Consider the following 57,671-nt stretch of genomic DNA (forward strand, 5'->3'; position numbering starts at 1 on the left):
GGGGCAACCTTACCCTTCACTACGATTTTAAAAGCGGGTCCGGCGGCCATCGTACAAGCCTTAATTGTTTCGGTTGTGACTTTTTCTACCATTTATTTCGTAGCAACAAAAGTGTTTAAGCTTGATAACCGATTTGCAGCGACCCTTGGGGCAGGTGGCTCGGTGTGTGGGGTGTCAGCGTCGATTGCCATTGGCGGTGCCTGTAGAGCCAAGCATGAGCATGTGGCGGCGTCAATTTCGTTGGTGATTGTGTGGGCAGTAATTATGATTTTTGCGCTGCCATTTGCTTGTAAGTTGTTGGATTTGCCACCTGCGATTGCCGGTGCCTGGATTGGAACGTCTGAATTTGCAGATGCTGCTGGTTTTGCAGCGGTTGAAGCGATTGGTAATGAGTCTGCTACCCAAGCCTTTACATTAATGAAAGTGGTAGGCCGAGATATGTTTGTTGGATTATGGGCATTTTTGGCAGCTTATTTATCGGTCACTGTCTGGGAGCGTGCTTCAACGAACGAGCGAATTGATAAATCAGAGATTTGGCGTCGATTTCCTAAGTTTATTATCGGTTTTTTTATTGCCTCAATCATCACTACCTTATTTGTATTGATTGCACCCAACGCTGAAGCTTTTAATAAACAAGCATTAGGTCTTATCAAAGACTATCGCGGTTGGTTTTTTACCTTAACGTTTTTATCCATTGGTATGACAACGCGATTTAAAGCATTGGCAAGCGTGGGCATTAAACCTGTACTTGCGTTTACAGCGGGTGTTTTGGTCAATCTGCCGCTGGGCTATTGGCTCTCTAACCATGTGTTTGCAAACTATTGGATAAATTTATGATTACCCAATCAACCACTATCAAAAGTCAAATCCCATTACCAAAGACGGTGTTAGCACAATTTGGCTTTAGCAATCATTGCTCCCAAGCCGTCTTTGATACGTGGGAGTTAAAAAAAGCCCTCAAAGCAGCGGGTATTGATGAAAATCAATATCAGCTGACAGTAAATTATCACCGACAGTGGGGATATTTTTGATGGTTTGAAAAAACCTATCCCTACAAATTAGCTTTGTTATTGGTTAGAAATTTATCCAAAAATTTACCTGTTGGTCTAAGCCCATTAAAAGATTGATGGGCTTTTTTTATGTTCACCCAATCAATCAAATGACATGCTGTTCATCACATTTCTTGCTATAGATAGCAAAATATCTTGGTTATCTTTGCGAAAAAAAATCTTTACCATGATGCCTTATTCAAGCATTTAGCGGTAAGGAATTAGCATGACGGATTTTAATCAGCCATGGTGCCAAACAACCCTGTTAATCAAGGGCGAGCGCTACTACTGCTGCAACAGGCAAAATTAATTGGGCTAAAAGACCCAAATAATTTTCTGTCTAACTTAAGCGATATCAGCAGCAATCCAAAACAATTGCAATTTGTTGAAGTTGAAGGCCCGCAGACCGCAAGAGCGGTTGATGATGCTGATTTGGTGTTTAGCTACCCGCATTATTTGCGCTTAGCCAAAACCATTGACCCCAATCAAGCCTTAATCCTTGATGATACCACCAACAACCGCTATGCGATTTTATTTGTCACTCGGGATGATTTTGCCCAAAAAAATCCTGAACGAGCCGAACAGCTGAAAAAATTTATTCACATTTATCAAACGTCACCCAACGTAAAACAAGTGCTTGACAAAGAAATCGGGGGAAAACTTTGGTTTCCAGGTTGGACCTCGTAATGCGTTAACAAGTTTTAGCCATAATAATTACAAAGGATCATGCTATGCAGTCGTTTACTCATATTACCCAAGATGACAGTCATTCATCACCTCCCTATATCCGAATCGACAAGGTCAATAAGTTTTATCAAGGACAAGCGCAAGCGATTCATGCACTAAAAGATATCTCACTTGAGGTGCCAACAGGCAAAATTCTGGGTATTATCGGTAAAAGCGGGGCAGGCAAATCATCTTTATTACGCATTATCAACGGCTTGGAGTCGATTAGTGATGGTCATGTTTATATCGATGATAACAATGTGGCCTCACTCAACCAAGCACAGCTACGACAGCTGCGACAAGGCATTGGTATGATTTTTCAGCATTTTAATCTGCTGTCGAGTAAAACGGTACAAGACAACGTCGCCTTGCCATTAAAAGTCGCCAAAGTAAGTCAGGCTGATATCAAGAAACGTGTGGCGAAAGTGCTAGAGATGGTGGGGCTCAGTGATAAAGCATTGATGTATCCTTCTCAGTTATCAGGCGGTCAAAAACAGCGGGTGGGCATTGCGCGGGCGCTCGTGAATGAACCCAAAATGTTATTGTGTGATGAAGCCACGTCAGCACTAGACCCAGAAAGCACCCAGTTGATTTTGCAGTTACTCAAGCAAATTAATAAAAAACTCGGCATTACCATTGTGCTCATTACCCATGAAATGCAAGTCATTCGAGATATTTGTGACCAAGTGATTGTCATTAACCAAGGGCAAATCGTTGAAACAGGACCGGTGTGGAAAGTATTTGCCTCACCCATGCACACCATGACCCAAGAGTTACTAGGCTATAATCAGTCATCCATTGATTTGGGTGAGGATAAACTCACCGACAAGCACAATGCCACTCATACCTTGCTCAACCTAAGATACGTTGCCCCAGTAAAATCTGCCCCTGATTTAAAAGCAATTTTTGCGCAATTTGAAGCGCCCGTCTCTTTGTATCAAAATCAAGTGGATACCATTCAAGGCTACTTGGTAGGCAATATCGTCATTGGCGTCGCAACCACTGGGTTGGATGTCGCCCAGTTGACCCAGCGCTTGGGAAATCAAATTTTGCATGTGGAGTTAATCGGTTATGCTTGAGTTGTTACTGACGGGGTTGATTGATACGCTGATTATGGTTGGCGTATCAGCGATTTTAGCGTTTTTATTGGGGTTACCGATCGCATTGTTATTGGTCAATTCAAGCGAGCAAGGTATTGCCCCATCATTTTTGACCAATCTAAGTTTGGGTTGGTCGGTGAACATCGTGCGTGCTATTCCCTTTTTGATATTGATGGTGGCTATTATTCCAGCCACTCGAATGATTGTCGGTACAAGCTATGGTGTGTGGGCAGCCGTGGTACCGTTAACCTTAGCCGCAACCCCTTTTTTTGCTCGAATTGCCGAAGTGAGTCTGCGTGAAGTTGACCCAGGCTTAATAGAAGCGGCACAAGCGATTGGCTGTAACCGTACACAGATTATTCGGTATGTCTTATTGCCCGAAGCATTGCCTGGCATTATTGCCGGGTTTACCGTGACGATTGTCACCATGATTAATTCGTCTGCCATTGCTGGGGCAATTGGGGCGGGGGGCTTGGGCGATATTGCCTATCGTTATGGCTATCAGCGCTTTGATGTGCAAATGATGGTATCAGTCATTGTGGTGTTAGTGGCATTGGTGATGTTGGTGCAAGCCACAGGCGATAGTTTGGCTCAATGGGTCGATAAACGCCAATTGTAGCCATGCAGGTTTACCACTTTGATATGGCAAATTTGATATAGCAAAAAATCAGCTAAATAATGCAGATATTGTTGTTTCACAAACGGCTTAATTTTTCGTTTAATGGGCTTATCGAAATGTCATCGATTTACAGTATTAAACTAAATAAGGAATAAAGATGTCTGCGACTCAACATCTAACCAATCAAGCAAATCCAACTATCCCACTCAATATCGTTGCGGTATCAGGTGGGCTCAACACACCATCAAAAACCGAAAGTCTGGTGCAAAATATTGTAGATGAGTTGGCACAAGCCACGCCCATCAACGTACATTTTATCAAACTTAGTGAAATCGGGCCTTTACTCAGTGGGGCGATTTATCGTAACCAACTGCCAGAGCGAGTACAAAACGACTTAGCAGCGATTGAGGCGGCGGACGCCTTGATTGTAGGAACGCCAGTGTATCGCGCGTCTTTTACCGGATTGTTTAAACACTTATTTGACTTTGTGGAGCAGACCGCGCTCGTGGATGTGCCGGTATTATTGGCTGCCTCTGGCGGTAGCGATCGTCATGCACTGGTTCTAGAGCACCAACTTCGCCCATTGTTTAGTTTTTTCCAAGCCCAAACATTGCCAATAGGCGTGTATGCGACGGATAAAGACTTTACCCTAGAATACACCGTCTCAAGCCAACAGTTGCGTGACCGTATTGTGTTAGCGGTGGCGCGCGCGTTGCCGATACTTGAGTGGGCACCTGCCAAAGGCCGACGCGCCCAAGCCATTAAAGAAAAATCAGCGCAAGCCAATCAGCAGTTAGGCATTAATAAACAAGTCGAACAAGCCGAAATATTACCCTCTGTGGCAGTGCCAGATTTATCGAGCGCCGAAGCCAGACTACACCCGCAAACTACTCAATCATCCCCTAAAAACCATCCATCCGTCGCCTAAAGGGCGCATGTCTTAGTGCGTATTAGCTGATATCAAAGGCTCAGTATGAGTAAATATAACCCGAGCAACAAACTGCTTGGGTTATTCGAATTTTGTTTTTTTGTGTGATTGGCATATGTAATTTTGGAATATTAATTTGTTTGATAGGCGTTTGTTGTCCTAGGCCGCTCGGCTTACACTAATTTGATTCATTATCGGATTATTTGGGCCAACAGACTATGAATTTTCAACAACTTCGTATTATTCGAGAAACGGTACGCTGTGACTATAACTTGACGGAAGTGGGCAATGCATTATTTACCTCACAATCGGGTGTGTCCAAACATATCAAAGACTTAGAAGATGAGCTTGGCGTCGGGCTGTTTGTGCGTAAGGGTAAACGGCTCTTAGGTTTGACCGAACCGGGTAAAGAGTTATTGGTGATTGTAGAGCGGATGCTACATGATGCCAACAATATCAAAACCTTGGCTGAACAATATACCAGCCAAGATAAAGGCGAATTGACCATCGCAGCCACCCATACCCAGTCTCGTTATATTTTGCCGCCCGTTGTGCAAGCGTTTAAACAGCTTTTTCCTAAGGTGCATTTGCGATTGCTACAAGCCGCACCGCCAGAAATTGCGGCAATGCTACTTGATGGACGAGCGGATATTGGCATTGCCACCGAAGCCTTGTCAAGCTATAGCGAGCTTGTGACTTTTTCTTATTATCACTGGTATCATGCGATTGTGGTGCCGCCAAACCATCCGCTAACCCAGCTTGAACAGGTAACGCTTGCCGACATTGTCCATTATCCGATTATCACTTACATTAGTGGTCATACCGGGCGAACGATGATTGATGAGGCGTTCGCCAAAGCAGAATTACAGCCTGATATCGTGATGACGGCCTTGGATTCTGATGTGATAAAAACTTATGTGGAATTTGGCATGGGCATTGGTATTATCGCCGATATGGCGTTCAATCCCAATAAAGACACCCAGTTAACATTACTGGGTTGCGAGCCGCTATTTCATCAAAATACCACCTTGCTAGCGGTGCGACAAGGGCATTTTTTACGAGGATTTGGCTATCAGTTTTTAGCCTTGTGTAACCCAACTTTAACCCAAGCAACAATGCATGATGCCATACAACCTAGCAGCTAACGCTAAATCCTGATAAGCAAGTTGGCAAACTTATCGTCTGCTACATCCGATGTAATACGCGTCAAATTCGCTTGTTGTCTCGCTTGCTGTGCTATTTTTAAGATTTGGGCTTGTTTATCTGCTGTTGATATGACTTCATTTGACGATAAAAACGCTTTGTGGTGAAAACTGTAAAGCGTTTTTTTTGATGTCACTGCTTTAGCGATTAAATTGATAGGGTTAGCAGCAAAACTATTAAGTAGTTTTTGTGCTAACCAAAGCAGTTTTTGTTATTTTTTATTGAGCGATATTTGCTTTAAGCTTATGGCTACTGATAAACCGCCCATGACAAAAGGCGAGTTATCTTAATCAATTTTTGAGCTTACAAGCAGGTGTTACGATGAAAATTTTTTGGTTTATACCAACACATGGCGACAGTCGTTATTTAGGCACGAGTAAAGGGGCAAGAACCGTTGACCATACTTATATGAAGCAAATTGCAGTGGCAGCCGATAACCTTGGCTATGAAGGCGTGTTGATTCCGACAGGTCGCTCATGTGAAGACCCTTGGTTGGTCGCTGCTAGTCTCATTGATGCGACCACTCGCTTAAAGTTTTTGGTGGCATTACGCCCTGGGGTGACGACACCCGCGCTTGCCGCTCGTATGACAGGCACCTTTGATCGACTATCAAATGGTCGATTGCTGCTTAATCTGGTCACAGGCGGCGACGAACAAGAGCTTAAAGGCGATGGCATCTTTGAAGACCACGCGACGCGTTATCAGACAGCCAGTGAATACACCACGATTTGGCGAGAGATTTTAACCCGCTCGCACACAGGCGAATCCTTTACCTTTAACGGTGAACGCTTGCAAGTCGAAGATGCCAAATTGCTATATCCCCCTCTACAACAGCCATATCCGCCGTTGTGGTTTGGCGGTTCATCTGAGGCCGCGCAAACACTGGCTGCCGAACAAGTTGACAGTTATTTGACGTGGGGTGAGCCGCCTGCTGACGTCAAAGAGAAGATTGAGCAGCTTAAAACCAAAGCCGCTGCCAAAGGTCGCACATTAAGTTATGGTATTCGCCTGCACGTCATCGTGCGTGAAACCAATGAAGCCGCTTGGCAAGCCGCTGATGAATTGTTGAGTTATGTCACTGACGACACCATTGCCGCCGCCCAAGCCAAATTTGCCCAAATGGACTCGGTGGGACAACAACGTATGGCAGCATTGCATGGCGGTCGCCGTGATAACTTAGAAATTTCGCCCAACTTATGGGCAGGGATTGGACTGGTACGTGGTGGCGCAGGTACGGCATTGGTGGGCGACCCACAAACCGTTGCCGCGCGTATTCAAGAGTATGCGGATTTGGGCATTGATAACTTTATTTTTTCAGGCTATCCACACTTGGAAGAAGCGTATCGTTTTGCTGAATTGGTTTTCCCATTATTACCGATTGACACCCAAAACACCTTGGTCAAGCCAAATTTGACAGGGCCGTTTGGTGAAATTGTCGCTAATAACTATGCACCCCCGCAACAAACCCGTGACACGGCAGCCTCAAAAACACCTGCCACTGAAACACCCAAACACGCCATCGCCTCTTAACTTCATCTTAAATACATATTAAAGGCCTCTTAAATGCTTGTGATAAAACGTGCTAACTAAGGCACGTTTTACGCCTCGGTTTTACCTATTATACCTATCTATATCTATCATCCGACAGGGTGAGTGGAATGTACCCTAGCCATGATAAGCATCTTTTAACTGATAAATCTTTTAACTGATAGACTTTTTTTAAAAGTGGTAGCCAGTTATAGGGTGAGATTAGACCAGCAAGCTACTTTGCTAAAGTTAATCATCAAAGTCCAAGGTCCCAAATTTTTTGAGGTCCCACATAGCAGGAAAAGTGATTTTTCTACACAGATTTTATATTTAAAAGTTAAATAATCTATTGATTGTAATGAGAATTTTTTAAATTAATGCTTCGGTTTTATGGTTTCTAGTATGTCATTTTTTAATCAATAGTTTAGTTTTGTAATTTTATGGGTGATAAAAGTTATTTTAACGCTTTTTGCTTTTTGCGGCTTATATAATAAAAAGGATTTAAATTTTAAATAATAAAACTATGAGATAAATAAATTTAAATCAAGCACTTTACTTAATGATCAACTAACTATAAGGGCAATAAAACATGACAACTGAAAACAACGAAAAACTTTCTTTATTAGATGATGTGGCATTGAAAGCACAAATGCTCATGGCAAACTTCAAAGAGGGCGCTAATGATGGCTATGACCATTCTGTCACCAGTGCCGGTGAAAAGGGCTTAAAATCAGGCAAAGTGTCTGAACTCACCGCCATCGCTCCCTTAACCAAAGATGGGGCAGCTCGTATCAAGCGAATTTTAGAAATCACCAAAGGCAATCTTGCAGGGGCGACCAATGTAGGCACCTTGCATGATTTGCGGTTGGTGTTTTTAGACAATGACACCAAGCTCCTGTTTTGTACCGCCTATGATGGCGATTGGGATGCTTACATTAATGACTTTGCTACCAAAATTCCAGAACTCATGGACTTGATTTTTGGCAATGTAGAGGGTTGGCCTGGGATTAAAAGCCCGACGGTTAAGCAATTCATCCTTGACCATCAGATTACCGCTACCGGTTGGTATGTGGGTGTGCCTCATCTGACGGTTCGTGATATTGCGCGTAATGACAAAATCGTGCGTGGCATTAATAAAGCCATTGAACAAGCCCAATAAGCCCACTTAGAACCTGTATTCACCATATCACGTTTATCGTACTATTATAAGCATACTCTGAACGGGCAAGCTTTAGGTTAAAATTTCGATACAAAAGCCATTTGTTGCGTGATTTTTACCATAAGCGATATTTAGCGTGGTGCATGGTGAGCAGATTCTTAGCATCAAATTTTTGAAATTCTCTGCTAGGAACGACCATGAATAACGACAACCCAGCGAATGAAAGCCTACTTGGCAAATTAAAAACCCATCTACAAGATGGTATCGAGCATGGCATAGAGGCCGTTAAAGACAAATTTGAACACAGCGAAACACCCGCTGAAAAAGGCAGTGTCAAAGAACGGGTACATGAAGCCAGACAAAAAATTAGCACGCAGCTGCACAGCGTCACCACACGGGCAACGAACGCTATCTATCCCAATATCGCCACGATGGAACTTGAGGATATTCAAGCCATCATTTTGCATGACCGCCCTGCACCTTACTATGGCACGCTTGTCGCGCTAAAAGTCAATGACAGCAATGCGGGTCGTGAATTACTAAAAGCGGTATTACCAAACGTCACAGGCTCAAAAAATTTCCAAAAAGATATGGATGCTAATTTGACCATTGTGATGACGTATGAGGGGCTAAAAGCTTTAGGCTTACCGCAAAGCTCGCTTGATTCTTTCCCAGAAAATTTCAAAACAGGTATGGCAGGTCGCTCAGATATCTTGGGTGACAAAGGCGATAATGACCCGAGTAACTGGCTTGCGCCATTTGGTGATAAAGGCGATATTCATATTTGTGGCGCGGTAATTGCCGATAGCCAAGAAAAATGGCAAGCCAAACTTGACGAACTTAAACAGGCGTTTGCCCCTTATCTAGATATCAGCCGTAACGCCATCGAAATCTTGGTGGAACATGATTTTGGCGCAGATGGTGATGTCAAAAACGTGTTTGGTTATCGCGATGGCATCAGTAACCCAGAAGTTGATGGCAGTGGTATTAGCCTTGAAAATAACACCGAACGCCCGATTGCGGCGGGTGAATTTGTGTTAGGTTATAAAGGTGAAGCGGGCGTGGTACCCCCTATGCCACAGCCTGAAGTATTGGGTAAAAACGGCTCGTTTATGGTACTGCGAAAATACCGCAGTAATGTGGCTGACTTTCACCGCTATTGCCTAGAACAAAGCGACAATGACCCAGCTAAAGCCGATAAATTGGGGGCAAAAATGTTCGGTCGCTGGCGTTCGGGCGCTCCCATCACCCTAAGCCCAGATCACGATGATGAAGCCCTCGGCAAAGACAATGTAGCAAACAATAAATTTGACTACACGGATGATCCCTATGGCAAAGGCTGCCCATTTGGTGCCCATGCTCGCCGTATGAACCCACGCAATACCAAAGACTTTATTCTAAGCGATGTGCGTCTTCATCGTATTATCCGCCGTAGTGTATCGTATGGCGATATCGTGCCGCCCAACGTGACCCAAGACGACGGTCAAGAGCGGGGTTTATTTTTTATCGGTATCAACGCGCATGCCATGGACACGCTTGAGTTTTTGCAAAGCCAATGGATTAATGACGGTAACTTTATGAACCTTGGGGAAGAACGTGACCCAATGCTAGGCGTACACGCAGGTAGTGACGCTGATAGCGATGTATTCACCGTACCCGATGAGCCAATTCGTAAGCGTCATACCAATATTTTGCAATTTAATACCCTACAAGGCGGCGAATATCTTTTTGTACCAAGCTTGTCGGCACTCAAATGGATTAGTGAGCTTAACGAAAATTCATATTAGCGTAAAACTAAATAAAAAAAGGTTAGGCGTTTTTAGTACTGCTAATCTTATAAAATAATGAAAATAACAAAGGACAATCATCATGTTAAATAAATTATTCGGTCGTCGTTATGCGAAGTTTGACCCAGCCATCGACCAGCTTACTAGTGACGATGAAAAAGCCATCGACCAAATCACCGCAGATATTCGTGACTATATCGGCAAATCAGACACGGTTAGCAAAATCAACTATCACACACGAGATGCCCATGCCAAAGGCTACTGTGCGTTAAAAGCCAACTTTGAGATTTTACCAAAACTGCCCAAAGAATATGCCCAAGGTATCTATGCCAAACCCGCTCGCCATGAAGCGGTGATTCGTTTTTCTAACGGCTCATCTCGTGTGGCTGCCGACAACAAGTTGGGGCTTTCTCAAGGGTTGGCGATTAAAGTCTTTGGTGTCAAAGGCGACAAATTACTGCCAGATGAGCCAGATAGCCCAAACTTTGACTACAATCTGATTAATTTTCCTATTTTCTTTTGTAATACTATCCAAGACTATAGTTATATTTCACGGCTATTTTTACAATTAAATGATTATTTTGCCAAAGGCGCAAAAGGTCAGGCCAAATTTGCTTTTGACTGGGTTACCCAATATGGCAAAAAACTGCCATCCAAAGAATCCCTCAAGACTTTTAGGGCTTTTAGTAAATTTAAAACCATCAAACCGCAAAATACCTTGTTATACAGTTTTTACTCACAAGGGGCGGTGCGTCATGGCGACTATATGGCAAAAATCCGTGTCGCCCCGACCAAAGCGTCACAAGCCAAAATCAAACGCCGAGATCTCGATGTCAACGCTACTAACGAGGCGATTCGTCCTCTGATTTTACAAGAAATCCGTGAGCATGATTATGAGTTTGATGTGCAAATCCAGTTGTGCCGTAACTTAAAAGACCAACCCATCAATGATTTGACCAAAGAATGGGATGAAAAAGACGCCCCGTTTGTGACAGTGGCAAAACTTACCATCCCTTGCCAAGATGTGCCGGATGACGGCAACTTTGACATTATGGAGCATTTGTCATTTACCCCGTTTCGCTGTATTGAAGCCAACCGTCCGATTGGTAATTTGCAACATGCGCGACTGCGTGCCTATCAAACCGCCTCGACCACGCGCCATCGTTTAAATCATAAAAAACGTGCCGAGCCAACCAACCTAAAACAGGCATTTAATAAAGATTTTTATAGCCTGTAAATTTGGCAAAAAATCAGTAGCGGGGCGGTTATGGGGGCATTGTTTGGGGTAACATGTTATCCATTGGGTGAAAAACTACATCGCCCTCAATCATTCAACAACCGTTGGCCTGTGACTGGGCTAACGGTTTTTTTTCTTTTGATCTAATCAAAAATAGTCGACAGCAAATACGATAATACCAAAAATAAAGTTGCGTATTTGCCTGTTAATCTAGGAGTGTTGTATGTCAGAGTCGAATCCTCTTGTTAATTTTACCCATATCACAGTCGCAGGCAGTGGTGTTTTGGGCTATCAAATCGCCGTACAAGCGGCGTTTCATGGTTTTAAAGTCGTTGTGTATGATATCAATGACGAGGTGCTCAATAAAGCCAAAACCAAATTTGCCGGTATCGCCAAACGTCATCAGGATGATTTGGGCGAAACAAGCGAACAAGCCAAATACGCTGAGCAAAACTTGCGTTATAGCTCAGACTTAAGCGCCGCCTTAAAAGACGCAGACTTGTTGATTGAAGCGGTGCCTGAAGATGTCGCCATCAAAAAAGATTTTTATAGCAAAGCCTCAGCCGCCGCCCCCGAGAAAACCGTATTTGTCAGTAACTCATCTACCATGTTGCCCAGTGATTTGGTCAAATTTACCGACCGTCCTGCTAAGTTTTTGATGATGCATTTTGCCAATGAGATTTGGAAGCGCAATCTTGCCGAAATTATGTCACATGCCGATACTGACCCTAATGTATTTGATGCGGTGACCGCGTTTGCCAAACAAATCGGTATGGTGCCTATTATCGTCAACAAAGAAACCTCGGGCTATGTACTAAATTCACTACTCAATCCTTGGTTAAATGCAGGGATGCAGCTGTATATCCAAGGCATTGCTGACATTCAAACCATCGATAAAACTTGGATGCTTGGCACAGGCTCGCCGATGGGACCATTTGCTTTTTATGATATGCTGGGGCTGACTACCCCTTACAATATTTATAAGCTTGCTGTGGCTAAGGGCAAACAACAAGACCAAGCAGTCGTTGATATGCTCAAAAAAGATTACATCGAGCAAAATAAATTGGGCGTGCCAACGGGCGAAGGATTTTATCAATACCCCAATCCCGCCTTTAAAAATCCTGACTTTTTAAAACCACCCAAAGCGGATTTATCCAAAGTACCCTATAAAAATATTACCGTGGCAGGCAGTGGCGTATTGGGCAACCAAATTGCGGTGCAATGTGCGTTTCATGGGTTTAACGTGACTATTTATGATATTAACGATGACGCGATTGCTAAGGCGAAAACCCGCTTTACCGACCTTGCCAATCAGCATCAGCATGACCTAGGTGAAACCGATGCCCAAGTGGCAGCAGCTAGCAAAAATTTGGCTTACACCACTGACTTGAATGAGGCGTTAAAAGATGCAGACCTATTGATTGAAGCGGTGCCAGAAAGCTTAGATATCAAACAAGATTTTTATAGCAAAGCCTCAGCCGCTGCCCCTGCCAAAACCGTGTTTGCCAGTAACTCATCGACGTTATTGCCAAGCGTGTTATCGACTTTTACTAACCGCCCAGAAAAATTCTTGATGCTGCATTTTGCCAATCATATCCATATCCGTAATACGGTGGAGTTGATGGCGGCCCCAAGTTGCGACCCACAAGTCTATGCTGACGTCATCGAATTTGCCAAAGCCATTGCCATGTTACCGATAGCGGTGAAAAAAGAAAAATCAGGCTATGTGCTGGATAGCTTATTGATTCCGTTATTGGTAGCGGGATTAAAATTGTGGGCAAACGGCGTTGCCGATGCCGCAACCATTGATAAAACGTGGATGATAGCCACGGGTTCACCCTTTGGACCGATGGCGATTTTGGATAAAAATGGCATGACAACCAACTACAACATCTTTAATGAACTGGCAAAAATGGACCCCTCTTTGCAGCAGCCCGCTGAAAAGCTCAAAGCAGAACTGGTCGATACTAACAAACTGGGTGAAGCCACGGGTGAGGGGTTCTATCAATATCCTAACCCAGCTTATTTAGCGAAAGATTTTTTAAGCCTATCTGACTAAATTGCGTTTGGTAGAGGAGAATAAACAAGGGTTAATTTGCTAACTTGACGTATCTACCGTTGCCACTACCGACATGCCTGGCATCAATTCATTCAGACGACTTTGGTTGCCATCGATGTCAATGCGTACAGAAATGCGCTGTACCACTTTGGTAAAATTCCCGGTGGCATTGTCGGTTTTAATGACACTAAATTCTGACCCTGTTGCGGGGGAGATGCTTTTGACTACCCCCGTAAATTTTTGTTTGCCTAGGGCATCCACAGTAAACCACGCTTTTTGCCCGATTTTCATTTTATCAATTTGGGTTTCTTTAAAATTGGCAATGACCCACATCGATTTTGGAATGAGGTAAACCAACTGTGTGCCTTGCGTCACCAGCTGACCGGTACGGATATTGATTTGCCCTAATCTACCTGAGGTCGGGGCGGTGATTAAGCCATAGTCTTGGTTGGTATTGGCTTGATTTAACTGTGCATTGGCGCTTTTAATCTGTGCCACCAAACCAATCTTTGCCACTTCCGCGGTTTTTTGACCTTCGCGTGCGACATCGACACTGGCGATTGCTTGGCTCATCAGTGCTTCATTGTTTTTAACCGCCGCTTTAGCAGTATCGACTTCATTTTGTGACACTGCGCCAACACCGACCAAGGATTGAAGGCGTTTCAGCTGTTGGATCGACAATTCTAGTTGGGTTTTAACTTGTGCTACTTTTGCCTGCGCGGCTTTGACATCGGCTTTGCGCTGCTCGATGATTTGTTGCTGGTTGGCCAAATTGGTGGTCGCTTGTTCCAGCCCTGATTGCGCTTGTACCACTTGCTGTGAGTAGTTAGCACTGCTGACTTTAACTAACGGCTGACCTTGTTTGACGTCCTCAAAATCGCTGACGTAGACTTTTTCGATATAACCGTTAATTTGTGCCGACAATAGGGTGATATTGCCTTTAACATAACTGTTTTCGGTTTGTTGCAGTGGCGTATTAAACGGACCCAAATGCCATGCCCATAAAATCACCCCAACACCGAGCAAAAAAACCACCAACATGATAATTAAGGTAAGCGGCCTAGGGTTGATAATCTTCTCAGGCGCCTGTGTGGGTTTATCATCGCTGTCATCAGCTGGCGCATCATTTTGGGTTGTTGCTTCACTACTCATGAGTTGGGTTTTCCGTAAGCATTTTATTGATGATTAAATTTTATTGGTCATTCAATTTATCATTAAACTGTTATCTAAAAAAAACAGTTATCTAAAAACAGTTATCTAATTGGGTTGCCTTGTTTTACCTTCTAGCGTATCCAATCTAAGTTTGCTTAATTGCTACTTTTTGCCGATTTTCAATGTATTTTTTGCGGGCGATATTAATCATACCCCAAGCAAATAAGAACGTGGCAATGTAACTATTCACAGTAATGATATCGCCATACGCTTTAATCTGCGCTTCTCGTGTGACAATTTGGTTGAGGGCTTGTTGGGCTTGTTGCTGCGACAAATTGTTGTCGGTGATGACGGGTTTAAACCCTGCTTGGTATTGTTGAAGCCGCTGGGTTACCGTGGCATCTGTCGATTGCATTTGCTGTAAAATACTTTGTTTATGATACTGGGTGAGCTGCTGTTGCAGGGTGCTATAAAAAGCCGAGCCTATCAGCCCGCCAAAGTTTTGGGTCGCACCAAACAAGATGATAAAGGTAATGACATGATTGACGCTTTGTCGCAGCGTCAGCCCAAATCCCATCAATACCAATGGACCCATAAACAGTGAGCCTGCAAACGCGACTGCAAATTGACTGAGATAAAAATTTTGGGGTCGTACGTCACTGGTGAGCATATTGGCATCATACACACCGGCAATCGCTACGAGCAAAGTCGCCACCACCATCGGCGGAATCAAATGATCGCGTGAAAAGGTCAGGGCGCTGACTATCAAACCTGCCAACATACCAAAAAATATGACCGTATAAAAACCCACAAACTGGTCGGACATGAGACCTTGGGATTTTAAAAAATTCACCACCGCATAACTTTGCTCAGACATAATCAAACGCAGTAAAAAAGCACCGACCACAAAACGCAATAACGCAAAACTTCCCAGCCAGCGGGTCATAATCAAGGGATTTTTGCGGTAATGCTCAAAGAAAAAGCCTGACATCAACAGCGCCAACGCACCAATAAGCATATAAGCCAATAACGGTGAGTTTTCCCACCACAAAATCGACCCTTGTACTAGCACCCCACACAGTAACCCAAAACCGGGCGCCAATAACAAAAAGGTGAGAATGTCTTTCTTTTCATACACTTCGATACGTAAACTTCGTGGCAACTTGACGGCGACTACCATCGCAAAACAACACAGCGCCAAACCAAACTCAAAGGTGTAAAGCCGAGTCCAGTCGTTCACATTGACCAAATAAGGGGACATTATCCAAGCCAACGGAATCGCCAGCGCACTGACCCCAAAACCAATATATAAACCTTGTAGGCGATACTGACTGGGGAATGCTTGCATCACATAATAAAGCCCGAGTGAGGATAACGGCGCCGCGACAAAGCCTCCTATCGCCCTGACCAGTAAAGCCATCGGATAGTTTTGCACAAATATATGAATAAACATCACCAGCATAAACATCAGCAGGGATATTTCAGAAAACCAGCGCAACCCAAATTGTTGACGCGCTTTAAACAGCAGCAGGTTGGCGCTGACATTTGCCATCACATACACAGCAGGTATCCAAGCCACTTGTGAGGGTGTCAGCGCATATTCGCCTTGGATTTGCGGTAAATTGGCGGTAATAATGCCGTTGCCCAAGCCACCACAAATGGCAATAAAAACACCGATGACAAAGTACAATATACTTTTTGATCGAGAGTGAGCAATACTCGGCGGGGAACCGGGTAACGCGGGTTTTTCATCTTCGGTCCAATTGGGTGGCGTTTCTAAGATTCTAGGTGATTTCAAAGGGTAGCTCGATTTTGATACTGTTAAGACAAGAGAGGTTGGCTATAGTGTAATCAAAAATAGGCTTAGCGTCAGCGACAAAATAGTTCGATAAATGTGACATGATACAGTTTTATCAACGTGACATATGACATGGACTAACGCTATGCTAGTCATCATTACCCAAGCCTTCATTATCCAATCAATCATTATCTCACTGGTCATTGAAACCCATCAGGCAAGCTAAAGGTCAAATTCATCCAGTAAATACACACAGTCGATTAAGGTCTAACATTTTTAAACAAAAAAATTCGATTTTTTTGGCGCACAGGTGTTTTTTATTTGCCAAAATGCGCTAGGCTATCTGTTTATTCATCACTGATTTACCACTACTATGAACCCGCTTTATCAAACCGATTTGCCGACACTGGGGCGCAATACTGACATTGACCACCATGCTGATTTACAAGTGTTGCAGCGTATCAAACGATTTTTATTGCCCCGTGATTTTGAGGTGTCAAAGGATTTATTGCAACAGATGCAGCAGGGGTATGGTATCGCAGATCAGCCTGTCGATGCGCTGTTATCCAGCGGTATCAAATTTGCCAAACCCCTGCAGCAATTGATTTTGCATGAGCAAGGGATAGCGCAAACGAATAACGTATCAGCAGCCAAAGCGTTATTGCAACAGCCCGCGTTTGAGACGCTGTATCAGCAGTTTTGCCAATATCCAAGTTGGTATGATGCCAAGCTTGCCGAGATTGGCGCAATTGCCTATCGGCGCTATCCGTTAATGCTGATTTGGTTACTGCGTAATGTCGCGCTAATGGCAGGGTATAGTATACCTGCGCTCTCATTACCACTCATCAAAACAGGGGCGTTAGTGCATGATGCATTGCCAAGGCTCATGCGAACCTATGCGTATATTTTGGCAGTGTCTGAGTACCCAGCGATTAGCCGCAACCAGCAACCCCCATTGGCGATTGGCACAGAAGGCTGGCGACAAAGTCTGCAAGTGCGTCAGATACACGGTCTGGTAAGACAACAATTATGCAGCCATGATTGGGACAGTGGCTACTGGGGGTTGCCCATTAACCAAACCGATATGGTGGCAACCCACTTGCAGTTTTCGCTACTCATTATGCGCGGACTAAAATTACTGGGGGCAAGAATCAGCGCCGAAGAGTCCCAAGGCATCATGCACTTATGGCAACTGGCAAGTTGGTGGATGGGGATTGAGTTGGCGCGCATTCCTGAAGATGAAACCGAGGCGTGGGCATGGCTTTATAGCTATTTGGCAACCCAGCAATTAGACTTTGAATTTGGTAAACCGCTCGCTAAAGCGCTGCATGATTTACCCTCACAAATTATGGGTGAGGATAACAGACGTGGACAGCTGGTTGAGCGGATCAATGCCAGTGTCACACGGACTTTAGTGGGTGATGATATTGGCGATGGCTTGGGACTGCCTAGCCCAAAATGGCGCTATGGCGTGCTTGTCAGTGTGCCGATTCTATTTGGGCTTGATACCGCACGAGCGCACAATGCGGCTATTGCCAAAAGATTGGCGCAATTTCGCGCCAAACGCCAAGATAACATGAACTGGTGGCTCAAAAAGCACGACAACTATTACCAATGAGCTAGCACATACCAATGAACTAGCACATACCAATGAACTAGCACATACGACGTTACCAATTTACCAGAGTGACAGTAACGGTGACTTATGCAAGGTTATATAGACAATGTTATCCATACAAGGTTGTCTAAGCATTGCAATCACTAGGCTTTTAAAATCACCTTCATCATGTTCCAAAAGGTCTTGCCATACGGTGGTTGGAGCAAATGCGCGAAATTAAGGTGACTTTGTTTAAACACCGCTTTTGGATGAGAGAAGGTGTCAAAGCTATATTTGCCGTGGTAACGCCCCATTCCTGATGCCCCGACACCACCAAACGGCAGATTTTGCTGGGCAATGTGAAAAATAGTTTCGTTAATACACGCGCCGCCACTCACCGTATGCGCGAGCACGTAGTCGGTGTCGGCTTTGTCCTCGCCAAACACATACAGCGCCAGTGGGCGGTCACGCTCATTCACATACGCCACCGCTTGCGTCAAGTCTTGGTAGGACACCAGTGGCAATACGGGGGCAAAAATCTCCTCGGTCAGCAATTTAGCATCGCTGGGTAAATCGGTGACAATCATCGGCGGGAAAAATCCAGTTTCGATATTCACTTCATAATCGGTCAGTGGAATGAGGGTGGCACCGCGCTGTTTGGCTTCATCAAGATAACCTTGCACGCGGCTGGCTTGCTTGGGATTGATGACAAAGCTATAGTCAGGATTGTCTGCAAGATTGGGGTAGTGGGCGTCAAGCCATGCGGTTGATTGTTCGATAAAGGCGTGTTTTTTATCCGCCTGCATCAACACATAATCAGGCGCAATACAGGTTTGCCCTGCGTTCATGGTTTTGCCTGTCCATACGCGGTTGACAGTTTTTGCCAAATCAGCGCTCGGCGTCACCACGACAGGGGATTTGCCGCCCAGCTCAAGGGTGACAGGGGTCAAATTCTGTGCAGCGGCTTTCATGATATGTTTGCCCACTGCGGTAGAGCCAGTAAAAAATAAATGGTCAAATGGTAAGCGGCTAAAGGCTTGCGCGACTTCGACACCCCCTGTAATCAAGGTCACTTCGTCTGCGGCAAAGTATTTGGGTAACGCATTAGCCAGCCACTGCTCAAAATTCGGTGAGGCTTCTGAGACTTTGAGCATCGCACGATTGCCTGCCACCAATGCGGCAGCCAGCGGCGCAATCACCAAATACAGCGGATAGTTCCAAGGTGCAATAATGCCTACGAGTCCTAACGGCTGTGGCTGGATATAGCTACGAGCGGGCAAAAACCAAATCCCAGTTTTGACCGGTTGTTTGGCAGACCAAGCTTTGCCGTGCTTTTGTGTATAACGAATCGCTTCAAGCGTTGGGAACAGTTCAAGCATGGTGGTTTCAGCCGCTGGGCGCTGTCCAAAGTCGGCATGAATAGCGGTGATAATCTCGCTTTGGTTATCCATCACCAACTGTTCTAATTTTTTTAGCCGCGCACTACGAATTGACCAATCAACATATTGGTCTTGGCGGCTAGCCGTCCGCATGATGTCAAACTGCTGCTGCATGGTATTGATAGTTGCATCCGAATTAGTTGCATCTGAGTTGTCTTGAGGTGTCATGTGTATTATCCCAATCATTTAGTTAAATTTTAACTCAACATAGCAGTTAAGCCGGTATCTTGCTAGCATCTTTTTGAACGAGCGTCACGTTTTGCCTTGTGGTATCTGCAGCATGCAGTAACTGGGTCGATTTGTGCGGAATATGGCTCATGGCATGCTCTGTCAACGCTGTTATGGTGAGGCTTGGGTTGACACCCAAGTTGGTCGAGATATTGCCGCCATCGCAGACATAAAACCCTTGATAATTAAACAATCGATGGTACTTATCGACCACGCCATCTGCTGCAGAATTGCCTAGCGAAATTCCACCCATACAATGTGCGGTGGTCGGGATGTTCAAAAATACTTCCGATAGCACGCCATAACCGACTCCCCCCATTTGGGTTGCCATCTGCTCGGCAAACGCGCTTGCTTCTGGAATAAAGGCGGGGATGGCAGGGCCATAGGTTTGCATCTGGTAGCGACTACCCAACCAAGCCCGCCACCACGGGCTTTTTTGATAGCGCATTTCAAGCGCATACGGCGTGCTTTGCATACATAGCAAGATAAGGCTTTGTTTTGCCATATTATGCGGTCGAAATGCACGCCACGCTTGACGGGGCTTGACGATAAACTGCACTATAAAACACCATAACCAAGCCAGTAGCGACATTTTTTTGCCGTTTTTATAATTGCTTAACGTCGCCAAAAAGGACGCAATATTAAAGCCTTCAGGATAACGTGTCGCCTCAATGTGTGTACCATCGCCCAAATAAATCCCAGAGCCGATAGCCACGCCATCGCTCATGGCGCCATGTTGCTCATCCAAAAATCGCACGCCCAGCAAAGATTCAGCATTGGTATAGATACGCTTGCCAAGATAAGGGGAAATACGAGGCATATTGCCTTTATGGCGCTGCTCAAACAGCAGTTTTTGGCTACCAAGGCTGGAGGCTGACAGTACAATTTGTTGGGTGGTGATTTGATACTCCCCTTTATCCGCTGATTGAAGCGTCACCCGATAGCCTTGCGAACCGTTTTGATAGGCAGGGTCGCTGGGCGATTTGCTAGCATCGACTATCGGTACTATATCCGTGACTTTGGTTTCAGCGAGCAGGGTAGCGCCATTTTTTTGGGCAAAATACAGGTAGTTTTTATCTAGGGTATTTTTGGCGCCATAACGGCAGCCCACCATACAGCCACCACAGCCTATACAAGGACTGCGCTTAGGACCTGCGCCGCCAAAATACGGGTCACCATTGACAGCAGGGTGAGCATACGTGTCATGTTCACTAAAGTAGGCGCCCACATTGGTAAGATAAAAACTATCGCCCACGCCACTCATGTTTGCCATTTTTTGTAGCATCAAATCTGCGTTACCGACTTTTTTGTTTTGGCTCACGCCTAGCATGCGTTTGGCGGTCTCATAATGTTGTGGCATCACCGCTTCCCAGTCGTGAAGCCCTGCCCAGCTACCTTGTTGCCAGATTTTGTCTTCTGGCTGTAATAAGGTGTTGGCATAAGTGATTGAGCCGCCGCCCACCGCATTCCCATGCAACACCATGACATGCTTAAATAGCTGAAGCGAAAAAAAACCTTTGTACTTGAGCGCAGGCAACCACAAAAACTGCTTGATATCGCGCACGGTTTTGGGCATGGTCTCGGGGGATATATGCTTGCCTTGCTCAGCGATAATCACGCGATAGCCTTTTTCGGTCAGTCGCATCGCCGAGACGCTACCGCCAAAGCCTGAGCCTATGACCAAAAAATCCGTATCAAATGATTGACCCTCCATGTATCGCTTTCCTTATTTTCCTTAATAGTTGTCCTTATAGCTGACCTGCCGCGTGCTACCTTACAGTGACTTTTTGGCTGTATCTGTCTTTGTATAACAGCGGTTTAGCGCTAAACAGTTCAACCCGCTACCTGATTAGGGTATACTAATTTTTCAGCAGGCTGCTGCAACTGTGACATTTGGGTTCGTTTTGTTTTGATAAATTAAGTAAAGGATTGAGTTGAAAGGATTAACGCGTGCCAAAGCCAACCTTCACACCGCTTCTATCGCCCACGGGTACGAGTATTGAGTCGAGCTTGAGTGATTTTGGACAGCAGGCGCATATCATGGGCAATGCCAACACCGTGGTCAGACGTTCGCTCGCCATAGCGCTGCTCAAATTCATGGAATCCACCCCATTTGCCGATATCAGTGTCACCGAGCTGACCCAAAAGGCGGGCGTGAGTCGCATGGGCTATTACCGCAATTACGATAGCAAACTTGCGTTACTCAAAGACTATTTGGCGCAGATTGAGCATGATTTTCCTTTTATCGATTTGACGGCGGCAAGCGAGGGCGAGTTTTATGCGTTTTTGGTACGCGTGTTTGACTATTTGAGCAAGTTTGAGTTATCAACCAAGATTTTGCTCAATCAAGGCTTTGAAGGGCTGATTTTAGACACCCTCCTTAATAGCAAAATTTTTGTTGAATACCGCAAAAAGCAGTCATTGACTTGTCAAGCTATCACAGCGCCACATCAGGATAAAAGCGGGGAGTACAATCTGGTATTTGCTTCAGGAATGCTGTATCACACCTACATTCATTGGGTGCGGCAAGGGCAAACAGAAACGCCACAGCAACTAGCCAGTTGGCTCATGGCGTCTGGGTTTTATCGGTTATTTCACCCTAATGATGACTAAACTGATGACTAAGCAGATTGGGTGTTATCAAACGCTATCACCATCCCCATACCCACTAGCATGGCGACAAAAAACACCATCCCTTGCCAGATACCCATGCCCATGAGTACCACCGCAGGGGCAGGGCAGATGCCAGCGATGCCCCAACCGATACCAAATATCATCGACCCAATCGCCAAGCGCATATCAATACCGCGGCGAATCGGTGGGAATGGCGCACCCGATAGACTGGTCTTTTTTAAGCGACTTAAGTTAAAACCGATGGTGGCGACAATGAGCGCGCCAACCATCACCAACATCAACGCAGGATTCCAATCGCCTGCGAGATCAAGAAAGCTTTGTACGGTTTTTGGGTTTGCCATATCACTGACAATCAAGCCTGTACCAAAAACCAACCCACAGATACCACTAATCAATAACACAATTTCTTTTCGCATGATAGATGTCCCTAACGTCTCAATTAAATCAATGACAACAAATGACGACCGATAAACACCGTCAAAAAACCGGTAGCCATAAAAGCGATGGTTGCCACCAATGAACGGGGTGAAAAGCGCGCATTGCCACAGATACCATGACCACTGGTACACCCTGAGCCCATTCGCGTGCCCACACCGACCAATAACCCTGCGATGACATACAGCCAAGGCGATGATGATACCGTGATGGTTGGCAAGCTACAGAACATAGCAAACACCCAAGGCGATACTAGCAAGCCCACAAAAAACGCCAATTGCCAAGCAAAATCGGGTGAGTTTGGCTGCCAGAGACTAGCGACAATGCCACTGATGCCAGCAATCTTGGCAATACTCCACCACAGCATAACCGCAGAGAGCCCAATCAACATACCACCCACCAATGGATGACTATAATCTGCAATAGAAAATAACACCATACGCCACCTAAGCATTTCACAATAATATATATTATACAATATTGTATAATATATAGCGCGTTTAAGGGTGAATTTTTTTAAAACGCGGGAATAATCAACGAAAAACTACCAACCAACGCGCTTTTTGCAAAAAAAATATGCTAGATTAAGGCAAGTACCTAATAATGACAGGGATGAAAAAACCAATCATGTATAAACTCACCACCTACATACCGACCGATTATTTAGAGGCTGTAAAGCAAGCCTTGTTTGACGCAGGGGCAGGGCAGATTGGCAATTATCAGTATTGCTGTTGGCAGGTGTTGGGTACAGGACAGTTTATGCCATTGGCAGGCAATCAAGCCTTTATTGGTACGACCAATGAATTACAAACAATCGAAGAATGGCGGGTCGAGATGGTGGTTGCAGCTGAGCGCATCAAAGCGGTAGTGCAAGCGTTAAAACAGGCACACCCGTATGAAACCCCCGCTTATGATGTGCTAAAGCTTGAAGATATTTAGCCATCCAGTTTATCCTCACCCGATGACTGATTCGCTTACCTATCTACTTACATGCCTAAGGTTATTAAACGCCTTTTTTGCCTCGACTACAAGTGAAAATTATGACCAGAATGTAGGGCAAAAAGCGATTGTGGCTTGGGTTTAAATGGTCTATAGTCAATAGTAAATAATTTGTTACACTTTACTTCAACCCATCAGCCGACCATTGAATTTAAGGAGCGAGACATGGCAAATCCCCCCAATAGCACAGCGACAAATAGTGTTAAAACTGACAGTACCAAAACTGACAATGCCAAAACGGATAAAGCGAAGCCCCAAAAGTCGCAGCCTACCAAGACCCTAGCTACAAAGACCCTAGCTACAAAGACCCCAGCGCGCCGCAGTACTAAAACACCAGCGACCGAGCGTATTGACCAACCTTATGAGACCGACCCCACAGTGTTGCTTGAGCAGTCGCAGCAAGCAGGGGTGAGTGAAAAAGCCAATGCCAAAAAACGCGCCATCGAGAGCATCATGAATCAAGACCTAACTACAGGCGATGTCGAGAAAATGGCAGAGCACTTGCAAGCGCTGATCAATGGTATGTCCAACGATGAAATCAACGAAGTCAAAAAACTATTTGGCAGCCAAACCACTAGCGTGCAAAGCAAAATCAACAAAGACGACGAATTGGCTGACAACTGGCGTGAAGGCGGTTATCCCTACAAAAACCGTATGTCACGCAAAAACTATGAAGCCCAAAAATACGAGCTACAAGTTGAACTATTAAAACTGCAAAAATGGGTCAAAGATAGCGGGCAAAAAATCGTCATCATCTTTGAAGGTCGTGATGCCGCAGGTAAAGGCGGTACCATCAAACGCTTTATGGAACACTTAAATCCGCGCGGTGCCAAAGTCGTTGCCCTTGAAAAACCCACCGAGCAAGAAGCGGGTCAATGGTACTTCCAGCGTTATGTCCAGCATCTACCGACCAAGGGCGAAATCGTGCTATTTGACCGTTCATGGTATAACCGTGCTGGCGTCGAGCGTGTCATGGGTTTTTGTACCGAAGACCAATACAATGACTTTATGCGCCAAGTCCCAGAGTTTGAAAAACATCTGATTAGCTCAGGTATTCATTTAATCAAATTTTGGTTCTCAGTCAGTCGTGAAGAGCAGCGCCGCCGTTTTGCCGAGCGTGAAGCCCATCCGCTCAAACAATGGAAACTGTCACCCATTGATAAAGCGTCACTCGACAAATGGGATGATTACACCCTTGCCAAAGAAACCATGTTCTTTAACACCGACAGTGCAGAATCGCCTTGGATTGTCATCAAGTCCACCGATAAAAAGCGCGCGCGTTTGAATGCCATGCGCTATGTATTAAGCAAACTCCCTTACGACAATAAAGACCCTAAAGTCGTGGGGACAGTTGACCCATTGATTGTGGGTCGTGCCGGGGCTTTATATGAAAAAGGTGAATATAACGAATTGGCAGTCCCAAATATCTTATTCAATAGTCACAAATAATTGCCTAGCAAAATAATGGGTCAAAAACCGCAAAACAACAAAACAACCCCAGTGCACGGCATTGGGGGTTTTTAGTTTTAAAGAGAGCAGCAAGTAGTTCGCTACCATTGCTACCAAAACATTGCTGCCAAAAGGTGGGGATATATCAAAAAAGCCAAAACCACATTTTTTATCAACGAGCCCCTATTTTTCGCCAGCCAAATTCAAGCCAGCCAAATTCAAGATAGAGGGCAAGCGTATTCAATACCCCCGAATTTTGTTAAAATAGGCAAAAATTTATCTAGCTGAGAGCCCCATGAATTCAAATAACTCAAACAACTCGACAACCAACCAATTACTGTTTAGACAAGCCAAAGCCCATATCCCTGGTGGCGTGAATTCTCCTGTGCGGGCGTTTGCAGGTGTGGGGGGTACGCCTGTCTTTATCAGCCGTGCCCGTGGCAGCAAGATGTATGATACTGAAGGCAAACCCTACATAGATTATGTAGGATCATGGGGACCGATGATTTTGGGTCATGCCCACCCCCATATTATCGAAGCGGTCAAAAATGCGGCAGATGACGGGTTAAGCTTTGGCGCCCCCACCACGTTTGAGACCACGGTGGCGGACAAAATCTGCGAATTGATTCCCAGTGTTGAATTAATCCGTATGACCAGCTCAGGGACTGAAGCCACCATGTCCGCCATTCGTCTAGCACGCGGCTATACAGGACGCGACAAAATTGTCAAATTTGAAGGCTGTTATCACGGTCATAGCGACAGTCTACTGGTCAAAGCGGGTTCGGGCATGCTAGATATCGGTGAACCCAGCTCAAAAGGCGTCCCTGCCGATTTTGCCAAACATACTATCACGATTCGTTACAACGACCCGCAAGCCATCAAAGACTGCTTTGCGCAATTTGGCAATGACATCGCTTGTGTGATTGTCGAGCCTATCGCCGGCAACATGAACATGATTGTACCCACGCAAGAATTTCACGATACCTTGCGTGCCGAGTGTACCGCGCATGGCGCTGTGCTAATTTTTGATGAAGTGATGACAGGCTTCCGAGTTGGCTTACAGTCAGCGCAAGCCCATTTTGGCATCACACCAGACTTGACCACGTTTGGTAAAATCATCGGTGCAGGTCTGCCAGTCGGGGCGTTTGGTGGTAAACGTGAGATTATGGAGTGTATTGCGCCGTTAGGCGGCGTGTATCAAGCAGGCACCTTATCGGGCAATCCACTGGCGATGCGTGCCGGTATTGCCATGTTTGATTTGCTCACGGCTGAGGGTTTTTATGACGCATTAAGCGAAAAAGTCGTTTACTTGACTGATAATCTTGAACAGTTGGCGAAGGATGCGGGTATTGGCTTTAAAACCACGCGCTGTGGCGGTATGTTTGGGATGTTCTTTACTGATAGCGATACATTGCCACAAAACTTTGAAGAGGTGTGTCAATGCGATGCGCAAAAATTTGCGACCTTCTTCCACGGTATGCTCGATCGCGGTGTGTATCTTGCGCCATCCGCCTTTGAGGCCGCCTTTGTAAGTAGTGAGCATTCGCAAGAGGACTTAGATGCCACGTTGCAAGCGGCAAAAGACGTGTTTAAAGATATGGCAAATAAAGCTTAACTTAATTATTTAGGTTTAAAAAAGGCTATTGTTTAACGTAGCCTTTTGTATTGGCTGCTAATTTGGCGCACTGGCGTTTTGTGGGATTTGCTTGAGAAATTCAGTCGCTTGGTCGATATTTTGTCGTTGCTCAGCCATATCTTTTCTTTGAAAATAATTTATTAAAGAACTAAGTGTCAACAGTAAAGCCGAGATTGCCATACACCATAGCGTTATTTTTTTGAGTTTTTCATTATTCATTTTATCATGCCTAAATCCATCAAATGTTATGCTAATATAGCACTTTTCAATGAATCATGACGAAGTAATATGGCTTTAACTGCAGAAAAAATTGCTCGATATAACGAAGAAGAGAAGCTAAAACCGCAAAGCTTTTTTGATGAGTTTGCCAAATCTGTTACCCTATATCGTGATGACGACATTTGGGTCATCGACAAACCGCACGGGCTGTTATCCGTGGATGGTAAAGAACTCAAAGTAAGCTTGCAATCGCGTTTGCTCAAAGCCGACCCCAACGTCAAACTTATTCACAGACTTGATATGGACACCTCAGGCATTATTATTTTTGCGCGCCACAGCGAAGCGCAAAGCCATATCAGTAAACAATTTATCGAGCGTATTCCGAGCAAAGAATACCAAGCGCTGGTCTGGGGAACGCCGCCGCAGCAAGGCGAAATCGATGTGCCCGTGCGCTACGACCCACCACAAAAACCCAAGCATATCGTCGATATGAGTTGGGATAAACGCGCCTATACGAAATATGAAACCTTGCACCACGAACTGCGTGAGGGTAAGGCGGTTAGCCGTGTCGCCTTGTATCCTGTCACAGGGCGAAGTCATCAACTACGCGTTCATATGCTGCATATCGGGCATGTGATGCTTGGCGACCCCATCTACGCGCAAGATGTATTGGACGGTCAAGCGTTTGATTTATCGCCTAGGCTTTGCTTACATGCACACAAATTACGCTTAAAACATCCCAATACGGGTGTATGGATGGAATGGGAAAGCCCCGTACCGTTTTAACTGCGTGGGTTATTAACAAGCTAGCTTTTAAAATGATAGGGTTTAGCGTGCTGTTTTCATCCGACTGTTAGCAGCAAACAAGGGGCATAATCACCATGCCCCTTGTTTAATTACCCATGTCGGTGCAACCAATCAAGGGTTTGCTGCCAGAGCAGTTGGTTTTGTCGGCTAAAGAACTTCATATGACCGATATGCTGTAAGCCATAATCTTTGGGTTTTAGCGTTTGGGTGGTGGCTTGCATGTTGGGAAACACCCGAATCATATCGGCGACATTCTTATCATTGGCGATATCATCATCTGGGGCATTCACCCACATAGCAGGCAAGTTAACCTCATTGTAATAGTGGGTTTTCACTGTTTTACCGAAGGCGGTTTTGATATAGCCTGCGCCATTGCACCAATCTCGCCACTGTTTGGCGACGTTTTTGGGCAAATCTTCGCCCATGCCAATCTTGCTTGATTGGGTATAGCCAAACAACACATTGGACACGGGAATAAATACATCCATAAACCACATGGCTTTGGCACGATAGGGCATCGCCATATTACGGATTTGCCCAGATGAACAGGCAACGTTAAACACGGATGTGAACTTGTGATAATTGGGCATCAAACCAAATAATTGACCGCCTGCGCTATGACCGACCAGATGATAGCTGGTATTGGGAAACTCTTGAATCAGCCTATCAAGCACCGCAGTCATATCGTAGCGTCCCCAGCTAATCAATGATGCATTAGAGTGCTTGAGGTCACCTTGCATCGACTCGCCAATATCTTCATTGTCATAGCTGATGACGCCATAGCCATGCTCCATTAAATACTGTGCAAAATTTTGATAAAACTGCCGTTTGATACCTGTTGCGGGCGCAATCATCACGGCGGCTTTAACCGTATCGGGACGAAACACAGTCGCCGCCAGTGTGGCAGGGTGTTTGGTGGCTATTTGAATGGTTTGCTGGGTAGGGTGTGAGGCTAAGGCTGACGGTGTTTTTAGATTTAGGTTCGACATGACTGTTATCTTCCTTGGCAATCAACTTTTTATACAAGCTTATACGAGCGCTTTTTATACGAGTACTCAGCCAAATGTTGACAAATGATGATAAGACTCGTTTAAAAGCGACTATAGCAAACAATTTATGGGTGCAAAAAAGTTATCATGAACATAACAGTCATAAAAAAAGCAATCAGCGGCGGCTAATTGCTTGTTTGAATCGTTGACAAAAAACTAAGGGGTTTTCACAACAACTTTTTGGTTGGTGTTGATTAAAATCTCAGAAGGTCCATCAACGGTGACGCGCACTTGGTTATTATTAGGGCGCTGTGAGCGAAAATATTGGTCTTCAGCAGGGGTACAGCCCAAGCAGCGATCGAGTGCCGCCAGTGGCTCAAGAATCAGCTTGCGTTCTACCTGATCGATTTCATCGTTATAGATGGTAAATGGCATACTGGCAATCGCCGTCACCACGCCGCCCACCACTGCCAATGCGCCCAATGGCTTACCCACAATGGTATCAGCGACCATGGAGCCATAGGTTGGACCAAAATCTTTTTCATCAATTTCGGTAGCGGCAAAGCTGCAAGTCATCGTTGCAATCATTAAGGCTACGGCTGACGCAATCGTATTTAATAGTTTCATAGCAGGTTCCTAACTGGCAGCAAGCCCCCATTAACGAGGTAACTAGCTAACTAACTAAATCAATGAATAAATAAATAATTAGGCAACTAGATAACTGGGGTTGACTGACAGGTTGTACCTAACAAGTTTTGCTAGGTTGTTGCTGAATAATTCAGGAACATTACATCAATTTTGCCAAGAATTATCAAGTAAAATTGTCTTTGCTGCAGGTTTTTTTACGTTAAAGCAGAGCCGTTATTTTTTTAAGCGTTTTTTTGAGTGGTTTTTTCACTGATTTTTTCACTGATTTTTTGTGGGTTATCAGCGGCTGGCAAGTGGGACAGAACGTGCTGGCACGCTGATTGATTTTGACATTTTCGATGGTAGTGCCACAGCTTGGGCAATCAGCGCCTTTATGCCCATATACTAGTAACGTCTGCTGAAAATACCCCGTTTTTCCATCCGCTACGGTAAAATCTTTTAACGTTGAGCCGCCTTTTTCAATCGATGTTTGTAGGACTTGTCGAATATGGGCGACCAAGGTGGTCAGCTGTTCATGATTGATGAGATGGGCAGGGGTCAACGGATGAATTTTTGATAAAAATAGGCTTTCGGTTGCATAGATATTGCCCACACCGACCACAATCTCTTGCGCCATAATTACCGATTTGATGGGGCGTTCAATCGGTTTTTTGCGATTGTGGATATGGTGATATAGATAGTCAGCGCTAAAATCTTCTGATAGCGGCTCTACACCCAAATGGGTAATCAGCTTGTCTTCATAGTCCTCTAACCACAGTAACATACCAAACCGCCGTGGGTCATGATAATGCAGTTGGGTGAGTTTTTTGCCATCATTAAACGTCAAAATCACATGATCGTGTTTACGCTTGTCAAACCCCACAGGATGCTGCTGTAAGCTACCCGACATCCCCAAGTGGATGAGCAGTTTTTTTTGCGCCGCGCCCCCGTTAAAGGTGAGAATCAGATATTTGGCTCGGCGCTCAATGTTGATAAGTTGATAATCTACCAAACTTACCAAGTCATCAGGCACCGCCCAACGCAATTTGGGCTGAAAGACGCTAACTTTTTCAACGGTTTGATTGAGCAAAGGTTGCAGACTCGTCGCTGTCGTCTGCACTTCAGGCAATTCTGGCATACGCCGTTTGACTCCTATTTAAAGCATTAAGACTTGTTGTTATTGACGATACGACGCGCCAAGATAATACCATGTTGCTGCTCTAGTTTTGCCAAAAGCTTGGACAACTGACTTAGCCCCGTCACTTCTATGGTAAAATTCAACCGCGCGATATCATCATCCCCGCTTAGGGTATCGACTTGGCGGATATTGACATTTTCTTGGTCGATGATTTGGGTCAAGTCTTTGAGTAAGCCCCGCCTGTCATACGATTCAAGGTATATTTGTACCAATTGGCTTTTGCCTTTATTGCCATACCAAGCGGCACTAATGGCGCGTTCAGGCTCACGCTCCACCAGTCGCTCGTATTCGACGCAATCACTGCGGTGGACGGATACGCCATTGGACTGGGTGATATAACCCGCAATTGGCTCACCTTGCACAGGCGAGCAGCAATTCGCCAAGTGAATAGCAATGTTATCTAAGCCATCGACTTCGATTTTATACGCATCTAGCTTGCCTGTGGCTTTGGGATGAATGCTTGGGATAAGCTCAGTATCAGTGACTTCGGGCTCTAAATCTAGATGACGACTGATATGACCGGTCAAATTATGCAATTCAACGTTGCCGTTGACTAGCCCTACCAAAATATCATCACTGTTTTTGGCATTAAAAAATTTGACGTAATCATTTAAATCGATACTGTTAGGGTGTACCGACATGCGCGCCAATTCTTTGGTTAATATGTGCTTACCTGTTTCGATATTTTTATCACGGTCTTGCTTATTAAACCATTGGCGCAGTTTGCTGCGAGCGCGACTGGTATTGATATAACCTAAGGATGCCACTAGCCAATCACGGTTTGGTTCGCGTGATTGCTTGGTAATAATCTCAACTTGCTCGCCTGTTTTGAGCTGATAGGTGAGCGGCACATAGCGTTTGTTGACGCGAGCAGCTTGGGCGCGATTGCCGACATGGGTATGCACATGATAGGCAAAATCAAGCACAGTTGAGCCTTTGGGCAATTCGATGATGTCACCATCACGACTAAACACATAAATCCGCTCGAATTCACCAAAATCAACGACTTGTTCTTCTTCATCGAGCTCGCCATGCTCATGCTCAACATGTTTATCTAATACAAATTTTAAGGGGTCATGATTGTCAGCATTTTCTTGATTGAGCAATAACTGACGCAGTGAGCTGATTTTTTTGGTTAGATAGTCGTCTTTTTTGTTTTTGGTGCCTTCTTTATAGTTGACGTGTGCACACATGCCAAGTTCGGCTTCATAGTGCATGTCAAAGGTACGAATTTGTACTTCCAGCGATTTGTTCTCGGCAATTACCGCGGTATGTAGCGAGCGATAGCCATTGGTTTTTGGATTGGTGATGTAGTCATCAAACTGTTCTGGAATATAGCGCCACAAACCATGCACCAGCCCCAATACGTGATAACAATCGGCATTGTTGTGCACCAGTACCCGCAGTGCACGGATGTCATATAACTGGTCAAACGACAGTGATTTGAGTTTCATCTTACGATAAATCGAATAGATGTGTTTGACACGACCGGTGATTTCCCCGTCAATCCCTTGTGCAGCTAACGCCTCGCGCAGTTGTTGGGCAACCCGGTCGATATAGGTTTCGCGCTCGCTACGTTTTTCAGAGAGTAATTTGGCGATTTCTTTGTAGCGGTCAGGCGCAAGATAACGAAACGATAAGTCCTCAAGCTCCCATTTAAGCTGTGCAATACCCATGCGATGCGCTAGCGGCGCGTAAATTGTCATGACCTCGCGCGCGACGCGTTGCTGACGCTCTGGGCTGGCATATGACAACTCCCGCATCGCAAAAGTACGCTCAGCCAATTTGATTAGCACCACACGCACATCGTTGGTCATCGAGATAAGCATGTTATAAATGCCCGATAACTGCTCGCGCTGGTTGTTGTTAAAGTGGTCTTCTAAGCGCTTGTTGTTCTCTATCAAATCGGACAGTCGCCCCAGCGCTAGGGTTTCTTGGACCAGCTCTGCGACTTCATCGCCAAAGGTGGCTTGGATTTGTTTGGGGGTAAAAATTTGGATACGCGCGGCACGATATAACATCGCAGCAACGAGCGTGGCTTCATCTTGGTACAGATAACCCAAAATATCAGCAATCCCAATCCCAGTCAAAAACGCATTAGAGCGGTTGCTTTCGGTACTTAAATCTTGATTTTTGAGTAGTTGACAGGCTTTGGTCAGCTCAGGCAGCTCAGTGAGATGAGCACGTTTTGCCATCGATGCCAGCCAAGCTTCGGTATCAATGGTATGCTCATCGATAATGTGACTGGCAGGCTCAGAGACAATGGGCAAGTCAGTATGGGTGAAATGACGCTGGCTGGCAGTGATACTCGCAATCATTGTGGTACTATCATGATCAACGTCTTTTCCATCCAATAGCGGCAAACTTTCTCGTATTTTTACCATGTCAATTCTACACCTTACTTACCAGATTTCCTCAAAGAGCAAAAAAACTAACCTTGTTTGTTTAAAATTATCAACTCACTTTCCCTGTGAATTTTTGTGTGATTAAGTTTGATTTGATACTGCGCTAGCAATAATAAAATATGACAGAGTAGTCGCTATAGCAGCGCGTTTTAGCTATCATAGTGCGTTGGTTTTGGGCGTGTTAAGCCTTAAAATAAATGTTAAACGTTAAAATAAAGTAAATGCCATAGTCACTTTATATATCTTAACCGTTTTAGGGTTGCCCATGTTTAGCCATTTAACACTAACTTTATTCATGTTAATCATGTGTTAATTTTATTAAGATGTGTCTATTAGCAAACAATTGCAAGTCAACCCGTCGATAAAATTTTTGTATCACTCAAGTTAGTGTCAGTCAACTGCCCAATCAGTGATTTGCCCGAACTTCAATCCAAACTAGGATAAAACTATCTTGTTCAGTATAGGTGAGTTTAATGAAATTACCATCTCATTTTGTTACAAATGCGACTACTATAGCGTCAGATTTTACCATGACCCGCTCAAAAAGCCTTGCGAACTTTGGTAAAATCCTGTCAATGTTGGCGATAACGCTGACTTTATCGCTTGGATTGACAGGGTGTGATTATTTTCAAACCCAAACCGACGCTAACTCGCCCATTGGTGCCAAACAAATTGCCAAACTGATTCCCAAACGTGGACAAGATAGCAAAAGCTGGGCACAAGACATCAACCAAATTTTTGATACCCTAAAAATAGAAAAAAACGCGCAAAATATTTGTACCGCTGTTGCCATTATTGACCAAGAGTCCAATTTTAAAGCCAATCCGCCCGTCGCGAATTTGGGGCAATCAAGCCTAAAAGCGATGAATGAGGAGTTGGAAGAAAAATTGGGCTCAACGCTAGCCCCGTATTTTCGCACCATGCTAAAAACTGAGCCCACGCCCGATAACAGCTTTGAGAAACAAATCGCTAAAGTCAAAACCGAAGAAGAACTTGACGACATTTATCATCAGATGTTTGCGTATTTTTCAAGCAAATATTATGCCAGCAAACTGAACAGCGTTACCAAATTGGTGGGTGGGGATATCGAAGAAAAATTAGACCCGATTACCACGTTAGGCTCAATGCAGGTGCAAGTAAGTTATGCGCGTGACCATCGCCGGATGAGTGGCAATAACCTTGAACTGCGTAAAGACCTATATAGCCAATATGGCGGATTGTACTATGGTATCCATCGCTTACTACTGTATAAAGCCAATTATCAAGACCCGATTTATCGCTTCGCTGACTACAACTCAGGGATGTATTCAAGCCGTAATGCGGCTTTCCAAAAAATGCTGCACGAGTTATCCAAAGCCGAAATAGACTATGACGGGGATTTATTGATTTATGAAAAAGGCAATAAAATCAGTGCCAATATCAGCCAAAGTGAGCAGGCGCTGATATCAATGATACAACAAGGCATGATTAGCCTGACGGAGCGACAAGTGCGCATGGACTTGGCAAAAGAAAAAAGCCAAGATTTTGAAAATACCGAAACCTATCGCACCATCGGTAGTCTTTACAAAATGAAAACTGGCAAAAATGCACCTACCGCCATCATGCCACAAGTGGTCATCTCTGGGGCAAAGCTTAGCCGTGACTACAATACCAAATGGTACGCTGACAAAGTCAACGTACGCTATTTAAATTGTATGAATAAAGCCAAATTTTAGCGTTTCTCAAATCTTGCAATACTTTCCACATGCCCTGTGTGCGGGAACATATCCATCACGCCCGCGTGGGTGAGCTTGTAGCCTTTGTCAAGCAGCACGGCGGTATCGCGGGCAAGCGTAATCGGATTGCACGACACATACACAATGCGTTTGGCATTGAATTTATCCAGATACTGCATCACTTCTAAGGCACCTGAGCGAGGTGGGTCAATCAGCAGTGCATCGACTTGCCCAACCCAAGGCTCAGCAGAAAAATCTTTGGTTAAATCTTGGGCAAAAAAGTCGGTATGGTGCAAGCCGTTGGCGGAGGCATTCATTTTGGCGCGCTGTGTCATCTCACTGCTACCTTCCACCCCAATCACAAAGCCAGTTTCACCCACTTGACGCGCCAGTGGCAGACTAAAATTGCCCAAACCGCAAAATAAATCAAGCACTCGCTCGCCTGGCTTCAAATCTAACAAATCAATTGCCAGCTTGGTCATTTTACGATTGACTGACAAATTGACTTGGGTAAAATCCAGTGGTGAGAATTCAAACGTCACATCAGACTCTGGCAACCGATAAAACAAACCGCCCGTCGGTGGCACGGTCAGGCTTGATGGGCGCGCATGGGCAGTATTTTCATACAATGGGTCAATACGATGTACCGTGTCGCTACCTTTGGGCTGTAAGAATAACTGCCAGTTACGCTCGGCAAAAAAAGCTTGCAGTTTTGCGATATCATGCTCACCTAAAGCCACCATATGACGGACAATAACGGCAATTGATTTTTTGCTATCGATAACATCATCAAGCGTTTCACCCATCGCTAATTCAAGCTGTGGAATATGGTCACGGGCGTCAAGCGAACTGATAAGCGCTTTTAAGTTCTCAATTTCAAAGCCGACACGCGGGTCAAGTATATGGCATTCATTTAAATTTGCCAAAAAATTACTGGCGCGCTCACGAAAACCGACCAATGCTGTGCCTTTTTTCTCAACATAGCGCACGCCCATACGTGCCTTGGTGCGGTAGCCCAAACGGTCAGCAACCAATGGGGGAAGCCAGTTTTCAGGCTGGATATGGGCTTGGTGTTCGAGCAGCTCTGCCAGTACCGATTGCTTAAATTGAATCTGCCCATCGGGTTGCCAGTGCTGTAAGCTACAGCCACCACACACCCCGAAATGCGGGCAAGGTGGGGTGGTGCGTTGAGGGTTTGGGTTTGCCAACACTTCAAGCGCGTCACCTTCTTCCATACTTTTACGTGAGCCTGTGATTTTGACGCTCACGGTCTCGTTGGGTAGCGCAAAGCTGACGAATACTTTTTTGCCATGTTTATCAAGGTGATGGTCGGGTTGGTCACCGTAAGTTGCCACGCCCCTTCCGTCATGGGCAAGGTTGGTCACTGTTAGGGTAACGGGTGGGGCGTCTTGCAAACGTTTACGCACCCGCGCGGTGGGTTTGATTTTTTTGCTTGGGTTTTTGGTGAGTTGCGAAGACGGAGTTTGGTCAGCGGTAGCGTTTGACATTTATTAAAAAACCTATTTAATCGAGGGTCAGTGTAAATATTTATTACAAAATTCATCAAAATTTTGCGGTTATGATAGCTTAAAATGGATTTTTTTTATATCAATACCTGACTTTACATCGCTCAAAGAAGAAGGTTTGGATGTGATTGCATAACTGGTCATCACTTATCATAGGGCATTCTTTAAATGCTTTAAAATTTTACCACTAACAAATGAGCCAAGTGGTTATTTTTAAAAAGCAAAGTTGTGCTATGATGGTGTTTTATCCGTTAGCTATATAGGTTAATCGACACCATCATGCACGAACTAGAACTCAAGTTTGCTGTCCCAAGCTATCAACAAAGCATCTTAAGAAAAAATATCGACACCAAAACTGCGCAGCAACAGCGCCTATCTGCGTATTACTTTGATACCCCCAATCAAGACCTTGCCAAAAAAGGCATTGCCCTGCGTATCCGCTTTGAAGACAGCCAGTGGGTACAAACCCTCAAAACAGCGGGTGATGGCGTTGCCAAACGCGTTGAGCTCAATACAGTGCTAAGCCTGACGGGTATGCCAGATACCCTTGATGTTAGTAGCCTTGTGCCTGATATTTCACTGATTACAGAGCCAACAGTGGTAGCGCAGTTGACTAAAATCATGCCGCTCGACAAGCTTGCTCAAGCCTTAACCGTGCAATATTTTACCGATGTCCAGCGCACTTCTCGTCAAATTAAGAGAAATAACAGCCGCATCGAAATCGCTTATGATATCGGCAAGGTTGGCATAGGTCACCTAAACTCACAAAAACCCGCGAATAATCATGAGTTAACCCAATCGGATATTCATGAAATTGAATTTGAACTCCTTGAAGGTGACCCAGGTGATTTGATTGAGGTGGCTAAAACTTGGTGCAAAAAATACAAATTATATTTATCAACCGTTACCAAAGCCCAACGGGGTAGTTTGCTACTCGCGAATAAACAATTTGCCCAGCCTGTCAAAGCGGATTTGGCTGTGCTGCAATTACACAAAGGCATCAGCCAATTTGCGTTTTTGCAGGCAGTGGTCAATAACTGCCTAGTGCAGATTTTGCCCAATGCCTCTGCAATTGCTGAAGGCAGTCCCGATGGCAACTTAGTACATCAACTGCGTGTCGGTATTCGCCGTTTGCGTACTGCCCTCAAACATTTTAAATTCGCCCCAGATTATATCGACCCAAATTGGCTGATGGTACTCAAACAAACCTTTAGCCTGTTAGGGGAGTATCGTGATAAAGAAATCTTGCAAATAAAAACCCAGCCCCTGCTAGAGTCAGTCGGTGCACCGCATGTTGAGTGGTCAACGGCAGTCGATATCATGCCGATTGACGCCGTCAGAGCCAATGATTTTCAAATTCTACTGTTAGAGCTGATTGGTTTTACCCATTTGCCCGTACCTGCGGACAACCCAAAAGCCAAAGCCCCAGTTGCCAAAAAGTTGGAAAAACTATTTACCGCGATTGCCACGGCGAGTGATAAATTTGCCAGTCTTGATACTGACAGCCAGCATGGTGTCCGTAAAGACCTCAAAAGCCTGCGGTATGTCAGTGAATTTGCTGCGCCGCTTTTTGCCAACCAAAACAGTGGCAAAAAAGGAAAAAAAGCGACGAAGCTCAATGCCTTTTTGCAATACTTAGAGCCTGCACAAGACGTACTCGGTGAGTATAATGACAATGTGGTCGGTCATGCTAACTATCTTGAGAAAGCCAAAACCGACCCAAATGCACTATTTGCGGTGGGTTGGTTTAGCGGGCGTGAGCAAGCCAGTAGCGAGCAATGCGCGGTGAGTCTAAAAACGGTTAAAAATGCGCCAAAGTTTTGGTAGTAGTTTGGCTTGATTGTAGACATGTGAATTAAAGAAAATTGCCTCTGCAGAAAGCACTAATCAGTCAATCACTGTATGACTAGTTAGGTCAGTCATGGATGACAGCATTTAGCCGCTAATTTCGATACCGACAGTAGATAATATGCGGTATATTGTCGGGTTTTTACTGAGCTAATTTTTTAGTTAATGGCAATCAAATTTATATAAAAAAGCCAATACCGTCAGATATTGGCTTTTTGCTGTCACTAGCACTAGCACTAGCACATGCATTGTAGTGCACATTAAAAAATTATTTTCCGTAAACTTTTAAGCGTTTTTCGATAGGTTCAAAGGTTTTTTCACCTGCTGGGGCGGCGATACCACCAAATACCATCTGCGCAATGAGTTTCCAGTTGCTATCGATGTTCCATGTTTCTGCCACTTTTTCATCAATCACGCCATTATAATGCTGTAAGTTTGCACCGATGTTGAGCGCGGCTAAGGCGTTCCAAATCGCATATTGGTGCATGGCACTGGTGTGTTCTGCCCATACTGGGAAATTATGCGCATAAAGTGGGAATTGTTCTTGTAAGCCTTTGACCACTGATTGGTCTTCAAAATACAAGATAGTCCCTGCACCGGCTTTAAACATGGCCATCTTATCGGCAGTTGATTTGAATTTTTCATCATCATTCACCATAGCGCGTAGCAAATCTTCGGTGATTTGCCAAAGTTTTTGGTGGTCTTCACCAAACAATACCACCAAGCGGCTTGACTGTGAGTTGAATGAAGAGGGGGTGTGTAACACGGCATGTTCAACCAGTTTAACTACCTCATCTTTTGAGACAGGCAATTGGTCATTGAGCATATAGATAGAACGGCGAGTTTCTGCGATAGTGTGTAAAGTTTCAACTGACATAATCAGCTCCTTTTCATTGTTATTTGATAATCAATCTACCTTATTAAAGCCGATTGATGTGACACGGTTATTATATGCCTAAAATACTAATAAATAAAAACTATTTTGTAATTTTTTTTAACAAATAATCATATTTATTAATTTTTTCTAATATATTATTAAGGTTAACTTTGATAAATTTAAGGCAAAATTTCGACCGCTGTACCAATATCCACTTGGTCATACAGTGCAATAATGTCTTGATTGCGCATGCGGATACAGCCATGAGAAAGCGGAATGCCCATTGGCTCAGTATTGGGCGTCCCATGAATGTAAATGTAACGCGCCTTGGTATCGCACACCCCTTGCTCATTGGCGCCTTTGTTAAATCCCTCTTCATAGCCATCTAACCACAAAATCCGCGTCAAAATCCAGTCTCGATTGGGAAATGTGGTTGCCAAATGATCGTCATAAATTTCGCCGGTAAATTGACGTGCCACAAATACACTGTTGATAGGTAAATTATCACCAAATTTTTCGCTAATCACGTGCGCACCGAGCGGTGTACAGCCAGTATCCTGCAGTTGTCCAATACCATTTTTGGCAGTAGAGATGGGGTAAGTTTGTGATTGGGTGCGGCTAAGACATAGAGTAAGTTGTTGTTTTTCAATTGAAATAATGATTTTTGGGTAACACATAATCGACTCGTTCAACATTAAGCTTAGACTATCATAACAAAAAAGCCCATCATATTCATGACAGGCTTTTTAAGAAAAATTTGAAAACATACAATCAGTTATTTGATGTCAGTAGTGGATACCCACAAGGTAGAATCGGCAATGTTCACAAAGCCATTTTTGGCTAATACCTAGCTAAATTTGATGCCTTTGGGCAGGGTCTGCACGACGGGACATAGACGATTGGGACAAGAACGTACAATCGCATCTTTATTGGTTTGTGCTTGATGACCGCTATCGGCTTGCGCGGTGAGTGGTAAAACCACCCATACCAAAGTCGCAGCCAAATTTGTCAGTTTATACTTAGCAAGGAATGATTTAATGATCGCGCTCATGATTTTTCAAAAAATACAGTGAAATAAATACAGCCAAATAGGGAGAAAATTTTATCAATAAATTATCTATCAAAATGAAAAAAATATTGTCATATTCACGTAAAAATACTGTGACAATAGGTATAACGAAAAATTCAAAAAGAAAAAGGCCTACGTAACACGTAAGCCTTTTTAATTTGGTCGGAACACGTAAGCCTTTTTAATTTGGTCGGAACGGCGGGATTCGAACTCGCGACCCCTTGCACCCCATGCAAGTGCGCTACCAGACTGCGCTACGCCCCGAAAGGTGTACTATTCTACCAAAAATGACAGAATTTGCAATACCAACTTATCCAATTAGTTCTTTTAACAGCTGATTAACTTGAGCCGGGTTGGCTTTACCTTTGGAGGCTTTCATCACTTGACCGACAAGACCGTTAAAGGCTTTTTCCTTGCCTGACTTATACTCATCGACCATCGCTTGGTTGTTTTTCAACACGTCTTCGACAATCGCTTTAATCGCGCCTGTATCGGTTTCTTGTTTTAAACCTTTATCGGCAATGATTTTATCCACGGCTGTGTCATCGTCACCGCCTTCGCCAGCGAATAGGGCGATAAAGGCTTGTTTGGCCAGCTTGCCTGATAGCGTATTGTCTTTGATACGTTCTAGCAGTTTGGCAAATTGGCTCACTGAAATCGGGCTTTGCTCAATGGTTTTTTCATCTTTGTTGAGCGCGCCGAGCAGGTCACCCATTATCCAGTTGGCAGCCAGTTTGGCGTTATCATGACCGACTTTTGCCACGACTTGCTCAAAGTAATCAGCGAGCGAACGGCTAGCGGTTAAAATACGGCTATCGTATTCAGGTAAGCCAAGCGCCGATTGAAAACGCTCACGACGTGCCACTGGCAATTCTGGCATGGCGTTTTTGATTTGTTCAAAAGTTGCGGTATCAATATGCACAGGTAAAAGGTCAGGGTCTGGGAAATAGCGGTAGTCGTTGGCTTCTTCTTTGGTACGCATTGAGCGCGTTTCGTCTTTGTCGGGATCGTACAGGCGAGTTGCTTGTATGACTTTGCCGCCGTCTTCAATCAAGTCAATTTGACGCTCGATTTCCACCGTGATGGCGCGCTCGATAAAGCGAAACGAGTTAAGGTTCTTAATCTCACAGCGAGTACCCAAGTCGGCACCGGGTTTTCGTACGGAGACGTTACAGTCGGCACGAAATGAACCTTCCGCCATAATGGCATCAGAAATACCGAGCCAAGTGACCAACTGGTGAATGGCTTTGACATAGGCAACCGCCTCGGCAGCTGAGCGCATATCAGGCTCTGAGACGATTTCAATCAGCGGCGTACCGGCACGGTTTAAATCCACGCCCGTCATTTGTGGCACCGCATCATGCACCGATTTGCCCGCATCTTCTTCTAAGTGAGCACGGGTGATGTGAATACGTTTGGGGTATTCGTTTTTTTCACCTTCATTAACCACAATGTCGATATAGCCTGTACCGACAATCGGGTGCGCCATTTGGCTGATTTGGTAGCCTTTTGGCAAGTCGGGATAAAAATAATTTTTACGGTCAAAGGCGTTCATCATGCCGATTTCAGCATTGACGCCAAGCCCAAACATCACCGCTTTTTCTACCACATCTTTGTTGAGTACAGGTAGCGCCCCTGGCATGGCTAGGTCAACAATATTGGCTTGGGTGTTGGGTTCTTGCCCAAATAGGGTGGAAGCCGATGAGAAAATTTTGGTATTGGTATTAAGCTGGCAGTGGATTTCGATACCGATAACCACTTCATAGCCATCCACTAAAGGCGCTTGCGGTTTATTTTCGTTTGTCATAACAAGGCTCCTTAGGCTTTGGCGATGGGTGATAGTTGTTGGTGAAAATCAGTGACTTGCTGATACGCATCGGCAGTTTGCAGTAGCGTCTCTTCATCCCATGCCTTTGCAATCAGCTGTAAGCCGACAGGCAGATTGTCACCATCAAAACCCACCGGATGGCTTAATGAAGGTAAACCGGCTAAATTCACGCCAATGGTATAAACATCCCCCATATAAATTTCGGCAGGGCTAAGGCTTGCACCGATTTTATAAGCCGTCGTTGGCGCAGTTGGGGTGGCAATGACATCACAGCTTTCAAAGGCTTTGGTAAAATCTTGGCTGATGAGGCGGCGCACTTTTTGCGCTTTGACATAGTAGGCATCAAAATAACCCGCTGATAGCGCATAGGTACCCATCAAAATACGGCGCTGTACTTCGGCACCAAAGCCTTCAGAACGTGAGCGGGTGTATAAATCTTCCAAGTTTTTTGGGCTATCACAGCGGTAGCCATAACGCACCCCATCATAACGGGATAAGTTAGATGAAGCTTCGGCTGGGGCGAGCAAATAATAAGTGGCAAGGGTGATTTCAGGTTTGGTCAAATTCACATCTACCAAGCTTGCACCCAAGGCTTGGTATTGTTTTAATGCCGCTTCTACACTGGCTTTAACCTCGCTATTTAAGCCATCGGCAAAGTATTCGGTTGGGATACCGATGCGTAACCCTTGAAGCGGTTTATCATGGCTGGCATTGGCTTGGCGTTTGCTGGTCAAACTAGTGAAAAAATCCGGCACGTCTTTGTTGGCAGACGTTGAGTCTTTGCTGTCATGACCTGATAACACGTTGAGCAAATAAGCACAATCTTCTGCGGTTTTACCAAAACTGCCAGCTTGGTCAAAACTTGACGCATACGCCACCATCCCATAACGTGAAACACGTCCGTAAGTGGGCTTAATCCCTGTCAAACCACAAAATGACGCAGGTTGACGAATCGAGCCGCCGGTATCTGAGCCTGTGGCAAAGGGCGCAAAACCTGCCGCAACCGCTGCTGCGCTACCGCCCGATGAACCGCCTGGTACGCGGCTGCTATCCCAAGGGTTGTGCACGGCGCCAAAGTATGATGACTCATTGTCCGAGCCCATGGCAAACTCATCCATGCTAGTTTTGCCAAGCATGACTAAGCCTGCATTTTGGCAGTTTTCAACGATGGTGGCGTTGTAAGGCGCCACAAAGTTTTCTAGCATTTTTGAGCCACAAGTGGTTAAAACGCCTTGGGTACAAAAAATGTCTTTATGAGCCAGTGGCACGCCCGTCAAGTCTGCGCCTTTGCCTTCAGCCAATAATTTATCGGCGGCGGCGGCTTGCGCTAACGCTTGTTCAGGCGTGACCGTGATAAAGCTGTTGATGGCTTTATCATGCTGGGTAATCCGATTGAGAAAGTGCTTGGTAAGTTCGGTACTGCTAAAGTCTTTATTTTTTAGACCTGCTGCCAATTGGGCAACCGAAAACGTATGTAGTTCAGACATAATTTTCACTTATAATTAATTAACAAAAATTTGACAAGGTATTCGATGAGCTGTGGTTTATTCAATGACCTGTGGCACAAGGTATAAACCATCAGCGACACTTGGCGCAATGGACTGATTTAGCTCACGATTGACTTCGACCCCATTACCGCCAATAACATCTTCACGCAGTGGCTGGGTCATATCATGGACATTGGTAAGCGGTGCGATATTGTCAGTATTGACCTCTGCCAAAATATCCATCATTGATAGAATTTTGCTTAGGTCATTGGCATAACTATCTGCCTGCTCAGCGGTCACGCCAAGTCGAGCAAGTTTGGCGATGTTCATAATTTCATCAGTTGAAAGCGTCTGCGACATGATGAGTTCCTTAAGTACAAACAAAAAAGAAAACGGGCAAACAAGGCAAATGTTTGATGCGATTTTACACCAGCCAATTATAGCAACAGGCTATAATAAAAGAGGCTAAAACCTGATAAAAACAGTTGCTTTAGTTTAGTTACTTTTAATAACAAATTTGAAAAAATACGGTGATGTGACCTAAATAATTTGTCACAAAAAATTCGTGAATAAAGATAGAATGTGATTAAATCACTATATTTTGCGATATTTTACCGCTATAATCTAGCACTATTCTTACTAAACGCAAATTAATCGCATTAAAGTCACTATCGCCTAAGCTTCTTTAAAATCATCGTCACTTTTTTTTATGTAAAAAGATAGCCTTTTAACTGTTAATCGTTAAGAGTTTCTTGCTATTTTTTATGTAAAATACAGCAGCGGTAAGCAGCTTGTTTCAGATTTTTTGTTAGTGGGCACGATAGGGCGGTTTTGAAACATGGGCATTAAAAGCTTTTAAAAAATGCGTCGTTGACTCGATGTGCGATTAAACACCCCGCTAATTTCTGCTTTGCTTGCAGTGTAGTTTTGTTATCACTGGGAAATGATACATGAGCCTTTTCGGATTTTTATCAAGTAATATCGCCATCGACCTTGGCACTGCCAATACGTTAATTTTCACCCCAGGTAAAGGTGTGGTCCTCAATGAACCAACGGTTGTTGCGCTTCGTAGTAACCGTACCCAAAATCCTACCGTTGCGGCCGTCGGTATTGATGCCAAACAGATGCTAGGTCGTACCCCAGATAATATCACTGCGATTCGTCCACTCAAAGACGGTGTGATTGCCGATTTTGAAGTGACCCAAAAAATGCTCAAGCATTTTATCAACAAAGTGAAAGTGAAACGCTTTTTAGCCAATCCAAACGTGATTGTTTGTGTGCCTTGTAAATCTACCTTGGTAGAACGTCGTGCGATTCGTGAAGCGGTTGAATCGGCAGGCGCAAATAAAGCCTTATTGCTTGAAGAGCCTATGGCAGCTGCGATTGGCGCAGGATTACCCGTGCATGAAGCCAGCGGTTCGATGGTGGTGGATATTGGTGGCGGTACCACAGAGATTGCGGTGATTGCGCTATCAGGCTGTGTGTATGCCGACTCCATCCGTATCGGCGGTGATGTGTTTGATGAAGCGATTATTACTCATGTCCGCCGTACCCATGGCTGTGTGATTGGTGAAACCACGGCTGAACGCATCAAAACCGAAGTAGGCACGGCTATTGAAGATCCTGAAAATCCCTTGGAAGTGGAAGTGCGTGGTCGTAGCATGGCAGAAGGCGTGCCTAAATCATTTGTGGTGACATCCGCCGAAATCCAAAAAGCCTTAAGCGACCCTATTACTGGTATCATCTCAGGTGTCAAAGCGGCGCTTGAACAAACACCGCCTGAATTATCAGCCGATATCGCAGAGCGTGGTATTGTATTAACCGGTGGTGGCGCACTATTACGCAATCTTGATGAACTGATTTCACGTGAGACAGGCTTGCCCGTCACGGTAGCTGAAGACCCCTTGACTTGTGTCAGCCGTGGGGGTGGTAAAGCGCTAGAGTTTATCAATAACAAAGCATTGAATATGATTTTTGTCTGATGTTAATTGATGTGTTACCGTTAACCGCTATTTTTTAATAGCGGTTTTATTGCTTTATTGACAAGATGATTTTACGATAGCTTTTTTTAAAAGATTTTTGCTACCCTTATCTGTGTTGTGCCGCTTGCGGTATTGACTGTCACGGATTTTACTTGGATGTTACTTATGTCACTTACCATTTTTACCCAACAACCGCTCGCCATTCGCAAGACCCTTATTGTGGTGTTTGCGGCGATTGTGCTGATGTTATTGGATAGTAAAAATAGCAGCTGGTTTCAACCAGTACGTACCGTGACCCATGCCGCCATGCAGCCCATCTATCAAGTATCGGCTTACCCAAGTTTTTTTGCAGGCTGGCTTGATAGTAGCATGACCGAAAAAGAAGCGTTACGGCGTGAGAATGTCCAGTTAAAAGCTGAGCTGGTGCATGCCAAAGCGCAATTACAGCAGCAAGATTATCTTGTTGCGCAAAATGCCCGACTGCAAGGGATTTTGTCTGCCACCACGCCAGACCAGTTTAATTTGCTGTTATCGCATGTCATTGGTACCGATAGCAATCCACTTCGGCAAATGGTAGTCATCAATAAAGGCAGCAAAGACGGGGTGATTGTGGGGCAAACGGTGATTGATGAAAACGGCATTCTTGGACAAGTCGTTAATGTTTACCCCGATACCTGCCGTGTGGTGTTAATCAGTGATGACCAACAATCCGTTGCCGTGACTATCAAACGTACTGGGCAAAAAGCCATTGTATCGGGCAAAGGTAATCCACAGTATTTGGTACTAGATTATATCTTTAAGGCATCGGATGTACGCATTGGCGATGAGCTTATTTCATCAGGGCTTGGCGGTCGTATTCCTGCCGGATTTCCTGTTGGGCGCGTGGCAAAAGTAGAGGCCGAGCAAGCGGGGGGCTATGCCAAGATTATGGTGAAACCCGCTGCCAATTTTATCAATACGTCTTATGTTTTACTGCTTCAGCAAAAGGTATAAAATTACTGATTATGGTCGTCGTTCAGCGCAAAAAAACCAAACAGCATTTATATATTGTGATGGCAATCAGTTTTATCATCGCATCGGTACTTAGTGTGTATCCGCTGTCGGCAGAGATTGCGCTATTTCGTCCGATGTGGATGATCATGATGCTGATTTTTTGGCTGATATTTCAACCGACTTTAATTGGCATAGGATTGGCGTTTGTGGTTGGTTTGTTTGCTGATTTACTCACAGATAGCCGAATCGGTCAGCAAGCCTTATGTGCAGTGTTGGTGGCGTTTTTTATCAAGTTTGTCAGTGGTTATTTACGCCAATTGTCCTCAAACTTGGTGTGGCTGCTTGCGGGCGCCTGTTTGCTGATTTATCAACTTGGGTTAATTTTTCTGCATTTATTTACCCAAGGGGTGTTTGCTCCCCAATTACTTTATACCGTTGCCGTCAGTACCTTAATTTGGCCGCTGTTAGTCGCTGTCATGCTGCGTTATACGCGATAAGCGTATTGAGAAGTTATTATGTATCAATTTAATGCCACTATACCGATTATCTTGGCGTCCACCTCACCCAGACGGCGTGAGTTGTTAGATCAAGTTGCGGTGCCACATACTTGCGCGGCAGTCAGTATTGATGAAACACGGCTAGTAGAAGAATCGGCGATTGACTATATTGGACGTATGGTGAGTCAAAAAGCGCAAGCCGCTTTACAAGTTTTGCCAACCGCTATGACCGAGTGTGTAGTGATTACCGCCGATACTATTGGCGTATTGCCGGATGGGTCAGTGCTACAAAAACCTAGCGATTTTGCAGACGCTTGTGCGATGTGGCGGCAAATGAGCAATGCCTCGCACCAAGTATGGACCGCGGTACAAGTGAGCCGAATGGCGCAGCGTAGCGGTCAATGGCAGATGGATTATGCTGACCGCACTGTGGTGAAAACCGATGTCAAATTTATCGCACTCACTGACAGCATGATGGCGCATTATTGGCATACAGGCGAACCACAAGACAAAGCAGGCGGTTATGCTATTCAAGGACTGGGCGCTGCGTGGGTCAAAGCGATTGACGGTAGTTATAGCAATGTGGTTGGACTGCCGTTGGTGGAAACGTTAGATTTGCTTTCTCAGGCGATGCAAACCCATCAGTAAAAATTTACCCCATAAAAAAGCCATAAGTACAAATCTTATGGCTTTTTTTATGATGTTTTAAAGGGTTAACCCAATGTTGCTTTGACCAACTTTGAAATCAAAGCGGGGTCAGCGCGACCTGCGGTTTTGACTTTCAGCGCATTCATCACAGCGCCCATTTGCTGCATTGAAGTGGCACCTTGCTCAGCAATTTCAGCAGCTACCAAATTGGCAATTTCTGCTTCACTCATGGGTTGTGGCAAGAATTGACTAATCACATCAATCTCAAATTGTTCTTTTTGTGCCAAATCTTCCCGACCATTGGCGGCAAAAATCGCGAGCGACTCTTGGCGCTGCTTGGTTTGCTTTTGTAAGATGTCTAGTACACCTGCATCATCGAGCGTTATTTGGCGGTCAATTTCGATTTGTTTTATCACCGCTTGTACGCTGCGTAGTACTTTAACTTTTTCAAGCTCACGCGCTTTCATGGCAGTTTTGACCACATCGGTCAGGGTGTCTTTTATGGTACTCATGGTTTTAACGCTCCTTAATGTTAGCTAATGGCGTTTTTAAAATTGTGGTTAGCAACATAGCATAAAAAAATCCACTTAACAAAGTGGATTTTATCATTTACTGGTATTGGGTTGTCTGTCGACAAATTACCTTAGTAAAGACGAGTCGTGCGTACTGATTCACGTGACATTTTCTTTTTGTAACGTTTTACCGCAGCTGCTTTTTTGCGTTTACGTTCTTGAGTTGGTTTTTCATAGAACTCATGTTTACGTACATCTGCTAAAATACCGGCTTTCTCACAAGCACGTTTAAAGCGGCGAATTGCGATATCTACAGGTTCGTTCTCTTTTACCTTTACTGCTGGCATGTAGACTCCTTAAGTCTAGGCTTATTGATAGACAGTTACCGTGCTATCAACAAAGCGGGGTTAGTGGGTCAGGAACATTAATCCGGCTGTATAGGTGATTATTAGCCAACCTACCCATGGTTTGGCATCAGCTCAGATTAGGATAAAAATAGGTGCGAATTTTAACTAAATATTGAATGTAAGTCAATGTAAATTTTAGCTTTTTAATAAACTGTTAAATTAGAAAATCCTTCTCTTAGCCAATTGCCCTGTTTCATCTAGCCAATAAAAAATTTTTACCCGTTAGCGTAACAAAATACACAATGATAGTAATGATTTAGCAAGGTGGCTTTAAAATGTTATTTTATTCATACCGCAGTAATGCTAATATAGTCACTAATTCTCATGTAATAACAACATACCGCCAAATGTCGCACTAGCCATTTGCCAGTCGGCATTACCACGCAAAATATTACCATGCAAAATAGTTTGTAGGGCTATTAAAAATTTATACATTGATGTGAAATTAGATTTCACCTTATTTGAAAGGAAAAGGTTATGCTACCGATATCAACACGCAATGCCACGCTAGCCAGTCTTATGATTGCCTTGGGTCTTACCATGAGCGCATGTAGTAAGCATGAATCAGCCGAAAGCAAACCAACCGAAGAAATTGCCGCACAGCAAGGTGAAATCGCTCGTGCAAACCATCCCATGCCAGTAGCTTCACAGCCTGCTTCATTTGTGCCACCGACAGCCGCCTCAGCCGCTGCCACCACGACGACAGCAACTGCTACCCCAGTTTCTGCTGATGCTGGCGAAAAATTGTTTGGTAGTGTATGTACCACTTGTCACACAGCAGGCTTAATGGGCGCACCAAAACTTGCTGATAAAGCCGCTTGGGCACCTCGCATTGCGCAAGGTAAAGACACGCTTTATAAACACGCCATCGGCGGCTATCAAGGAAAAGCCGGTGTAATGCCAGCCAAAGGTGGTAGTCAAGCCTCGGATGAGGAAGTAAAAGCTGCCGTTGATTATATGGTCTCAAAAGCAAGCTAATAGGTAATGCGCCATTTATAAAATAAAGGCTATATGTTCAAGCCTATGCAACAACTAGTATCTAGCACTTCACTAAATCCAGTCACTAGCAAAATAGTTGGCTGGTTTTTTTTATACGTTTTTTATACCCAATGTGCTTTGTTTTAACCCGCAGTTTGGTTATGATGAATGACTATGTTCAATCACCAAACCCTGTTAAGAAACCGCCATGACACCTGCCGTTAATCTTGCCAAAAAACTAAAAATCAACTTCCAATTACATGAATACCATCACGACGCGCATAGTGAAAGCTATGGGCTTGAAGCAGCAGAAAAACTACAAGTTGAGCCAAAGCGGGTATTTAAAACCTTGGTGGTAAAATATGACAATGACAAACTCGCTGTTGCGATACTGCCTGTTGAGCATTTACTAAACCTAAAAAAAATCGCCAAAGCCATCGGTAGTAAAAAAGCACAAATGGCAGACCCCAAATTGGTAGAACGTACCACAGGCTATGTGCTAGGTGGGGTAAGCCCGCTCGGTCAAAAAAAACGCCTACCCACGGTCATCGATCAGTCGGCACAACACTTTGCGACCATTTATTGTAGTGGCGGTAGACGCGGCTTGGAGATTGAGTTGTCACCGTCAGATTTAGCAGGCGCAGTAAACGCCAAGTTTGAAGATTTAATTCAAGAATAAAGGATAACATCATGCCCAATGTCATTATTGAAGTGAGTCACAACCACATTATTAGTCAGCCTGGTAACCTATTGGCACGGGTCAATGATGCGCTATGGCAGTCTGGCAATTTTAAGCTACAAAGTGATATCAAATCACGTATCTACTACCCAAACCACGTATTGGTGGGACTGAGCGATAGCGGAGATGAAGCCTTTGTTATGGCGCATTTTTATCTTATGCCAGGGCGTGATGACGCTACCATTCAATCATTGGCGCAGCGCATTGCCGATGCTATCAAAGCGCATCTGCAGGAATTTAAAAGTGAGGTGCCTGCTGGCAATTTACAGATTTGCGTCAATTCCACCACGCTAAGCGCCAATTATGTCAAGCAGTATGTCGAATTCAAATAGAGGATTTAGGGATAAAAATTGGCTACTTTAAGCACATTTTTGCTGACTTTTGCCCAGTGGCAAGATAGTAGGTTTGGCAACAAAACCTGCAGTAGCAGCGGCCCGTTGCTAGCCAATGACTAAACAGTCATTTGCGTTATTCTCAACTTATCGCAAACATAGTAAACTAGTCAAGATTTTGTTTTGTCTGCGGTATGTAAAAATTTTAACAAGCATCTTTTCACAAGCATCTTTTAAAGACATCATATAAAGACATCGTGCAAAACATCATTTTTTCGGTTTTCCCCGTTGATTTCAACATAACTCAAGGAGTTAGCAATGATTTATCAAGGAAATAGCATCTCGGTATCGCTACTCGAAGACGGTATTGCTAAATTAAACTACGATAATCAAACTGAGAGCGTTAATAAATTTGACCAAGCCACCATCAAAGAATTTGGCGAAGCAGTCACGGCATTAGAACAATCTTCAGACGTTAAAGGTCTCATCGTTACTTCAGGAAAAAAAGTTTTCATAGCTGGTGCAGACATTACTGAATTTGTTGGTAACTTCAAAAAACCAGAAGGCGAGATTGCTTCTTGGGTATTTGACATCAACAAAACATTCAACCGTTTTGAAGACCTGCCTTTCCCAAAAGTTGCGGCAATCAATGGCGCATCCATGGGCGGTGGTACAGAGATGACGTTGGTGTGTGACTACCGTGTCATGAGTGACAAAGCGAGCATCGGTTTACCCGAAGTTAAATTGGGCATCTTCCCAGGCTTTGGTGGTTCGGTGCGTTTGCCACGTATCATCGGTATCGATAACGCCTTAGAAATCATCGCAACTGGCGAAGCACAAAAACCAGCCTCTGCATTGAAAGTCGGTATGGTGGATGCGGTTGTTGCCGCTGACCAGTTAGAGGCTTCAGCGATTGATTTAGTCAAAAAATGTATCGCAGGCGATCTAGATTGGAAAGCACGCCATGACGAAAAAATCAATCCAGTCAAATTAAACGCCCTAGAACAAACCATGGCATTTAACTCAGCCAAAGGTGTATTGTTCTCAAAAGCCAATCCAGCCCAGTACCCAGCGCCAAAAATCGCGTTAGAGTCCATCGAAAGACACGTGAACCTACCACGTGACAAAGCGTTAGAAATTGAATCTGCAGGTTTTGCAAAAGCAGCAAAAACCCCACAAGCAGAAAGCCTAGTCGGTCTATTCTTAAACGACCAAGCAGTTCGTAAACTTGCTAAAACTCACAGCGCCAAAGCGCATGATATTAAAGAAGCTGCTGTATTGGGCGCAGGTATCATGGGTGGTGGTATCGCTTACCAAGCCGCCTCAAAAGGCTTGCCCATCATCATGAAAGACATCAAGGCAGAGCAACTTGACTTAGGTATGAGCGAGGCCAGCAAACACCTATCAAGTGGTATGGCACGCGGTAAAGTAACCCCAGCACAAATGGGCGAAACTTTAAGCCGTATCCGTCCTACGCTAAACTACGGTGATTTTGGTGAGACTGACATCGTGATTGAAGCGGTTGTTGAAAATCCAAAAGTTAAACACGCGGTATTAAAAGAAGTTGAAGGGCTAGTTAAAGACAACTGTATCCTAGCATCTAACACTTCGACCATCTCTATCACCTACTTAGCTTCGGTACTAGAGCGCCCAGAAAACTTCGTCGGCATGCACTTCTTTAACCCAGTCCATCGTATGCCGCTGGTTGAAGTAATTCGTGGTGAAAAATCAAGCGAAGAAGCGGTAGCGACTACGGTAGCGTTAGCAGAAAAAATGGGTAAAGTGCCCGTGGTGGTAAATGACTGCCCAGGTTTCTTAGTTAACCGCGTATTATTCCCTTACTTCGGTGCGTTTGACTTATTGATTAAACAAGGCGCTGACTTTGTTCAAATCGACAAAGTCATGGAAAAATTTGGTTGGCCAATGGGTCCTGCTTACTTGATGGACGTTGTGGGTATTGACACAGGCGTTCATGGGGCAGAAGTCATGGCTGAAGGCTTCCCAGACCGTATGAAACCAGACTACAAAGTGAGCGGTCAGATATTGTTTGAAGCCAATCGCTTAGGTCAAAAAAATGGTGTTGGTTTCTATAAATATGAAACGGATAAAAAAGGTAAGCCAGTTAAAACTGCCGATCCACAAACCGTTGAATTATTAAAACCCTTTATCGATGCGCCAAAACAGTTTGAAGACCAAGAAATCATCGATCGTTTGATGATTGCATTATGTAATGAAACGGTTCGCTGCTTAGAGGACAACATCGTATCGACGCCTGCAGAGGCAGACATGGCGATGATTATGGGTATTGGTTTCCCGCCATTCCGTGGTGGTCCATGTCGTTACATCGACCAAATCGGTCTACAAAATTACCTAGCCCTTTGCGACAAATACGCAAACTTAGGTAAAGCCTATGAAGCGCCACAAATGATTCGTGATATGGCGGCAAATGGTAAAACTTTTTACCCACAAGCGTAATCGACGATTATAAATTTTAAGGAGAATAAAATGACTACATTAAGTCCAAAAGATGTCGTGATTGTCGATGGCGTTCGTACCGCAATGGGCAAATCAAAAAATGGTATGTTCCGCAATGTACGCGCTGACAGCATGTCTGCGGAGCTTGTTAAAGCTTTGGTAGCACGTAACCCGTTTGATACCAAACTTGTAGAAGATGTCATCTGGGGCTGTGTCAACCAAACCCTAGAGCAAGGTATGAATATTGGTCGTAACATCGGTTTATTGGCTGAGTTACCACGTACTACGGCAGGTCAAACGGTCAACCGTTTATGCGGTTCATCCATGCAAGCACTTCACACCGCAGCGGCACAAATCATGACAGGTCAAGGTGATGTGTTCATTATCGGCGGTGTTGAGCATATGGGTCACGTGGGCATGATGCACGGTATTGACATCAACCCAGAGGCTTCAAAATATTATGCAAAAGCCTCTAACATGATGGGTTTAACCGCTGAAATGCTCGGACGTATGAATAACATCAGCCGTCAAGAACAAGATGCGTTTGGTGTAGAATCACATCGCCGTGCCTGGGAAGCGACACAGCAAGGTCGTTTCAAAAACGAAATCATCGGCATTGAAGGTCATGATGAAAACGGTAACCTACAACTTTGCACCATCGATGAAGTGATTCGTCCCGATGCCAACATGCAATCATTTGCGGCATTACGCCCCGTATTTGATCCTAAAGGCGGTACCGTAACAGCTGCCACCTCATCAGCCTTATCTGATGGTGCATCTGCGATGCTTATCATGTCTGCACAAAAAGCCAAAGATTTAGGTCTAACACCGCGTGCCCGTATTCGCGGTATGGCAGTTGCAGGCTGTGATGCCGCTATCATGGGTTATGGGCCAGTGCCTGCCACCAAAAAAGCCTTAAAACGCGCTGGCATGAGCATCGACGATATGCAAACCATCGAGCTAAACGAAGCATTCGCCGCACAAGGCTTATCGGTTCTTAAGGGCTTAAACCTACAAGACAAACTAGACATCGTTAACCTAAATGGTGGTGCTATTGCGTTAGGTCACCCACTAGGCTGTTCTGGTGCGCGTATCACCACCACACTTCTAAATGTGATGGAGCAACAAGACACCCAACTCGGTCTTGCCACCATGTGTATTGGTCTGGGTCAAGGGATTGCCACCATTATTGAACGTGTATAAGCAGTTTGTTGTAACAAAAACCCTTGATTTCAATCAAGGGTTTTTTTACGCGGCCAGTTTTCTTCACCCATGTTTTTTACTAATATTGCTTTACTATAAAGTCTAAGAAATTTTTTACTAAATCTGTTATGTTGTCTAGATAAAAATAGATAAATATAGGTGTATTGTGAGTTTATTCCAAAATCTACTAATTATTTGTATATTAGTGTTGATTTCCAGTTTTTTCTCCATTTCCGAAATTGCCCTGGCAGGTGCTAGACGCATCAAGCTAAAGTTGTTGGCAGAATCGGGTGACAATCGCGCCAATAAAATTCTACATTTACAAGAAAATTCTGCCGAATTTTTTGCCACCTCACAAATTGGGCTAAATGCCGTGGCAATTTTGGGCGGTATTGTCGGTGAGTCTGCGCTTCGTCCCTACTTTATTGACCTTATTTCGCCATTTTATCAAGGCAAAATGCTCGATAATATCGGTTTTATGATGTCATTTTTGCTAGTCACTTTGTTGTTTATTTTGTTTGCTGATTTGATTCCCAAGCGCATTGGCATGATTAACCCAGAACGCGTGGCGTTAGCGGTGATTGAACCTGTACTGTTGTCAATCAAAGTATTTAAGCCGCTGGCATGGATTATCAACGGGCTGGCAAATCTGATTTTTAGAATTTTCAAAATCAACATGGTAAGAGAAGAAAATATCACCTTTGATGATGTTTCTGCCGTGGTGGATGCAGGAGCGCAAGCGGGGGTGTTGCTCAAGCAAGAACATCACTTTATCGAAAACGTTTTTGAGCTTGAAGAACGTAACGTGCCCTCTAGCATGACCACCCGTGAGAACGTGGTTTATTTCACCCTTGGCGAGTCTGAGCAAAGTATTCGCCAAAAAATCGCCAATTACCCGTATTCAAAATTTTTGGTATGTAAAGACCATATTGATGAAGTGATTGGGTATGTCGATACCAAAGATATTTTGGTAAAACTTCTTAGTAACCAGTCGCAAATTTTGCTCAATGAAACTACGATTCGTAATGTATTAATCATCCCCGATACATTAACCTTATCCGAGCTGCTAGATCGTTTTCGCTCCAGTAAAGAAAAGTTTGCTGTGGTGATGAACGAGTATGCGCTCATTGTCGGTGTCATTACGCTATCTGATATCATGATGACAGTGATGGGAGATTGGGTCGCACCGATTGAAGATGAGCAGCAGATTATCCAGCGTGATGAATTCTCATGGCTGATTGAAGGTACCACACCGATTGAAAATGTCAAACATGCGCTCGGTATCGAAGATTTTCCCGATTGGGACAATTATGAAACTTTAGCAGGTTTTATGATGTACAAACTGCGCAAAATTCCTCGCCCTGCGGATTTTGTTGAATATCAAGGTTATAAATTTGAAGTAGTCGATATTGATCATCATAAAATTGACCAGTTACTTGTGACGCGTAATTTCAAAGATGAAGAAGAGCACATTATCAGTGATAGTTAGTCAAAGTGATTGAGTAATACGGCCGCTTTGACTTGAAATTGATTAACTTTTTTCACGTTTCTTGTTAAAGTAGTTCATGGTTTCACCAAATCGTGAACTTTTTTCTTTTGGGCTTGGCAAACGGTAAAATTATTTTATGCTTGAAATCCGCCACCTTCAATTATTGACCGCACTACGTGAGCAAGGTTCGCTTGCTGCCGCGGCTGAGGACTTGTATGTCACGGCATCAGCGGTGTCCCATCAGCTCAAAGAAATCGAAAATTATTATGGTGTTAGCCTCGTCAATCGCCGCTCAAGACCGCTAAGCTTTACCCCAGCAGGCAAAGAAGTACTCAAACTTGCCGACAGTGTGCTACCGCAATTTAATCGTACCACCGCCAACCTTAAAAGACTGGGTCGTGGTCAAACGGGACAATTGCGTTTGGCCTCGGAATGTCATAGCTGTTTTGATTGGTTGATGCCTATTCTTAATCGTTATCGCAGGGAATGGCAAGACGTTGAGCTGGACTTTAGCTCAGGCTTTGAACCTGAGCCTCACCAAATGTTACTCGATGAAGAAATTGATGTGCTTATCACAGCCAGTCGCTTACCCTTGGAGGGAATCAGCTATCTGCCGTTATTTCAATATGAAAGTCGCTTGGTGTTGTCACCCACACACCCATTAGTCGATAAAAAATCGCCGATTTTGCCAGAAGATTTGATTGATGAAACGCTCATCGTCTATCCTGTGGAAGCCAAACGACTCGATATCATCGCGCATTTTTTTGCGCCTGCAGGACTTGCGCCCAAGAAACTAAGAACCACAGAATTGACAGCGATGTTAATTCAGCTGGTTGCGAGTGAACGAGGGGTTGCCTCGTTACCGAATTGGGTAGTGAATGAATACGAAAAAAAAGGCTGGGTTATATCAAGGGCGCTGGGGGAAGGTGTGTTTTGCCAGCTTTATGCGGCGACCCGTACCACAAGTAAAGAGGTGGCTTATATCCAAGGGTTTTTGGATTTACTGCCAGAGATTAGCCATAAATCTACAATACCTGCCCATCATCGAGCCTAATTGATTTAAACCTAACCGATTAAAAATGCTGGATGTGATGTTACAACACCACTATTATGTTGATGAATGCCACACCCAAATTACATATCAACATACGCCAACAAAAGACACGCCAATAAAAGCCAAATCGAGGTCACCCAAACAAAGTAGAATGGAATTACTTTGAAGCCAAGTTAACCTCTTCAGGTGAGATATGCGTTGTTGCTAATACTGTTGGCTCATCGTATTCAACTTTTTCAGTGACCAATTCTTCATGGCGCAGTGTCACAGGAATTTGCGTTTCATGACTGACATTTTGGGTCATTAACTGCACTTTTTCCGCCACAATGGTTTCAATATTTACTTTAGCTATTTGTTGAAGTAGAGGAACCTCAATCGGGGTATCGCCTAAAGTAATCGCTTGCCCATTCACCATCAACTGTGGCACATTGACATTATTAGTAACCACGCTAACTAAATTATCATGAGGCGCGTTAGCCTGGGAAAATACATGTTCAATCACTAACACTTCTTGATTGAGTGTCACAGGAACGTTAACCGTTTGGCTGATGATTTTTTTTGATAATTTAATATTGTCTTTGACAAATCGCTCAATTTGCACTCGGGGGCGTTCAGCTAATAGCTCTAAAGTGTTGGTGGTATCTTCACGAAGATCAACGGTTTTGACAATGTTATCATGAGTATGGGTATCATGGGTGTTTGGTTCAGTAGTATTCATCATCGGGTTTTTCATTGAGTGTTTTCCATTGCAAAGTTATTGTTCCAAAATCTGTAATAATATATAACAATCACAAAAAAGACAGATGAAATCATCTGCCTTTTTCAAGCCAATGGCAACACCGTTGGCAGAAGTTAAAATCTATAGTAATCAATTATCTAATGATATTAATTATTAAAGTTTACGGGGCGCATTTGGATCAATTGCAGGTGATACATTACCATCGACGGTATCAACACCCGTTACACGCTCAACGCCATCTTTTTGTACATCTAACTCTTCACGGCG

52 protein-coding genes, 1 tRNA gene and 1 pseudogene (1 of these 54 running past the window's edge) are annotated in these 57,671 nt (G+C 44.4%); 31 read left to right on the forward strand and 23 right to left on the reverse strand.

Features of this window, described 5'->3' with window-relative positions:
* The 12 genes and pseudogenes from RTR63_RS02010 to RTR63_RS02065 form a co-directional block, all read left to right on the forward strand.
* A partial coding sequence (locus RTR63_RS02010) for a YeiH family protein (protein ID WP_312522380.1) occupies positions 1 to 837 on the forward strand: 837 nt, incomplete at its 5' end.
* Complete coding sequence (locus RTR63_RS02015) at positions 834 to 1,031, forward strand: hypothetical protein (protein ID WP_007117079.1); 198 nt, start codon at positions 834 to 836, stop codon at positions 1,029 to 1,031. The genes RTR63_RS02010 and RTR63_RS02015, both read left to right, overlap by 4 nt.
* Before the next feature lie 264 nt (positions 1,032 to 1,295).
* Positions 1,296 to 1,736 (forward strand): annotated as a pseudogene (locus tag RTR63_RS02020) (MetQ/NlpA family ABC transporter substrate-binding protein); the annotation flags it as partial.
* Positions 1,737 to 1,780: 44 nt separating this feature from the next.
* Entirely contained in the window at positions 1,781 to 2,854 is a 1,074-nt protein-coding gene (locus RTR63_RS02025) for a methionine ABC transporter ATP-binding protein (RefSeq protein WP_312522381.1), read from the forward strand.
* Complete coding sequence (locus RTR63_RS02030) at positions 2,847 to 3,494, forward strand: methionine ABC transporter permease (protein ID WP_312522382.1); 648 nt, start codon at positions 2,847 to 2,849, stop codon at positions 3,492 to 3,494. Before RTR63_RS02025 ends, RTR63_RS02030 begins: the two co-directional genes overlap by 8 nt.
* A 157-nt stretch (positions 3,495 to 3,651) precedes the next feature.
* Positions 3,652 to 4,422 carry an FMN reductase gene (gene msuE, locus RTR63_RS02035; RefSeq protein WP_312522383.1) on the forward strand — a complete coding sequence of 257 codons (771 nt, stop codon included), beginning with the start codon at positions 3,652 to 3,654 and terminating at the stop codon, positions 4,420 to 4,422.
* Positions 4,423 to 4,640: 218 nt separating this feature from the next.
* The gene (locus tag RTR63_RS02040) at positions 4,641 to 5,567 is read left to right on the forward strand and encodes a CysB family HTH-type transcriptional regulator (RefSeq protein WP_050324625.1); all 927 of its coding nucleotides are present in this window, start codon (positions 4,641 to 4,643) and stop codon (positions 5,565 to 5,567) included.
* A gap of 379 nt (positions 5,568 to 5,946) precedes the next feature.
* Complete coding sequence (ssuD, locus tag RTR63_RS02045; RefSeq protein ID WP_312522384.1) at positions 5,947 to 7,155, forward strand: FMNH2-dependent alkanesulfonate monooxygenase; 1,209 nt, start codon at positions 5,947 to 5,949, stop codon at positions 7,153 to 7,155.
* Positions 7,156 to 7,741: 586 nt separating this feature from the next.
* The gene (locus RTR63_RS02050; protein WP_007117067.1) at positions 7,742 to 8,311 is read left to right on the forward strand and encodes a hypothetical protein; all 570 of its coding nucleotides are present in this window, start codon (positions 7,742 to 7,744) and stop codon (positions 8,309 to 8,311) included.
* Positions 8,312 to 8,508: 197 nt separating this feature from the next.
* The gene (locus tag RTR63_RS02055; protein ID WP_312522386.1) at positions 8,509 to 10,098 is read left to right on the forward strand and encodes a Dyp-type peroxidase; all 1,590 of its coding nucleotides are present in this window, start codon (positions 8,509 to 8,511) and stop codon (positions 10,096 to 10,098) included.
* An 82-nt stretch (positions 10,099 to 10,180) separates the two neighbouring features.
* Positions 10,181 to 11,335: a catalase family protein gene (locus RTR63_RS02060; RefSeq protein WP_312522387.1), complete on the forward strand. Its 1,155-nt coding sequence runs from the start codon at positions 10,181 to 10,183 to the stop codon at positions 11,333 to 11,335.
* Positions 11,336 to 11,558: 223 nt separating this feature from the next.
* Positions 11,559 to 13,394 carry a 3-hydroxyacyl-CoA dehydrogenase gene (locus RTR63_RS02065; RefSeq protein ID WP_312522389.1) on the forward strand — a complete coding sequence of 612 codons (1,836 nt, stop codon included), beginning with the start codon at positions 11,559 to 11,561 and terminating at the stop codon, positions 13,392 to 13,394.
* Between the two features lie 39 nt (positions 13,395 to 13,433).
* Here the strand turns inward: RTR63_RS02065 and RTR63_RS02070 are convergent, their stop codons facing one another.
* Both RTR63_RS02070 and RTR63_RS02075 read right to left on the reverse strand, forming a co-directional pair.
* The gene (locus tag RTR63_RS02070) at positions 13,434 to 14,546 is read right to left on the reverse strand and encodes an HlyD family secretion protein (RefSeq protein ID WP_312522390.1); all 1,113 of its coding nucleotides are present in this window, start codon (positions 14,544 to 14,546) and stop codon (positions 13,434 to 13,436) included.
* Positions 14,547 to 14,691: 145 nt separating this feature from the next.
* Entirely contained in the window at positions 14,692 to 16,344 is a 1,653-nt protein-coding gene (locus RTR63_RS02075) for an MFS transporter (RefSeq protein WP_312522391.1), read from the reverse strand.
* Between the two features lie 373 nt (positions 16,345 to 16,717).
* Here RTR63_RS02075 and RTR63_RS02080 point away from each other — a divergent pair, with 373 nt between their 5' ends.
* A complete protein-coding gene (locus tag RTR63_RS02080) occupies positions 16,718 to 17,962 on the forward strand; it encodes an oxygenase MpaB family protein (protein WP_312522392.1) in 1,245 nt (414 codons plus the stop codon).
* A gap of 143 nt (positions 17,963 to 18,105) precedes the next feature.
* Here RTR63_RS02080 and RTR63_RS02085 read toward each other — a convergent pair whose 3' ends face one another.
* Together RTR63_RS02085 and RTR63_RS02090 are read right to left on the reverse strand one after the other, a co-directional pair.
* Entirely contained in the window at positions 18,106 to 19,548 is a 1,443-nt protein-coding gene (locus RTR63_RS02085) for a coniferyl aldehyde dehydrogenase (protein WP_312522393.1), read from the reverse strand.
* 46 nt (positions 19,549 to 19,594) lie between these two features.
* Positions 19,595 to 21,322, reverse strand: coding sequence for a GMC oxidoreductase (locus RTR63_RS02090; protein ID WP_312522394.1), 1,728 nt, complete (start codon positions 21,320 to 21,322; stop codon positions 19,595 to 19,597).
* A 236-nt stretch (positions 21,323 to 21,558) separates the two neighbouring features.
* On the opposite strand from RTR63_RS02090, the gene RTR63_RS02095 reads away from it, so the two are divergent.
* On the forward strand, positions 21,559 to 22,221 hold the full coding sequence (locus tag RTR63_RS02095) for a TetR/AcrR family transcriptional regulator (RefSeq protein WP_312522396.1): 663 nt from the start codon (positions 21,559 to 21,561) through the stop codon (positions 22,219 to 22,221).
* Between the two features lie 8 nt (positions 22,222 to 22,229).
* On the opposite strand, the gene RTR63_RS02100 is transcribed toward RTR63_RS02095, so the two are convergent.
* Entirely contained in the window at positions 22,230 to 22,658 is a 429-nt protein-coding gene (locus tag RTR63_RS02100; protein ID WP_312522398.1) for a DUF6691 family protein, read from the reverse strand.
* Positions 22,659 to 22,681: 23 nt separating this feature from the next.
* Complete coding sequence (locus RTR63_RS02105; protein ID WP_312522400.1) at positions 22,682 to 23,116, reverse strand: YeeE/YedE family protein; 435 nt, start codon at positions 23,114 to 23,116, stop codon at positions 22,682 to 22,684.
* Between the two features lie 188 nt (positions 23,117 to 23,304).
* Here RTR63_RS02105 and RTR63_RS02110 point away from each other — a divergent pair, with 188 nt between their 5' ends.
* From RTR63_RS02110 to hemL, 3 genes are all read left to right on the forward strand, one after another.
* On the forward strand, positions 23,305 to 23,616 hold the full coding sequence (locus RTR63_RS02110; RefSeq protein WP_312522443.1) for a YqfO family protein: 312 nt from the start codon (positions 23,305 to 23,307) through the stop codon (positions 23,614 to 23,616).
* Between the two features lie 582 nt (positions 23,617 to 24,198).
* Positions 24,199 to 25,125, forward strand: a complete 927-nt coding sequence (gene ppk2, locus RTR63_RS02115; protein WP_409418182.1) for a polyphosphate kinase 2 — start codon at positions 24,199 to 24,201, stop codon at positions 25,123 to 25,125.
* Between the two features lie 295 nt (positions 25,126 to 25,420).
* Positions 25,421 to 26,740, forward strand: a complete 1,320-nt coding sequence (gene hemL / locus RTR63_RS02120) for a glutamate-1-semialdehyde 2,1-aminomutase (RefSeq protein WP_312522401.1) — start codon at positions 25,421 to 25,423, stop codon at positions 26,738 to 26,740.
* 57 nt (positions 26,741 to 26,797) lie between these two features.
* On the opposite strand, the gene RTR63_RS02125 is transcribed toward hemL, so the two are convergent.
* On the reverse strand, positions 26,798 to 26,980 hold the full coding sequence (locus tag RTR63_RS02125; RefSeq protein WP_160001213.1) for a hypothetical protein: 183 nt from the start codon (positions 26,978 to 26,980) through the stop codon (positions 26,798 to 26,800).
* A gap of 69 nt (positions 26,981 to 27,049) precedes the next feature.
* Here RTR63_RS02125 and RTR63_RS02130 point away from each other — a divergent pair, with 69 nt between their 5' ends.
* Complete coding sequence (locus RTR63_RS02130) at positions 27,050 to 27,766, forward strand: RluA family pseudouridine synthase (RefSeq protein WP_312522402.1); 717 nt, start codon at positions 27,050 to 27,052, stop codon at positions 27,764 to 27,766.
* 110 nt (positions 27,767 to 27,876) lie between these two features.
* Here RTR63_RS02130 and RTR63_RS02135 read toward each other — a convergent pair whose 3' ends face one another.
* The 4 genes from RTR63_RS02135 to RTR63_RS02150 form a co-directional block, all read right to left on the reverse strand.
* On the reverse strand, positions 27,877 to 28,776 hold the full coding sequence (locus RTR63_RS02135) for an alpha/beta hydrolase family protein (RefSeq protein ID WP_312522403.1): 900 nt from the start codon (positions 28,774 to 28,776) through the stop codon (positions 27,877 to 27,879).
* A gap of 216 nt (positions 28,777 to 28,992) precedes the next feature.
* Positions 28,993 to 29,403 carry a hypothetical protein gene (locus RTR63_RS02140; RefSeq protein ID WP_312522404.1) on the reverse strand — a complete coding sequence of 137 codons (411 nt, stop codon included), beginning with the start codon at positions 29,401 to 29,403 and terminating at the stop codon, positions 28,993 to 28,995.
* A 220-nt stretch (positions 29,404 to 29,623) separates the two neighbouring features.
* The gene (gene mutM / locus RTR63_RS02145; protein ID WP_312522405.1) at positions 29,624 to 30,541 is read right to left on the reverse strand and encodes a bifunctional DNA-formamidopyrimidine glycosylase/DNA-(apurinic or apyrimidinic site) lyase; all 918 of its coding nucleotides are present in this window, start codon (positions 30,539 to 30,541) and stop codon (positions 29,624 to 29,626) included.
* A gap of 26 nt (positions 30,542 to 30,567) precedes the next feature.
* A complete protein-coding gene (locus RTR63_RS02150; RefSeq protein ID WP_312522407.1) occupies positions 30,568 to 32,985 on the reverse strand; it encodes a RelA/SpoT family protein in 2,418 nt (805 codons plus the stop codon).
* Positions 32,986 to 33,536: 551 nt separating this feature from the next.
* On the opposite strand from RTR63_RS02150, the gene RTR63_RS02155 reads away from it, so the two are divergent.
* Positions 33,537 to 34,721 carry a DUF1615 family protein gene (locus tag RTR63_RS02155; protein WP_312522447.1) on the forward strand — a complete coding sequence of 395 codons (1,185 nt, stop codon included), beginning with the start codon at positions 33,537 to 33,539 and terminating at the stop codon, positions 34,719 to 34,721.
* On the opposite strand, the gene rlmD is transcribed toward RTR63_RS02155, so the two are convergent.
* Positions 34,718 to 36,229 (reverse strand): 23S rRNA (uracil(1939)-C(5))-methyltransferase RlmD, encoded by a 1,512-nt coding sequence (rlmD, locus tag RTR63_RS02160; protein WP_312522408.1) that lies wholly within the window; start codon positions 36,227 to 36,229, stop codon positions 34,718 to 34,720. The genes RTR63_RS02155 and rlmD overlap by 4 nt on opposite strands.
* A 297-nt stretch (positions 36,230 to 36,526) precedes the next feature.
* Between rlmD and RTR63_RS02165 the strand changes: the two genes are divergently transcribed.
* Positions 36,527 to 38,074: a CYTH and CHAD domain-containing protein gene (locus tag RTR63_RS02165; protein ID WP_312522409.1), complete on the forward strand. Its 1,548-nt coding sequence runs from the start codon at positions 36,527 to 36,529 to the stop codon at positions 38,072 to 38,074.
* Between the two features lie 289 nt (positions 38,075 to 38,363).
* Here RTR63_RS02165 and RTR63_RS02170 read toward each other — a convergent pair whose 3' ends face one another.
* From RTR63_RS02170 to gatC, 7 genes are all read right to left on the reverse strand, one after another.
* Entirely contained in the window at positions 38,364 to 38,972 is a 609-nt protein-coding gene (locus RTR63_RS02170; RefSeq protein WP_159375223.1) for a nitroreductase family protein, read from the reverse strand.
* 179 nt (positions 38,973 to 39,151) lie between these two features.
* The gene (locus RTR63_RS02175; protein ID WP_312522411.1) at positions 39,152 to 39,649 is read right to left on the reverse strand and encodes a L,D-transpeptidase family protein; all 498 of its coding nucleotides are present in this window, start codon (positions 39,647 to 39,649) and stop codon (positions 39,152 to 39,154) included.
* 170 nt (positions 39,650 to 39,819) lie between these two features.
* A complete protein-coding gene (locus RTR63_RS02180) occupies positions 39,820 to 40,023 on the reverse strand; it encodes a hypothetical protein (protein ID WP_312522413.1) in 204 nt (67 codons plus the stop codon).
* 205 nt (positions 40,024 to 40,228) lie between these two features.
* A tRNA-Pro gene (locus RTR63_RS02185) sits at positions 40,229 to 40,305 on the reverse strand.
* A gap of 46 nt (positions 40,306 to 40,351) precedes the next feature.
* A complete protein-coding gene (gene gatB, locus RTR63_RS02190) occupies positions 40,352 to 41,848 on the reverse strand; it encodes an Asp-tRNA(Asn)/Glu-tRNA(Gln) amidotransferase subunit GatB (protein ID WP_312522415.1) in 1,497 nt (498 codons plus the stop codon).
* A gap of 11 nt (positions 41,849 to 41,859) precedes the next feature.
* A complete protein-coding gene (gatA, locus tag RTR63_RS02195) occupies positions 41,860 to 43,356 on the reverse strand; it encodes an Asp-tRNA(Asn)/Glu-tRNA(Gln) amidotransferase subunit GatA (RefSeq protein WP_312522417.1) in 1,497 nt (498 codons plus the stop codon).
* A gap of 57 nt (positions 43,357 to 43,413) precedes the next feature.
* On the reverse strand, positions 43,414 to 43,716 hold the full coding sequence (gene gatC, locus RTR63_RS02200; RefSeq protein WP_060995645.1) for an Asp-tRNA(Asn)/Glu-tRNA(Gln) amidotransferase subunit GatC: 303 nt from the start codon (positions 43,714 to 43,716) through the stop codon (positions 43,414 to 43,416).
* A 590-nt stretch (positions 43,717 to 44,306) separates the two neighbouring features.
* On the opposite strand from gatC, the gene RTR63_RS02205 reads away from it, so the two are divergent.
* The 4 genes from RTR63_RS02205 (at position 44,307) to RTR63_RS02220 (ending at position 47,476) form a co-directional block, all read left to right on the forward strand.
* On the forward strand, positions 44,307 to 45,338 hold the full coding sequence (locus RTR63_RS02205) for a rod shape-determining protein (protein WP_007115517.1): 1,032 nt from the start codon (positions 44,307 to 44,309) through the stop codon (positions 45,336 to 45,338).
* Between the two features lie 165 nt (positions 45,339 to 45,503).
* Positions 45,504 to 46,331 (forward strand): rod shape-determining protein MreC, encoded by an 828-nt coding sequence (mreC, locus tag RTR63_RS02210; protein ID WP_040403278.1) that lies wholly within the window; start codon positions 45,504 to 45,506, stop codon positions 46,329 to 46,331.
* Positions 46,332 to 46,342: 11 nt separating this feature from the next.
* Positions 46,343 to 46,828 (forward strand): rod shape-determining protein MreD, encoded by a 486-nt coding sequence (gene mreD / locus RTR63_RS02215; protein ID WP_007115519.1) that lies wholly within the window; start codon positions 46,343 to 46,345, stop codon positions 46,826 to 46,828.
* Positions 46,829 to 46,846: 18 nt separating this feature from the next.
* The gene (locus RTR63_RS02220; RefSeq protein ID WP_312522420.1) at positions 46,847 to 47,476 is read left to right on the forward strand and encodes a Maf family protein; all 630 of its coding nucleotides are present in this window, start codon (positions 46,847 to 46,849) and stop codon (positions 47,474 to 47,476) included.
* 65 nt (positions 47,477 to 47,541) lie between these two features.
* Here the strand turns inward: RTR63_RS02220 and RTR63_RS02225 are convergent, their stop codons facing one another.
* Both RTR63_RS02225 and rpsU read right to left on the reverse strand, forming a co-directional pair.
* A complete protein-coding gene (locus RTR63_RS02225; RefSeq protein WP_007115521.1) occupies positions 47,542 to 47,988 on the reverse strand; it encodes a GatB/YqeY domain-containing protein in 447 nt (148 codons plus the stop codon).
* 131 nt (positions 47,989 to 48,119) lie between these two features.
* On the reverse strand, positions 48,120 to 48,335 hold the full coding sequence (gene rpsU, locus RTR63_RS02230) for a 30S ribosomal protein S21 (RefSeq protein WP_007115522.1): 216 nt from the start codon (positions 48,333 to 48,335) through the stop codon (positions 48,120 to 48,122).
* A 537-nt stretch (positions 48,336 to 48,872) separates the two neighbouring features.
* Between rpsU and RTR63_RS02235 the strand changes: the two genes are divergently transcribed.
* The 7 genes from RTR63_RS02235 (at position 48,873) to RTR63_RS02265 (ending at position 56,665) form a co-directional block, all read left to right on the forward strand.
* Complete coding sequence (locus tag RTR63_RS02235) at positions 48,873 to 49,373, forward strand: c-type cytochrome (protein WP_144918030.1); 501 nt, start codon at positions 48,873 to 48,875, stop codon at positions 49,371 to 49,373.
* Between the two features lie 208 nt (positions 49,374 to 49,581).
* Entirely contained in the window at positions 49,582 to 50,052 is a 471-nt protein-coding gene (ybaK, locus tag RTR63_RS02240) for a Cys-tRNA(Pro) deacylase (RefSeq protein ID WP_312522422.1), read from the forward strand.
* Positions 50,053 to 50,063: 11 nt separating this feature from the next.
* Positions 50,064 to 50,444: a 5-carboxymethyl-2-hydroxymuconate Delta-isomerase gene (locus tag RTR63_RS02245; protein ID WP_312522423.1), complete on the forward strand. Its 381-nt coding sequence runs from the start codon at positions 50,064 to 50,066 to the stop codon at positions 50,442 to 50,444.
* 318 nt (positions 50,445 to 50,762) lie between these two features.
* Positions 50,763 to 52,919 carry a fatty acid oxidation complex subunit alpha FadB gene (gene fadB, locus RTR63_RS02250; RefSeq protein ID WP_312522425.1) on the forward strand — a complete coding sequence of 719 codons (2,157 nt, stop codon included), beginning with the start codon at positions 50,763 to 50,765 and terminating at the stop codon, positions 52,917 to 52,919.
* A gap of 30 nt (positions 52,920 to 52,949) precedes the next feature.
* Positions 52,950 to 54,122, forward strand: coding sequence for an acetyl-CoA C-acyltransferase FadA (gene fadA / locus RTR63_RS02255; protein ID WP_007115528.1), 1,173 nt, complete (start codon positions 52,950 to 52,952; stop codon positions 54,120 to 54,122).
* A gap of 166 nt (positions 54,123 to 54,288) precedes the next feature.
* Positions 54,289 to 55,611 carry a polyamine export protein PaeA gene (gene paeA, locus RTR63_RS02260; protein WP_239743106.1) on the forward strand — a complete coding sequence of 441 codons (1,323 nt, stop codon included), beginning with the start codon at positions 54,289 to 54,291 and terminating at the stop codon, positions 55,609 to 55,611.
* A gap of 136 nt (positions 55,612 to 55,747) precedes the next feature.
* A complete protein-coding gene (locus tag RTR63_RS02265) occupies positions 55,748 to 56,665 on the forward strand; it encodes a LysR family transcriptional regulator (RefSeq protein ID WP_060995632.1) in 918 nt (305 codons plus the stop codon).
* A 157-nt stretch (positions 56,666 to 56,822) separates the two neighbouring features.
* Here RTR63_RS02265 and RTR63_RS02270 read toward each other — a convergent pair whose 3' ends face one another.
* A complete protein-coding gene (locus RTR63_RS02270; protein WP_227716809.1) occupies positions 56,823 to 57,398 on the reverse strand; it encodes a DUF2382 domain-containing protein in 576 nt (191 codons plus the stop codon).
* A 159-nt stretch (positions 57,399 to 57,557) separates the two neighbouring features.
* On the reverse strand, positions 57,558 to 57,671 hold the end of the coding sequence (locus RTR63_RS02275; protein ID WP_007115532.1) for a DUF2382 domain-containing protein. Its footprint extends 720 nt past the window's final position; 114 of the gene's 834 nt are visible here — the last part of the coding sequence; the start codon falls outside the window, past its right edge; its stop codon occupies positions 57,558 to 57,560.

The organism is Moraxella sp. CTOTU47724 (assembly GCF_032014955.1).
Taxonomy (GTDB): domain Bacteria; phylum Pseudomonadota; class Gammaproteobacteria; order Pseudomonadales; family Moraxellaceae; genus Faucicola; species Faucicola tetraodonis.

Bases quoted from the DNA above. Each gene is read 5' to 3' on its own strand.
- RTR63_RS02245 (WP_312522423.1), top strand. From the start codon at position 50,064: ATGCCCAATGTCATTATTGAAGTGAGTCACAACCACATTATTAGTCAG.
- RTR63_RS02225 (WP_007115521.1), bottom strand. From the start codon at position 47,988: ATGAGTACCATAAAAGACACCCTGACCGATGTGGTCAAAACTGCCATG.
- RTR63_RS02130 (WP_312522402.1), top strand. From the start codon at position 27,050: ATGGCTTTAACTGCAGAAAAAATTGCTCGATATAACGAAGAAGAGAAG.
- RTR63_RS02025 (WP_312522381.1), top strand. From the start codon at position 1,781: ATGCAGTCGTTTACTCATATTACCCAAGATGACAGTCATTCATCACCT.
- RTR63_RS02125 (WP_160001213.1), bottom strand. From the start codon at position 26,980: ATGAATAATGAAAAACTCAAAAAAATAACGCTATGGTGTATGGCAATC.
- RTR63_RS02105 (WP_312522400.1), bottom strand. From the start codon at position 23,116: ATGGTGTTATTTTCTATTGCAGATTATAGTCATCCATTGGTGGGTGGT.
- RTR63_RS02085 (WP_312522393.1), bottom strand. From the start codon at position 19,548: ATGACACCTCAAGACAACTCAGATGCAACTAATTCGGATGCAACTATC.
- RTR63_RS02060 (WP_312522387.1), top strand. From the start codon at position 10,181: ATGTTAAATAAATTATTCGGTCGTCGTTATGCGAAGTTTGACCCAGCC.
- RTR63_RS02140 (WP_312522404.1), bottom strand. From the start codon at position 29,403: ATGAAACTATTAAATACGATTGCGTCAGCCGTAGCCTTAATGATTGCA.
- RTR63_RS02030 (WP_312522382.1), top strand. From the start codon at position 2,847: ATGCTTGAGTTGTTACTGACGGGGTTGATTGATACGCTGATTATGGTT.
- RTR63_RS02040 (WP_050324625.1), top strand. From the start codon at position 4,641: ATGAATTTTCAACAACTTCGTATTATTCGAGAAACGGTACGCTGTGAC.
- fadB (WP_312522425.1), top strand. From the start codon at position 50,763: ATGATTTATCAAGGAAATAGCATCTCGGTATCGCTACTCGAAGACGGT.
- rpsU (WP_007115522.1), bottom strand. From the start codon at position 48,335: ATGCCAGCAGTAAAGGTAAAAGAGAACGAACCTGTAGATATCGCAATT.
- mreC (WP_040403278.1), top strand. From the start codon at position 45,504: ATGTCACTTACCATTTTTACCCAACAACCGCTCGCCATTCGCAAGACC.
- RTR63_RS02170 (WP_159375223.1), bottom strand. From the start codon at position 38,972: ATGTCAGTTGAAACTTTACACACTATCGCAGAAACTCGCCGTTCTATC.
- mreD (WP_007115519.1), top strand. From the start codon at position 46,343: ATGGTCGTCGTTCAGCGCAAAAAAACCAAACAGCATTTATATATTGTG.
- RTR63_RS02110 (WP_312522443.1), top strand. From the start codon at position 23,305: ATGTATAAACTCACCACCTACATACCGACCGATTATTTAGAGGCTGTA.
- RTR63_RS02150 (WP_312522407.1), bottom strand. From the start codon at position 32,985: ATGGTAAAAATACGAGAAAGTTTGCCGCTATTGGATGGAAAAGACGTT.
- RTR63_RS02265 (WP_060995632.1), top strand. From the start codon at position 55,748: ATGCTTGAAATCCGCCACCTTCAATTATTGACCGCACTACGTGAGCAA.
- gatA (WP_312522417.1), bottom strand. From the start codon at position 43,356: ATGTCTGAACTACATACGTTTTCGGTTGCCCAATTGGCAGCAGGTCTA.
- rlmD (WP_312522408.1), bottom strand. From the start codon at position 36,229: ATGTCAAACGCTACCGCTGACCAAACTCCGTCTTCGCAACTCACCAAA.
- RTR63_RS02070 (WP_312522390.1), bottom strand. From the start codon at position 14,546: ATGAGTAGTGAAGCAACAACCCAAAATGATGCGCCAGCTGATGACAGC.
- RTR63_RS02065 (WP_312522389.1), top strand. From the start codon at position 11,559: ATGTCAGAGTCGAATCCTCTTGTTAATTTTACCCATATCACAGTCGCA.
- RTR63_RS02155 (WP_312522447.1), top strand. From the start codon at position 33,537: ATGACCCGCTCAAAAAGCCTTGCGAACTTTGGTAAAATCCTGTCAATG.
- RTR63_RS02100 (WP_312522398.1), bottom strand. From the start codon at position 22,658: ATGCGAAAAGAAATTGTGTTATTGATTAGTGGTATCTGTGGGTTGGTT.
- RTR63_RS02270 (WP_227716809.1), bottom strand. From the start codon at position 57,398: ATGAAAAACCCGATGATGAATACTACTGAACCAAACACCCATGATACC.
- ybaK (WP_312522422.1), top strand. From the start codon at position 49,582: ATGACACCTGCCGTTAATCTTGCCAAAAAACTAAAAATCAACTTCCAA.
- gatC (WP_060995645.1), bottom strand. From the start codon at position 43,716: ATGTCGCAGACGCTTTCAACTGATGAAATTATGAACATCGCCAAACTT.
- RTR63_RS02180 (WP_312522413.1), bottom strand. From the start codon at position 40,023: ATGAGCGCGATCATTAAATCATTCCTTGCTAAGTATAAACTGACAAAT.
- RTR63_RS02165 (WP_312522409.1), top strand. From the start codon at position 36,527: ATGCACGAACTAGAACTCAAGTTTGCTGTCCCAAGCTATCAACAAAGC.
- RTR63_RS02205 (WP_007115517.1), top strand. From the start codon at position 44,307: ATGAGCCTTTTCGGATTTTTATCAAGTAATATCGCCATCGACCTTGGC.
- RTR63_RS02235 (WP_144918030.1), top strand. From the start codon at position 48,873: ATGCTACCGATATCAACACGCAATGCCACGCTAGCCAGTCTTATGATT.
- RTR63_RS02080 (WP_312522392.1), top strand. From the start codon at position 16,718: ATGAACCCGCTTTATCAAACCGATTTGCCGACACTGGGGCGCAATACT.
- RTR63_RS02175 (WP_312522411.1), bottom strand. From the start codon at position 39,649: ATGTGTTACCCAAAAATCATTATTTCAATTGAAAAACAACAACTTACT.
- fadA (WP_007115528.1), top strand. From the start codon at position 52,950: ATGACTACATTAAGTCCAAAAGATGTCGTGATTGTCGATGGCGTTCGT.
- ppk2 (WP_409418182.1), top strand. From the start codon at position 24,199: ATGTCCAACGATGAAATCAACGAAGTCAAAAAACTATTTGGCAGCCAA.
- RTR63_RS02090 (WP_312522394.1), bottom strand. From the start codon at position 21,322: ATGGAGGGTCAATCATTTGATACGGATTTTTTGGTCATAGGCTCAGGC.
- hemL (WP_312522401.1), top strand. From the start codon at position 25,421: ATGAATTCAAATAACTCAAACAACTCGACAACCAACCAATTACTGTTT.
- msuE (WP_312522383.1), top strand. From the start codon at position 3,652: ATGTCTGCGACTCAACATCTAACCAATCAAGCAAATCCAACTATCCCA.
- RTR63_RS02050 (WP_007117067.1), top strand. From the start codon at position 7,742: ATGACAACTGAAAACAACGAAAAACTTTCTTTATTAGATGATGTGGCA.
- gatB (WP_312522415.1), bottom strand. From the start codon at position 41,848: ATGACAAACGAAAATAAACCGCAAGCGCCTTTAGTGGATGGCTATGAA.
- RTR63_RS02135 (WP_312522403.1), bottom strand. From the start codon at position 28,776: ATGTCGAACCTAAATCTAAAAACACCGTCAGCCTTAGCCTCACACCCT.
- RTR63_RS02015 (WP_007117079.1), top strand. From the start codon at position 834: ATGATTACCCAATCAACCACTATCAAAAGTCAAATCCCATTACCAAAG.
- ssuD (WP_312522384.1), top strand. From the start codon at position 5,947: ATGAAAATTTTTTGGTTTATACCAACACATGGCGACAGTCGTTATTTA.
- RTR63_RS02220 (WP_312522420.1), top strand. From the start codon at position 46,847: ATGTATCAATTTAATGCCACTATACCGATTATCTTGGCGTCCACCTCA.
- mutM (WP_312522405.1), bottom strand. From the start codon at position 30,541: ATGCCAGAATTGCCTGAAGTGCAGACGACAGCGACGAGTCTGCAACCT.
- RTR63_RS02055 (WP_312522386.1), top strand. From the start codon at position 8,509: ATGAATAACGACAACCCAGCGAATGAAAGCCTACTTGGCAAATTAAAA.